We start from the raw sequence: 57,671 nt of genomic DNA, 5'->3' as shown, positions 1-57,671 counted from the left end.
AGAATTAATTCGCAATCTTTTGTCATCCCAAACTCCAATTTAAAATCAACGAGCAACAAATTCGCAGATTCACAGATTGAAAGGAGCGTTTTATTCGTTAAGAGAGCTAAACGCTTCATTTCTTCCAATTGTTCGACAGTTGCAGCTTCAAGGAGGGCGATGTGCTCCTCAGTGACAAGCGGGTCACCAAGAGCATCATCTTTGTAGTAAAACTCAACAATGGATCGTTGTAATTCGATCCCCTCTTCCCAGCCGAGTCGCTTGGCGAGGCTTCCTGCTGCAATATTTCTGACTACTACTTCTAACGGGATAATGGTCGTCGGTGTCACAAGTTGCTCTGTTTCACTTAGACGTTTGATGAAATGAGTTGGAATTCCAGCCTCTTCGAGCAACGGGAAGAAGAGTGCTGATATTTCGTTGTTCAGCCTGCCTTTCCCTTCAACGATGTCATGTTTTACCCCATTGAATGCCGTTGCATCATTTTTATATTGCAAACGGAGTTCATTCTCATTCTCCGTTGTGAATAATTGTTTCGCTTTACCTTCATATAGAAGTGTCATACCGTTTCCCTCCAGAACTTATCTTGTATTAAAGACCGACACGTTCAAACAGTACATCAACATTTTTCATATGATGCTTTTCATCAAAGCATTCATCTAAATCAGCTTGTGTTAACACTTCAGTAATCTTCGGTTCCGCTTCGACGAGAGTTCTGAATGGTACCTTCGTTTCCCAAGCTTCCATCGCTTTTGGTTGTACGAGGTCGTACGCTTCTTCACGAGCCATCCCCTTGTCAATCAAGGTTAAAAGTACACGCTGAGAATAAATGAGACCGAACGTTTTCTCCATGTTCTCTTTCATGTTCTCAGGATATACCGTTAGTTCATCTACGATTTTCGTAAAGCGATTTAACATGTAATTCAAAAGAATTGTGCTGTCTGGCAAGATAATTCTCTCTGCTGAAGAGTGGGAAATGTCGCGCTCATGCCAAAGTGGCATGTTTTCAAATGCTGTCGTCACATGTCCTCTAATTACACGTGCTAAGCCGGTCATATTCTCTGATCCAACCGGATTACGCTTATGAGGCATTGCTGAAGATCCTTTTTGACCTTTTGCGAAAAACTCTTCAACTTCACGAGTTTCAGTTTTTTGGAGGTTACGGATTTCTACTGCCATCTTCTCAATACTCGTCGCAATGAGCGCAAGAGTTGAAACATAGTGCGCATGACGATCACGTTGTAACGTTTGTGTTGAAATCGGCGCAACGTCTAATCCAAGGCGTTCACATACGTGCGCTTCAATTTCAGGAGGAATATTCGCGAATGTCCCTACAGCACCAGACATTTTTCCTACTCGAACACTTTCTGATGCTTGATCAAAACGCTCTAAGTTACGTTTCATTTCTGCATACCAGAGTGCAAGTTTCAAACCGAATGTCGTCGGCTCTGCATGTACACCATGTGTCCGTCCCATCATGAGCGTATAACGGTGTTCATTAGCTTTTCGTCCTAACACGTCAATAAAATGCTCAAGGTCACGACGGAGAATATCATTCGCTTGTTTTAATAAGTACGACAACGCTGTGTCAACAACGTCCGTTGACGTTAGACCGTAGTGTACCCATTTGCGCTCTTCGCCAAGAGTTTCTGACACCGCACGTGTAAAGGCAACAACATCATGTCGTGTACTTGCCTCAATTTCATGGATGCGATTTACATCAAATGATGCATGCTCGCGAATCTTTTCAACATCTTCTTTTGGTATGTCACCAAGTTCTGCCCATGCTTCACATGCTGCGATTTCAACTTCTAACCACGCTTGAAAACGATTTTGCTCTGTCCAAATGCTTCCCATTTCTTCTCTTGTATAACGTTCGATCATCTTGCTGCCTCCATTGCATGCGTTCGTATGTTTAATTGTTTTGATGTATTTATTGCTTCTTCAATCGTCGCTCCAACGATATTAACGTGACCCATTTTCCGTCCAGTTCTCACTTCACTCTTTCCATATAAATGGAGGAATGCATTTGTGAACTTCGGAATGGCTTCAAGTGCCTTCTCAACATGTTCCCCGAGGATATTATCCATGATTACTGGTTGATGAAGCTTCGGTTCAACGAGTGGCCAATCGCAAATCGCCCGTACATGCTGACCAAATTGAGAAACGTTGCAACTGTTCATCGTATAATGCCCCGAGTTATGAGGCCTTGGTGCTAGTTCGTTTACATAGATCTCGCCATCTGATGTGTAGAACATCTCGACTGCAAGCGTTCCTCTTAAGTCAATGCTCTTTGCAAACGTTTCAGCCATTTGAATGGCATGCGCCTCTGCCTCTGCACTAATTTGTGCTGGCACGATTGTACGCTTTAATATGTTGGCTTCATGGACGTTTTCTGCGACTGGGAACGTTTGAAGCTCTCCTTTAGCATTTCTTGTCACAATCACACTAATTTCTTTTTCAAAGGAAACAAAGCCCTCGAGAACAAGCTCAACGCCTTCGCGATCAAGCTCATGAAAAGCCTTTGCACTTTCTTCTTTTGACTGAATGACATATTGTCCTTTTCCGTCATAGCCACCGCGACACGTTTTTAACACAGCTGGTGTCCCGAGAAAATCAATTGCAGCACGTAACTCTTCAATAGAAGAAACAGCTCGGTAAGGAGCGACGGTTAAGCCAGCTTTTTCTAACGCTTCTTTTTCTCGTAAGCGGTGTTGCGTCGTTTTTAGCAACGCTGTACCTTGAGGTAGTTTACCTGCTTCTTGAAGAATCGTAGCTGTTGTTGCATCGACATTCTCAAATTCAAACGTAACGACATCACTCTGATCCGCTAACTTCTGAACAGCTTCAGGATCGTGATAAGCACCGATAACTTCAACGTCTGCGACTTGAGCTGTTGGCGAGTTGGCTGATGGTTCTAACACAGCAACTTTAAAGCCCATCGCTTTTGCTTCAAGTGCCATCATGCGACCGAGTTGTCCGCCACCTAAAATCCCGATTGTTTGGCCAGGAATAATCATACGTCCGCCTCCTGGTGTGAAAGCACCTCGTTTTTCTTAGCTTCTCTTCTTGCATCTAGTTTGTGTGCAAGCTCTTCACTAAATACACTCAGCATTTGCGCAGCCAAAAGTCCTGCGTTCTCTGCTCCTGCTGTTCCAATTGCGACCGTTGCAACTGGTACGCCTTTTGGCATTTGTACGATCGATAATAGTGAGTCCCATCCACTTAACGCTTTAGATTGTACAGGCACTCCAATGACAGGTAATGTTGTTTTTGCAGCGACCATCCCTGGTAAATGAGCCGCTCCTCCTGCTCCAGCAATAATCACTTTAAGGCCACGTTCTCTTGCTGTTGCTGCATAGTCAAACATATAGTCTGGCGTTCGATGAGCCGAAACAATTCGCTTCTCATATGGGATTTGTAATTCTTCCAACACTTGAATAGCATGAATCATTGTCGGTTCATCTGAGGTACTTCCCATTATTACGCCAACTTCAACAGTCATTTCTGTACGCTCCTATCTATAGGCATATCAAAGAGCCCGCTGTCATGTTCATCCGAGCACCGGGAGAAGACGTGTTGAACTTATGTCACATCCATAAGCACAACAAAAAAATCGTCTCCTCATAGTCCAGCTGTTTACGGTAGCTAGGTAGAAACTTTCGAGCCATATTCTCGAATTTATATGAGGTATCTTTTGAAGGATCAATGAAATGCCTTTCTCTTCTTCTATCGTAGTATGTGTAAGATTAAATGTCAATGTAAAGTCGAATATTTATACCTTTTAATAATAAATCGTTCGGATATTGACTATGTATGAATTCGTTCTCGTACGCAATTTTCCATTTATCATAGCGATTACTTAATCATCACCATGAAATCATAACTATTCCTGTATTCAGAAACCTCATTTGAGGGCAACTTCTCATCAATCGTATACCGATTACTCGTAAACATTCGCATATTCAAACAGTCATTTGCGTATATCTCTGTTTTACTACGGTTGCAGCGCGGCAACTAACCATTCATAGACGGTCATAAACAATACAGCGCCGAGGATCGATGCGGGGACGAGAATGATCATTTGTACGATAAACGGTTGTTTTCTTAATTTTGCCATGACATTCTGCATGACTTCCCACCTCTTTATCTAGTTGTATGACAAGTATACCAAAAGTTACACCTCATTTTAACTGAACTTTTCCGAACGATCTGATCCATAATTAACTTTTTTTACGGATTTAGTACATTTGAAAATGAGAATAACCTTCTCCACTTGGAGAAGGTTATTCTTTCAACACTGCTTCAAAAACGATTCTTTGTTCTTTTACCGTGACATTCTTGTTACTGTCCTCGGTAAAGATCGGTTTCTCCATGCGACGAACGGGGCGATACCCTTCACCGTCAATTCGCGCTAAACAGTCACTAATCGTTTCATGTTCTTCGACTTCAAATGTTTTCTTACGTGCCATGTTACCTACGTAGTCCTTTCACCCAGAAACCACCAAAAAACGCTTTCGGTTCATGGGATATAATGAATGCTTTTGGGTCTAATAACTTCACTGTATCATAAAGTGCCTTTTCACTTCGACGAGAAGTTAAGATCTCCATCATGAGTCGCTCTCCTTCACGCCCGTACGCCACCCAGTTCGTTACCCCGTACCCTTTGTCTCGCAGATAATTCGGAATATCTGGCTCGTATTCTTTCGTAATGACATTGACAGTAATGTAACCGAGCGCCAGTTTTTCTTCGATTTTTATTCCGATAATGACACCAATTCCATATCCTAGTGCGTACGCAACAATGTGAAACACAGAGGTCATATTGTCTAACACGATTCCAAGCCCTGTTACATAAACAATGATTTCAAACATACCCGCGAGTGCAGCTAGCATCTTTAAACCTTTAAGCGTTAAAATTAACCGTAACGTCAAAAGACTTACATAAACGATGTTAATGACAAAAATGAGAAGTACAACACTCCACATATGTTCCATGAGCTCGTTAAACAATGGCGGCGATCCCCCTGTACTCGTAACTTAAGACTTCCGCCAAAATATAACATGATTGTTCTTCCTTTAGAAGATGTAAAAAATCGCAGTTTTCGACATTTATTTTTGGTAGTGACGCAGTGCCTCTTCCTCTTTAGGGATTCGTATAAAATAAAGAAATAAGAAATTGGCAACAGAGAAAATAGCCGCTGTGACATAGGCTTGGAAAATCAGCGGTAACAACACAATTTCTAAAATAACAACCACATAGTTCGGATGTTTCATAAAGCGATAAGGTCCTTCAGCGACACGTTGTCCATCAGGTAAAACGAGAATCTTCGTGTTCCAAAAACGTCCGAGTGTCATCAGCGCCCAAAGGCGCAATGCTTGGACACCTAGAAATACGAGTAATAACGGTTGCCAAACTGGGGAAGTTTGAAAACCTGTCCAGATGACTTCACTAATCAATGTCACAAAAAAGAGGACGTGCATGCCGACCATGTACGGGTAGTGCCTCGCCCCATACTCAATCGCTCCGAGATCTTTCACGTGTCGCTCATTCACTTTGGCAACGTACAACTCAACAATTCTCTGAAAGATGACCCACGTAATAATAATTAAAAATAAAATCATGCGTGTTCACTCCATTCCACCCACAATAGTTCTGAACTAAATCCTGGTCCTAAAGCGGTTATAATGCCTTCATCGTGAGGTGCGGTGTTCCCTTCTAAAATGGATTTCAATACGTAAAGAACCGTCGGAGAAGACATATTCCCATGAGCTCGTAAAACGTCTCTTGCAGGATTCGTTTTGCCATCTGGTAATTTCAATGCATCTTCATACGCAGTTAGAACTTTTTTCCCCCCAGGATGGGCAATGAAATGCGTAATGTCATCTTTTGATTTTCCTATTGAATTTAGAAAATGGATCACATTGTCATCGAGCCAAGAAGAAACAATCGTCGGAATATCTCTGGAGAAAACAACATGTAATCCGTCGTCTTCCACGTCCCACCCCATCACACGTTCAGAATCAGGCATAAGCGTAGATTGTGTACCGGTAATGACCGGCATATATTTTTGCTTAGACGATACGTCTGTCCCCTGTAATAACGCACAAGCGATTCCATCAGAGAATAGCGATGTTCCAACAAGGTTGCTTTTTGAAACATCACCTGTTTGAAAGGTTAAACTGCACAACTCAATGCAAAGAACGAGGACACGAGCATTAGGGAATGCACGACAATATTCAAATCCCCTTGATAATCCAGCTGCACCACCTGCACACCCTAAGCCCCAAATCGGAATACGTTTCGTATGCATGTTCATGTTCAGTCGATTCATGATTCGTGCGTCGAGGGTTGGAGTTGCAAACCCTGTACTCGTCACACAAATTAACGCATCTACTTCATCTGAATGAACTTCGGCTTTATGTAGACAATCCGTCACCGCTTCAGCACCTAGTTCCACCGCACGTTCAATGAACTCGTTGTTTTTGTCACCGAATGAGTGGGGTTTTTGATACCACTCAAGGGGCATGACGAATTGTCGCTCTTTAATATCTCCATTATTAAACACACGTAAAAGACGGTCAATATCACTATATTTATCTTTGAATACTCCGCGCACAAGCGATGCAATTTGATCTTGTGAAACTGGATGTTTTGGCAATGCCGTAGCGACAGATTCAATAATAGCCAACCTCTACACCTCACTATTAGTCAATATGGGTAGAGTATCCCTCATTGGCAATTTTATGTATTATACATTCGGACATTCGATGTTAAAAAAAGTTAGTGCCTCATCCGGTCAAAGCATTTGACCGGATGAGGCACTAACCCGTGATCGATGACTATTCATCTTGGAGTTCTTCAAATGAATCAATATCCATATACTTTGGAACCGCAACACCTGTAACTGCGCCGACAGAGTTCGGACCAAGATCTACAAAATCACCATCAAATTCTTCAAATAGTGGCGTTTGGTTTGGCATCCATGAAGCAAGAAGTGCGTCTGCTGAATCTGTAGCTAATCCTGCATACATCATATTAACCGCTACTTCGTTTAAATGCGGAGTATAACCAAGGTCTTCGAGCATAACAGCAGCCATGTTCGTTGCTGCTTGTGCATCAGACCAAGCTTCGAGTACAAATCGAACTTCCTCTCCGTCACCTTCTCCAACACCGTCTGTCCATTCTTCAACTCGTTCTGGGTGGTCATCAAGCCATTCACGAGCAGCATCGTATGCACTCATCTCTTCAATGTCCATCAATGCCATTACTTCTTGTTGTTCATCTAATTCAAATTGAAACTGATCTAAAAACTGAAAAACATCAGGAAGGTCGTCTTCTAACCCATTACGCACTAGGGTATGAACGTCATTTTCTACTGTTACTACACCTTCTGGATCTTCAAGAAACTTTAATTCATACGCATTAAACTTCCAATGAGGTTGCCAAGCCGTAATAATAATAGGATCCTCATTCTGGTAAGCGGTATCAAGTGCTGCAACCATCGCACCTTCAGAACTGCTCGTAAGCGTCCAATCATCCAAGCCATAATGAACAAGTGCTTCTTCTGTCGTATCCATCATGACAGAACCGGGATCGATCCCGATAATTTCATATTCTACTTGCTCACCGAGACTTGCCGTTGATTCTTCGTCCTCACTTCCATTTCCACAAGCAGTAAGTATGACAGCAGTGCTTAGAAATGCACCCATCATTGCGAATTTTTTCATTCGTTAAACCCCTCCTGTTGTTATGCAACTAAAGTCATTCATAAAAGTTATCACGATCATCTCCATTCCACAAACCTCATCTAAGGCGGTATTACCATTAAACCGATCATTCTGTGTAATATGAGGACTTCCTCATCCCTATTGTCAGCAATCCTCAATGATGCTTCGTACTTATGTATAATATGTCTTATAGTTGTTAAATTAATGTAAATAATTTACAAATTACTGTTTGATACATAAAAAAACGCAAGGAAAATCTAGGATGATTTTCCTTACGCTTCTTGTTTTGGACAGTAGAGTCCACTATTTATTATAAGTCGCCATCTTCGTCGTCTTCACCAAGTGGGTCTTCATCTTCTTCACCAAGTGGATCTTCGTCTTCTTCACCTAGTGGATCTTCATCTTCAAGTCCGTCGTCTTCAAGTCCATCATCTTCGAGTTCACCATCTTCAAGACCGTCCTCTTCTTCACCAGGTGCTGGTTCAGCAGGAGCCTCAGTGTCCATGCCCGGATCTTCTTCTGGTGCTTCTTCACCGCACGCTGCTAGTAGTCCTACTGAAAAAATTGCTGATAGAGCTCCGTAAAGAAGTTTCTTATTCATTGTTTAACACTCCTATTTTATGAGGATCGTTATTGCTAACGGCTTGGCTTTCCTTGTTAGCTGAGTACATCATAGCAACTGAAAATTAAATCGCCTACCCTTTCTGACGTTTTTTGAAGATGCTATAGGCTTTACCACATTTGCGAAATCCTTTTGAAATCTCCGTGTCATCATTCTGATAACAACCCCCCTTTATCCAACACGATTCACACATTCCCCCAAACTTTCGCCAAATTTAGCAAAAAAAAAAAGAACAAGGACACGATCTCCTTGTTCTTCGCATGATCTTAATATTGATCTGTTTGAAGACGAACTTGACTTATATCAAATACACCAATCGGCAATGGAATGAATCCTTCCACATTCTCATGAACACCAACACGGAATGGATCATTGGCAATAAACACTAACGGTGACTCATCTAAGACGATTTGTTGGAATTCAGCATAATACTGTTCACGCACTTCAGGATCACTTTCTTCTCGTGCCTCATCTAACAGACGATCTGCTTCTTCATGATCAAAGAACGAACGGTTCCCATTCGCACCTTTATTATCAGAATGGAAAACCGAGTATGTTGCATTGTCAGCGTCTCCTGTCACAGTCGTCCAACCCGCAATCGCCATTTCGTGTTCTCCCTCACCCATTGCACTTAAAAGCGCACTCCACTCACGCTGTTCAATGGAAATATCAATTCCAATTTGTCCAAGTTGATCTTGAATGTATTCCGCAGTTTGAATGTTGATTTGGTCGTTGTCACGTACGTAAAGCGTCGTACTAAACCCATCTTCATATCCTGCAGATGCAAGCAGTTCTTGAGCTTCTTCAAGATCATAATCATTTTTATCTAAATCTTCCGTATGACCGAAGACACCAGGAGGAATCGGGCCATCAGCCGCACGACCATACCCTTCATAAATACCTTCTACAATCGTGTCTGTATCAACAGCTTTTGCAATCGCTTGGCGAACTTCAACTTGATCAAACGGTTCCACATCATTATTTAAGATAATAAAGTTCAGTCTTGTACTTTCTACCGTCTCGACATCAGCATGGTCCATCATTTCAATTTGTGATGTATTGACAGGCTCAATTTCGTCAATGACGTGTGCTTCATCATTGTTTAACATCGCAATTCTAGTGGACTGGTCTGGAACAATCTTGTACGTGGATGCTTCAATCTCAGGAAGCTCTCCCCAATACTCATCGTTGCGAACGAGACGCACCGATTCACCTTGGTTCCATTCATCTAACTGAAAGCTTCCAGTACCAACTGGTTCAAGCTCTAAGTTGCGTTCACCGTTATCGTGTTCTTCAATCGCCTTTGGACTGATCATTCCACCACCGTCATGAGTGAGGTTCATCGCAAACGGTGCAAAGGGATACTCAGTTGTCACATGAACTGTATACTCATCAACGACTTCAATTTCATCAATCATGTCGTACATAAATGCTTTTGGTGAAGCAACTTCAGGGTCAATCACACGCTCAAGATTAATTTTTACCGCTTCAGCATTAAATGGTTCACCATCGGTAAACGTCACATCTTCACGTAATACGAATTCCCATGTCAAATCATCAATCTGTTCAAAACTTTCAGCAAGCTCCGGTTGTAATTCGATGTTCTCATCGTGATTCACGAGCTTATCATAAATATTCGTTCGAATATGTGTTGAAGCAGTATCGTTCGAACCATGAGGATCTAGACTAATCGCATCATTGGCTACGGCAACAATAAGCTCGTCTCCTCCTGCTGATTCACCTTCATTACTAGAGCCAGAATTGCTAAGCTCATCTGTTGGCTCTGAAGAACACGCGGCTAATACGACCGCAACTGACGCAAACAATCCGAATTTCACTTTACTCTTATCCATGTTCATCCACCTTCTAGTTGTTATTAGAATATATGAAATTCACAAGAACAAAAAACTCCCTTTTCTAAGAGAAAAGAGAGTAGTATCCGTTCTTATCTCTCAGAACAATCGTTCTGATGGAATTAGCACCTTCCACTGACGTGGGGTTGCTGAGGTGTCATAGGGCCAGTCCCTCTACCTCTCTTCATAAGATTCTATATGTAGTTGATAATGTTACTTTACTATGGGTTATTTGCTAATGCAAGCATTATTTTCAGAAAAACAGCCAATGTTCTGAAAGACATGTACGACAAAACTTACACTAGCCTTATTTCTCTACTTTTTTTCTCGTATGAAATTTCATTGCACGGTGACACTATGAAAGGTAAAGAAAGGATGATACTCGTGATGAAACGATTTACACTTAGTTTTCTTTGTACATTACTCATTGCTCTTTCGATATTTGTTGATTCAATGGATGCAAGACAAGTCGGTTCGTTGCCAGGACTTGCTGATCAATATCCTGAACTAGTATTTGTTCGAGGAAATGATGCGACAAACCAGATCGCACTTACATTTGATGATGGACCTGATCCTCGGTTCACGGACACGGTGCTGAACGCATTAGAAGAATTTGATGTACCTGCAACGTTCTTCGTACTCGGACAACGGGCAGAAGCAAACCCTGATTATGTAAGACGCATCGTTGATGAAGGGCATGATATTGCCAATCATACTTATTCCCATCCAAATCTCGCTGACCTTACTGTTGATGAGATGGAACAAGAAATTAATCAAGCAGATGCTGTCATTGAGAATATCGTCGGTTTTCGACCACGTCTCTTCCGTCCACCATTTGGTAGTATTTCAGAAGAGGACGTCGTACGGCTCGGAGAAATGAACAACGTGGCGATTGGATGGGATGTGGACCCTAATGATTGGCAAGAGATCCCTGCTGATGAAGTGAGTGAACGAGTCATCGCTGACACAACAGCTGGCAGTATCATTTTATTGCATGATGGCGTTGACAGCCCTGATTTGACGGTGAATTCACCAGAAGCATTACAAACAATCATTCCAGAGTTGCAATCTCAGGGGTATGAATTTGTGACGGTTAGTGAATTAATTGGTATCGAAAATCGCAAATAAAAAAACCGCTGTTTAGCGGTTTTTTTAACGATTTGTAATCGTTTCTGGATACATGTCATGGTAGAGCAGTCGTTGCTCTGCCATTTTTTCGTATTTCGTCCCTGGCTTTCCGTAATTTACGTACGGGTCAATCGAAATTCCACCACGAGGTGTAAACTTACCCCACACTTCAATGTATCGAGGATCCATTAATTCCACGAGATCATTTACGATAATATTCATCGCATCTTCATGAAAATCACCGTGGTTACGGAAACTAAATAGATAAAGTTTAAGTGATTTACTTTCTACCATTTTCACATCCGGAATGTAGCTAATGTAAACAGTAGCAAAATCCGGTTGTCCAGTTATTGGACATAGTGTTGTAAATTCAGGGGTATTGAATTTAACGAAATAGTCTCTCGTTGGGTGATTGTTCTCAAATGTCTCTAAAACCCCTGGGTCGTATTCAAACGAATACTTCGTACCTTGATTACCAAGCTGCGTAATCTCTGGTAAGTCTTCTTTTCCTCTACCAACCATCAATCAAATTCCTTTCTTTAGACGCCTTGCTTGTTGCCCCAAATCAACGTATGAATTTGAGGTAAAACACGGACGTTGTTTAGTTCTTTGTCTTCCATAACTGTATCAACAAGCCATTCATAGCGCTCCAAAAGGTGATCACGCAAACGAGTAGGTGTTCCTTCTTCTAAGTCGTCATTGCCGACTTGCAAATAAAATGTCATATTCGGATAACGTGCATGCACTTTTTTCGCGTAAGCCAAGTCGCCTTCATTGAAAATAACGACTTTTAACGACTGACTACCTGATGGTCTTGATTGAAGCTGTTCACAAAAATAATCGAGTTTCTCCCAATCCGTAACCATCTTACTGCTCGGTGGCTTTGGGGAAATCGTAACATCGTCAATCTCTCGTAACCACTCTTGCCAAAAACTACCTTGTGTTTCAACCGCAGTGCCAATGTCTTGCGCTTTCAGTAGCTGAACGAGTTCACCAATCCCTTTATGAAGAGCAGGATTTCCACCTGAGATGGTTACGTGATTAAAGCGATCGCCACCGATCTCTTGCAACTTTGCCACAATTGTTTCTGGTGTCAGAGCATCCGCCTTTTGGCTTCCGTCCCACGTAAATGCCGAATCACACCATGCACAACTGTAATCACAGCCTCCCGTACGTACGAACATCGTCTTTTGACCTGCAACCATGCCTTCGCCTTGAACCGTTGGTCCAAATACTTCAAGTACTGGTATTTTCATCGATGTTCGCCTCGCTTTGGCCTGTAGATCGCATAGCTCGTAGGCGTTTCACGAACGATTACTTGTAAACAATAAGGACGATGCTTTTCTTGTGATAACAATTCATCAACAAGCTCCCAGATCACTTTCGCAACGACTTCAGTCGTTGGAATTCCTTCTGGAAACTCTGGATGTGTATTTAAGAGTGTATGATCAAAACGACCATGCACTTGTTTTTTTAGTGATTTAAAGTTAATTAAAAAGCCCGTATCATCAAGGTCGTCACCTGCGACGGTAATGTTCACGAAATACGTATGACCGTGCATTTCTTTACATACACCTGCTCGCTCATCATCAATAAAATGCGCAGCAGCAAAATGCATGTCCTTGTTGAGTTCATACCGATAGTCATGGTGTACTTGTGGGTAAAATTGTTGGAGCATTAGTCATCCCTACCCTTATGATCGAGGTACTTTTGTAATCCTTGCATTCGTAACTCACATGCTGGACATTCGCCGCAGCCATCGCCTTGAACGCCGTGGTAGCACGTTAACGTGCGTTCACGTACGTAATCCAACTTTCCAAGATCATCTGCTAACTTCCACGTTGCTTCTTTATCCAGCCACATGAGAGGAGTATGAATAACGAATGTGTTGTCAATCGCAAGATTGAGCGTTACGTTTAGTGATTTCACAAAACCATCACGGCAATCTGGATACCCACTGTAGTCAGTCTCACACACACCTGTGATAATGTCGAACGCACCTCGTTGCTGACCGAAAATCGTTGCGAACGTCAAAAAGAGCAGGTTTCTGCCAGGAACAAACGTACTAGGAAGCTCACCTTCGCCTCCGTCTGTTACTTCAATATCTGAACGCGTAAGTGCGTTAGGCGCAAGTTGATTGAGTAAATCCATATCTAGCACATGGTGCTCAACACCAACATCATTTGCGATTGATTTGGCCACCTCAACTTCTTGACTATGACGTTGCCCATAAGAGAATGTGACGGCATAGACCGTTTCAAATCGTTCTAGTGCCCAAAACAAACACGTCGTGCTATCTTGTCCACCACTAAAAACAACAACTGCTTTATCTCTTTTCATCACATACCCCTCCTTTCTATAAAAATAGCCAATCTATATTATCATACAGAAATTTATTTCAAAAATAAACCGTAAGCTCTCATTGGGAAATGTTGTATCGCTCAACTTCTCGTTCAATCATAGAACGGTCTGCACCAATTGGGGTTACCCGTTCAATCGTATGACCATCTTGTTGCACACTGATCAAGTAGTAACCTGCATAGTTGTTCGCCAGATAGAATGAGTGATTCCCATTTCGATATAATTGTCCTTTACCCAAATATTGATATTGAAACGTCTGCCACTGCGTTTCTTCTTGGATATTCGTCTCTAGCATGGCCTCTTTTTGCGCCGTCGCAAAAAGCTGAACTGGCATATATAGAAGCGCCACTGCTAGTGCCATGCAAAGTAACCATTGAAAGAACGAATTCTCACGCTTCACTCAATCGCCCTCCTCTATACTATTACTAGACTCTATGAGGTGGACGAGTGATTTATTACCCGTAAGCTTGAGCGGCTAATGCATAATGATAGTTTTCTTCGTACGGTGAATCACTACGACCATATCCCATCATCCACGGTGTCGCGTCGATTGTAAAACCAATCGTTACTAGTTCATTGTGGTAACGGTCGGTCGGAACATCGATTCGCATCGGCGTTTTTGCATCCACTGCAAGTTCTTGCACGAGCACACAGAAGTCTTGTTGTGTTTTTGCGACAATGGGGCCGATTACGCGCATATGCTCCCCTTGAATTGCTGCACCGTAAGCAATGATTTGACCGTTAGCGTCATACTTCACCAATACTTTTTCGGCCTGCTTAAAACGTTTCTTTAGAAAATCGCTACGGTTTGAACCCGTTGCTTTTGCATCAAGTTCTATCATCGGTTTTATATCTTCTTCTTTGAAGGGACGAAAAATTCGCTCTTTTGGCGCCATAACATGATTCGTCGTATACTTATATATCATGTGCAAAGGTTCAAAGCCTAACTTTTTGTATAGTGGAAATCCTGCTTCGGTTGCCACGCAAATCATCGATTGATTAGTTTGTAACGATTGTAGGCATGCCTTCGTTACCCGTTTACCTAGACTCTTTTTCTGATGGTCCGGGTGGACGATGACCATACCTAATGATGCAAGTCTACGATCATAATGAATCGCTGTCGCCGTAGCAATTAATTCGTTTTTATCATCGATGACCCCAAATGCATGACCGGCTGCTAGAAGTGTTTTTGCATCAGCCAGATCAAAAGACCAACCGACGGCCTGAGAGAGTTGAATGATGCCTTTCGCATGCTCAACGTCTAAAGGAATGAGTGTTTCTGCCATGAATACCTCCAAGTTGTAACATTTTGTCGGATTTCATTGTACCATTCCTATTGGCTTTTCGACTTTTTTTCCATATACTTAAGAATTAAAGAAAGGAGTTTACTACTCATGACTGCAAAAGAATGGGATCCTTCCCTTTACGATGATACGGCATCTTATGTCTCACAATATGGCAAAAGCTTGCTTGATGATTGGCTCGCACCAAAACAAGGGGATCACATCGTTGATTTAGGATGTGGAACTGGGGAATTGGCTGCTCGAATTGCGAAGTCAGGGGCAACCGTTCATGGCATTGATTCTTCTGAATCAATGATTAAAACCGCACGAGGAAAGTTTCCTGAACTCTCGTTCGAAGTTATTGATGCGAAAGACTTTAAAGTTGATGAGCGAGTAGACGCTGTCTTCTCTAACGCTGCACTTCATTGGATGACTGAACCTGAACCCGTGTTGAAAGCGGTCTCAAAATCACTGAAACCAGGCGGCCGATTTGTTGGTGAAATGGGTGCAAATGATAACATCGCAACGATCATTGCTGCTGTAAATATGGCCTTTGTAGAGATCGGTCAAGAGCCGATGCCTGCGATTTTCCCATGGTATTTCCCAAGTCTTGGTGAATACACGACGTTGCTCGAAAAACACGGCTTTATCGTAGAAAATGCTACATACTTCAAACGTCCAACTCCACTACAAGGTGGCGCGGAAGGGCTAAAGACATGGATGCAGAACTTCGCCGATCCATTGCTACAGCCTCTTGATGCTGAAGTACGTGAAGAAGTGCTCGAGCGAACGATTCAATTTGCAGAACCTGCATTACGTGACGGTGAACAATGGTACGCCGATTACGTACGACTACGTTTTAGTGCATATAAAGAGGAATAGAAAAGAAAGCGTTGGTTTCGTGAACCAGCGCTTTCTTTCATAGTTTGAAGATTGCACATCCCAGCTCGTGTCTGAGGGATTTTCATCATTTTGCTTCTTTATGTTAGGATTATAGTAATTTTGCTTGACTCAGGTAGGAAAATCCCAACATATACGCGATGATGTGTTGATAGTATGGCAATCACTGTTGCGACAACCTCACATAACCTACGTTATCTGCTTTAGTACCTATCTAGTACTTCTATGTTTCTTAACAGCTTAGGTCCCATTTGGCTTTCTTCTTTGTTAATGATCCCAATAACTTGTTTCCATATCTATTAACCAATGACTTCGTAACATAAGCGCCCTTTCAGTTGCAGCCAAAATTCCTGCAGTAATGATTGTTACGTTTGCCCAACCCGGTAAAGAAACTGGTGAAACAAAAGTTCCGATATTCTCTTCAATCCAAGGGATTTGTGATAGGTATTCGATTAACTGCGGGAGGCTAAGAAACACAGAAGCGAGTAGCGTAAGTGCAGCGATAATTCCGATAACAGTGCTTATTTTCTTAAAACGTTTATGAAATCTTAGACGAAGCCCTCTAACGGACTGTCGGTCTGGAAGCAACGGATCGGATTCTCCATGATTCGGTACATAATGAGCGCGACTAAACCCATATGAACCAATTGCCATCTCAATGACACCGTCATAGACAGGAAATGTTGCTGGCAATTTGGATGAAGCCACGTGCTTGCCATTCCGATAGAGATCAACCTCATAATCATCCGCCCAATAACTGTAATTAATGGCATAGATTAATTTTTCATCTTGCTCATCTTTTAACTTTAAATAAAAAACAGATCGTGTAAGGATGTGCCAGAATCGATACGGCTTTAATAGATGACCGTCTCCTTCTTTCACTTTCTTAATCTTTTTCAATTGTTTACGTCGACGAATAAAGCGAAACATTGATCAGCACCCTCCTCTTTAACACGTTTCGTAATCTGCTTTTATTGTATACGAACAAGCATGAAAAGAAGTTTCATTCACAATCGGTTACGCGTGCCACGGCTTGCCTCAATAATCATCCAATTAGCAGGGTATTATTTACTTTCGCAAATCTGCCGGACGTGGACCAATTACCACGGTTACTAAGAAATTATAGAAACGACGAATAACCATCAATTCATTAATTAAACAGTTTAACTATCTCCCCGCTGAGAGAGCATACTTTTTGCTGTTTCATGCATTTCTTGTAATCCGGACACTTGTGCATATTCAGCGACTGTAATGGCACTTGTTGATAACAGTTCTTTAATGTGATCTTCCATTCCAGACCACGTTCTTCCCCCAGCATTGTCATACGCATCAATCAATTTCTTTAATCCGCCATCACCGAAGAGCAACAAATGAGACATAAAATCTACGGAACTATCACCAATCCCAATTTCTGTCCAATCAATGAGTCCAGTTACGTGATGTTCGTCATTCAGGAGAATGTGAGCAGGATGCAAATCGCCATGCTTTACTCCGACAAATGATGGCCAGAAATCTTTTCCTAACCACACCTGCCACCGCTCCCATAAATCGGGGTGAATTTCATAACTTTCTTTCACTCGCTCCATACGCTGCTTCATTGAAGTCTTCAAATCTTGGACAGTTAAGATTTCCATCGGAATGCCTTTAAATTCCTTCGGTTCAACAGTGTGTAAGTTTGCCATCACCGATCCAAGTGACTGGATATATTCTTTCGGCACATTTTTCTCATCAAAGCTCCACTTGTAACCGAGCTGCTCAAGATCAATTGCAGCCGCAGGAGACCCCTTTAATTGCTTGTATGCAATAACTTCTTCAGAAAAAATGGACCACGTTGGTACTTGGAAATTCACCGTGCGCTCCAACACATCAAGTGCTTGCTTTTCCACTTTTGCATTTCTCATAGACTCCTTTCTACGAGGAATGCGAATAATCCACGGCTCTCCACCAGTATCTTTCGCATGCGCAACTTGAAAATCAACACCTGATTCATTCATTTGAACCGATTCTTCAAGAATGAATAGCCCGTGATTTTCTACGAGTTGCTTAAGTTCTTGTTTATTCACTGTGGTCGCCTCCTTTTCGATCTATCAGGAATTACGTTTAGGGTTTCAATTCATCGTGTATCCCATTCAATATTCTAGATGCAAAACAAACCATACCACAAAATACTTTGATGACAAACTAAAAAAAGCAGAATGGAATCTGCTTTTTTTAAATTGCTACGTAGAATTTTATTGTCCAAAATCGCCAGGTATGACTCCAACAATTTGATCAGTATACAGTGTTACATGCGTTAACTTATAAGAATGTTCTACTTGTAGGTTTGGGTAAATGCGCACATCTGACAAATAGATCGCAACGTCTTCTTTTTTACCTGGGTAAGCGATTGACTGAATTGCCTCTATGTATGAAGGCAAAGAATAAGTTTTCTCCTCATTGATCATCATAGATACCTCACCGTTTTCTTCTTGTAACGGAACCGTTTCAACATGCACATTTACAATCCCTACTACATATCCAATTGACGTTAAAAACGTCGTGTACGTTCGTTGTTCTTTCTCATTAGCCTCATCTTCAGATGCATTCACTAAATCTAACGCAAACGGATGAGCGAGGATGTGGTGCTGCTTGGTTGCATTCAATGCTATGACCTCCAAACGATACAAATTAGTTGTTATCGATAGATTACTTCACTAACCTCAACAGAAGGTCAACAAAAGCTTAACCATTGGTCACAAATGTAGAATTCTTCTAATTACAACAACCCGAGATCTGCTGAATCTAGAAGGTCTCGGGTTGTTTAGACACTAACACGTATTGTTTAAGTACTAACAACGAATAAATGGCTTCTGCTCTTCAGGCTAACGAACTCCTATAGACGTCTCAGACACGACAGACGCATTTGGACTACATGGTGTAATTTCTACACGCAACACTGAATGGGTATGAGATAACCTTCGTCTATTTACTTTTACATAGACAGTGTTTGATTATTATTCTTCTTATTCCGATAACTTTGCCAAAGAGGGAACAAGAATGAGACTGCAGCCAAAGCAAGTAACGTGGCTGACAATGGGTTTGAGATAAAGATCGAGACATCGTTACCTGAAATCGTCATCGCTTGTCGGAATGATTGCTCGAGCATTCCACCTAGGATAAACGCAAGAATAAACGGTGCTGCGGGGAATTGGAACATTCTCATTAAATAGCCAATCACCCCAAAAGCCAGCAATACGTATAAATCAAAGATGCTAAAACTAATTGAATATACCCCAATGATACAGAACACAACAACCAATGAGATCAGCATCGGTCTTGGGATCGCTAAGATTTTTGAAATGTACGGGATAAGCGGTAAGTTCAGAATTAATAAGAATATATTCCCGATGTACATACTCATTATGACACCCCAGAAGAGCGTGGGATTCTCTGTCATGAGTAATGGACCTGGCTGTACATTCAATACGAGTAAAGCCCCTAACATGACCGCAGTCGTGCCCGAACCTGGAATACCGAGACTAAGTAACGGCACGAACGCACCACTCGTTGCTGCATTATTCGCCGTTTCTGGAGCTGTTAATCCTTTAATGGAACCTTTACCAAATTCATCAGGATTTTTTGCGAATCGCTTTTCAGTCGTATAACCGATAAACGAAGCAATTGTTGCACCAGCACCAGGTAAAACACCGATGATAAAACCTAAAACAGATTGACGACTCATCGGTCCAACCATTTCCTTAAAATCCTCTTTCGTAATTTTCAGACTCCCGATCGTCTTTGCATTAAACGTCGTCTTCTGACGGTTGATAATTAACGCGCAAACTTCCGCAAGCGCAAAGATACCTAATGCAATCACCAAGAAATCAATGCCCTCCAATAGATTAGCACTTCCAAACGTAAATCGAACCGTACCCGTTTGCGCATCAATTCCGATGGTTACGACCATAATTCCGAGTAACGCAGACATGAGAGCTTTAATTGTTGATCCTGAAGATAAACTTGCAATCGCAGTCAGTCCAAGTAACATGAGTGCAAAGTATTCCGGAGGACCAAACTGAATCGCAACACTTGATAAAACAGGTGCGAATAACATGAGGAATACAACACTTACTGTTCCCCCAATAAATGCTGCAATAGCTGCAATAGCAAGTGCTTTCCCTGCTTTCCCTTGTTGCGCCATAGGATACCCATCAAAAGATGTGGCTACTGTCCCAGCTACCCCTGGAGCATTTAGGAGAATTGAGGACGTCGACCCACCGAAGATCGCTCCGTAATAAACGCCGGCCATCATGACAAGGGCAATGGTAGGATCCATGTTATACGTCATCGGAATCATGATGGCAATGGCACTAATTGGACCTAACCCTGGCATAAGTCCAATAAATGTTCCTACAAAGACGCCAATAAACACAAAAAGTATTCCTTCTAAACTAATTGCCATCTGAAGGCCACTTAATATTCCGCTAAAATCAATCATCTCTAAGTACCCTCCCTAAAATGGCATGAATCCGGTTGGCAATCGAACATTTAGTAAAAACGTAAAGCTTAAATACAAGAAAAGTGGCACAAGAACTGAAACAATACTATTCGTCTTCCATTTTTTATATCCGAGCATACGTGTGCAAACGAAAATAAATACGATAGAAGTTACTAAAAATCCACTAACCTCTAAAAGCGTAATGTATAAAAACGTCATGATGAACATACCGAGAATGTAATGCCAATCATTTTTTGCTTCGGTGCGTTTTTCCTTTTCTACTTCTGTTTCTTTCACAGGCATAAAGAAATAGAGAACAGAAAGAATGATGAGTAGAAACCCAGTAATCTTCGGTATTGTATCTGCGTCAATGACCGTATTCATAAAGCTAGGCAATTGAAAAGCTAGATACAAATAAAAAATGGCGATAATAATAAGAACAATAGAAACGCCACGATGAACGGTTAATGCCATGTGTTACTCACTCTCTCCGTATAGATCGAGCTCTTCTAAAAGCAGTCTCATCTCTTCATTTTGTTCTTCTAGAAATTGCTTATATTCCTCGCCGACCATAAAGTATTCATCCCATGAATACCGTTCTCTTACGGCATCCCATTCTTCCGACTCATTTAATTCAGTAAATGCATTTACGTAATACTCAACTTCAGCTTCAGTCATATCCGGTGGACCGAAAAATCCACGCCAGTTAACAAATACCTCATCTATTCCTTGCTCAATAGCTGTTGGATAATCTTCCACTGTGTCTCCTTCAAGACGCTCTTCTGCTGTTACTGCAAGCACTCGAACTTCACCTGCACGTACTTGTTCGATCGTTTCTGTCACACCTGTAGAATAAACGTCTACACTTCCATTTAATAAATTCGTCATCGCACTACCATCTTGAGCCGAAACATACGTAATGCTACCCGGGTCCACTCCAGCAGCTTTTGCGATATTGACGAATTGAACATGGTCCATACTTCCAGGTGCGGATTCTCCAACAACTGTAATTGAACTCGATTCATCTTGCATGTCTTCAAACAACTCATTTAAATCTTGCCACGGTGCATCGTCTCGTACTGCAAATGCTCCAAAATCAGCAATGACATTAGCGATCGGCGTAAAATCTTCATAACTGTATTCAGATTGGCCATTTAGTGGAATTAAAAGTAATGGTGGTGATGCTGCAAATAAATAGTGGGGATCACCAGCCTGATTCGCGATATAAGACCACCCTACAGCTCCTCCGCCACCTTCTCGATTAATAACGCCAATTCCGACATCAACAATACCTGCTTCTTCAAATGCTTGTGCTGCCATTCTTGCGGTTGTATCCCAACCCCCACCAGCACCAGCAGGTGCGACAAATTCAAGGTTGTTCGTCGGTGACCATTCCCCTTGATCTGATGACGCTTCTTCCGACCCAGTATCTGAACAAGCAGACAGCATCATCAACGTTAAAAACGAGCTTGCACTTACTGAAACTAATTTCTTCATGCTACCCCTCCTTTAGTTACTAACAGATACTAAAAGAAAAACCCCAGAATGTAACCGTTTACATTCTAAGATTCATAAGTAGCATTAACGGTATTAAATTCATATTGTTCATAGCGGTCCGTTTATAAAGAAAAATAACGCCGCTCAGGTCGACCAACAATGCCGTAAATCGGCATGACTTTCGCGTGTTTTAAGCGAATTAAGTATTCAAGGTAACGCCTCGCTGTCGTTCTAGATGCACCTAGATGTTCACTTAATTCTTCTGCTGTGAGGCCATCCTGATGAGTCATTAAATGATGCCGTACTAAATCTAGTGTAATTCCATCAATTCCTTTAGGAAGCACTTTTATCGGTTCATATTGCTGTTGCTTATAAATGAGGTGATCAATCGTATCTTGATTGAACGTTTGCTGCGCTTCAATTGTATGAAAGTATTTTATATAACTCGTTAATGAAGACTTTAAGCGCTTTAAAGAATCGGTTTTTAAGATGTAGTCATAAACACCATACCGCAATGACTTTTTTATGTGCTCATCATGATTTGAAGCAGAGACAACAATCACATCCAAATTAGGTCGCAATACTCTGAATTCTCCGAGCCTCTTCACTGCAATATCATCAGGCAAATAAATATCTAATAACAATAAATCAACCTTATTCTCTTCTAACATCCTTTTTGTATCTATGATTGAATTCGTTTTCCCTATACAATTCAGTTCGGCATATTGTTCAACTAGCGATTTATGGATATCGGCAATACGAAAATCATCTTCACAAATCAGAACGTCAATCATCGCTCTCCCTCCTTAACGTTTTAGGTAAATAAATTGAAAACAAACTTCCACCTTCTGGCAACGAGTGATGCTCAAACCATCCTTCAAAATTCGAAACTAATTCCTTAACGATTGATAGTCCGAACCCTCTTGAACGACCTTTCGTAGAAAACCCACGTTTAGTAGTATCATATAAGCTAGACGGTAATCCATTACCGTTATCACTTATTTCAAATACAACATCATCACCAATATCTGTAATAAAAACAGAGACTTGCGGCACTTCTTTCACTAGAGCTGCTTCCAAAGCATTGTCGATAACGTTCCCAATGATTGAAATGATTTGTGATGAGCCCATGTGATTTGGTAATGGCTCTAGCTGACTTGTCGGATCAACACGGAGCGTCACCTTTAATTCTGATGCTCTTCCTGCTTTCCCCATTAAGATCGCTTGGACCGTTGCATCCTTAATTGATGTTGTAAGAACTTGTCCTTGTTCATCATGACGCGTTGTCTCTTCTTCAATGTATCGTTCAGCCTTCTCATAAAATCCTAAGTGCAAGTACCCAGAAATAGCATACAATTTATTCGTGAACTCATGGTTTTGCGCCCTAAGATCATCAGAGTATTTCTTAATATCTGAAAGTGTGTTCGCCATTTCAATCATCTCTGTTTTATCTCGAAATGTGCAGACTGCACCACGAACATGTGCATTTCTCATAATCGGTTCACGATTAACAATATATACACGTCCTCTCATCGTTAACTCTCGGTTATATTCTGCTTTTTTTTCGCTTAATACTTTCTGGATTTGTGCCCCTTCAATAATCTTGTCGATCGGTTTTCCGATAACATCCCCGCTAATCCCTAATAGCTTTTTGGCTGAATCATTTAGCGTCGTAATGAGAGCATCCGCATCGACAGCAATCACACCTTCTCGGATCGCCGCAAGCGTTGCTTGTCTTTCATCGTACATTCCTGCAATTTGGAACGGTTCTAAGCCGTACATATCTTTTCGTATACTACGAGATAATTGCAAACTTCCAATTGCTGCAATGCTAACGATGACAAGCGTTATAACCCCTAACAATCCAATTCTCTGCCAAATCGCTGCGTGAACGTCTTGAATCAAAAAACCAACTGAAACAACGCCGATGACTTCTCCATCTTCAGAACGAACCGCGGTTTTTCCTCGTAACGATTCTCCCCTCGTTCCTTCTGCTCGCGAAATGTAAGACTCGCCTTCTTTTAACGCCGGATCATTATCTCCTCCAACCATTGCTTGTCCGATTTTCCAGTAATCAGGGTGAGCTAAGCGGATTCCTTTTTCATTTCCTATAACGACAAATTCAGCTCCTGTTTCTTCTCTAAATCGTTCGGCATATGCTTGCAAGACGAGTGAAGGATTGTCATCGGTATACGCAGCAATAACGGTTTCCGAATTTGCGATATGTACAGCTGTACTTAACGCCTTATCCCCAAGAGTCTCGTAAATATCTCTCGTTTCTAAGTAGGCAAAAATACTTGCCATAATGATTGCCACACTTGAAACGAGACTTACGATTAACAGCATAATTTTCGTGTGAATGCGCATCCTCATACGATCCCCCCTTAACATGTACTTCGATTTCACACGTCATAAAAACCATAACAAATTTTCAGAATATGGCAATAATAAAAATCTCTACGTTCGTCGGTGTACGTAAATGAATCCAAGCAATAAAAAAATGCACAACCAAGTAACTTAGTTGTGCACAAAACGTTAATTCACTCGCTCAACGGTGTAACCTTTTTCTTCTAGAAAGTGTTGTACTCCAGGTTCGATGACATAATGAAACGTACCAATGAGCGCCAAGTAGGTTTGACCGTCGTCTTCTTGAAGAATTTCGTCAATGATCGTTGCATTTCGTTCGTTACGATCAAACAAATTTGTTCGGTCATATTCGTCGCCATATGAGGCATCTTCCCATACGCCGATCAATGCTTCTTCGTCACCATGCATATACATGTTGAAAAATTCGACTTCATCTAATTCATTTTCTACATGACGATCTTGATTGAGCAAATACTCTAATTGCTCAACTTGTAGTTCATATGACTGCCCTTCCATTGCTTGTAGGCTAATAATTTGCCCCTCTAGCTCACGAATCTCTTTGCCTTCCTCATAGCCTCGCTCTAGATAATGATAGTCAACCCCTTGATCCAATGAGATTTCACCAGTCTCAACATCTTCAAGCCCCATCACAAAGTACCAAGGTTCAATTTGTTCAATCATATCTTCTTGCATTCCCTCAGAAGCCATTACGTCTAAAAGAGTTTCGTAAGTCTCTTCATCCAGAACATCTGACAATACCCTACCATCATCAAATGTAATTAAATCCATCATCTCTTCTTCACTTAAACCACCTGTCGGGTCCATTCGAGGCCAGTCAATTTCTGGTAATAATACGTCAGCCTCATCAAATGCTGCTTCTAACTCCTCGTTTAATGGATAAATCTCTTCTATTCCTGCATGGATCGTACCTTGCAAATAGACCGTTGTCTCTCCTTCTTCAACCTTCCAGAGGAAACCACCTTCCTCTTCAGTATCTATTTCAGTTTCTTTTGCTTGTTCAGTCTCTTCTTGTATATCAGCTTCTGCTTCAACTTGTTCGTCATCATTGATCATTTCTTCATCTGATGTTGCTTCATCATTTGTTGTCGTACAAGCCGTGAGTAAAAGTGAGATTCCAAGCATCGCTACGTATTTTTTCATGTGTTACGTCCTCCTGTCTGTGTACACGTCTTCGTGTTGCCTATCTATACACGCTTACCGTGACTCTAAAACGCCGTCGTTGCAAAGAGTACAGAACAGGTCGCCAAACGTCCGGGGACAGTCCCCCCGCGTTACTGTGATGAAGATTTGTTATCGTTCGGTGATGGTTCAGCACCGTACATTCGTAACAGTATTATGTCTATCTCTTTAACCACTTAAAGCAGTGGGGACTTAACCCACTGCTTTAGTGGACTAAAAAAAGCACGGATTGCCCGCACTTCTCCTTCTTCCTACCACTCTGCAAAGTCAAAGTGAACTTCATCTTCAGGTTCTAATTCGTAATCTGCAGCACCTTCAAAAATCTCTTCTTCGTTTACTGTGTACGTCCAAAAGTAGCCGTCAGCCTCATTTGAATCATACCCGTTAATCCCTTCAATGAACGTTTGATCCGCATCTGTCGACAGCTCAAAATATTCATCCATGACTTCCATGAGGTTATCTCCCTCAGAAAACTCTACCGTACTTTCTTCAATCACTTCTTCACCATCTTCGGTTAAAATGATCGTCGCTTCGTACGTTTCTTCTGTTGCATCCGTTGCTGTTTCATCATCAGTCGTTGCTTCATCTTCCGCTTCTTCAACCGGTTCTAGTTCTTGCTCTTCCGGTGCTTCCTCATCTGTTGCACAACCGACGAGTAACGTTACCACAACGCCTACTGCTAACCATTTTTTAAACATATGTAATTCCCCCTTTTCTTTGTCCAAATGTTATTGTACCAGTACGTGCTGAAACAATCATGTAAAAAAAGCACGAATGACCTCCGCGCTTTTTGAATTAATGTTTTAGCAACCGCTCGAGAATGTGCTTTACGGACGTTGCCGTTTTAATGTTGTGGTTTTTAATATCTGTAAGATTGACCGCTTGAATAGCCATATCAGTAGACACACCACTTAATTGCATTTCTGTACCGAGCAAAGATAGAACCGATTTCAACTTCAAAATCCCTTCCATCTCATAGTTGCGTAACTTCGTTAAGCCTGATACATCAAGAATGAATGTTTCCACTTTCGTTTCTCCAACATAGGCAGAAGCATCCCGGAAGATTGATTGGAAGCGCTCTTCACTCATCTCCCCAATAAGTGGCAATACCGCAATGCCATCTAGTAAAGGCACAATTGGAAACGCTAATGATTTCACTTCTTCAAGTGATTTTTGATAGTTTAGTTCAATTTCTTTACGCTCTGTCACATCTCGTTGTACACCAACGAAATAATGCTTGCCCTCATCTTCCATATAAAGCGAATCGACCGACAGACTATTCCAAAACTTCGTGCCATCTTTTTTGTAATTGATAAATTCAACAAAAACCGATGTTTTATTTTTTATACCTTCTCGTAACCGCGCTACTTCTGAGCGGTCCGTTTCTTCACCTTGCAGAAATCGGCAGTTCTTTCCAATAATATCTTCTTTTGTATACCCCGTCATATCTACAAACCCTTGGTTCGTATAAACAATCGGGTTATCTTCCAAACTTGGATCCGTAATTAATACCCCTGCACGAGTATAATTAAGTGCTTCAATGATTACATTCGTATTATTTAGCATCCAACAGCCTCCAGTACATTATCATTTTAGCACCATTTGTAGCGCGAATCCATAACGAGCATTTACCGCTAAAGAAAGCGATCATCATGGCTTATGATTAACCTTATTTATTACTAGCAAATGAAAGATTATCGGTAGATTGTATACCACACCTTTGCATCAGATTTAGATCACCTTCCCCCGAACTCCTTCCTATTCCATTTAAACTAACTTCAATACAGAAGACAGGTTGATCTTGATTTACAACACTATCTCCACTGCACGTTCGACACGGGCATTGGGCATATCCTCAGCGCTCGCAGTCGAGGTTAGATAATCTAACAAACTAGTCGTCTTCTCTTAGACTCATTTGATACAAAGAATAGGAGAGTTAAAAAATGAGGAGAGTGACGACGTTATGCGAGCACATACTTACTTAAATGTTAAAAGAGCGGCATTTCTATCGGTTTCAGCTCTTGCATTATCCATCGCTTCGGTAACACCTGCAGCGGCAGAAGAGGAATTTGAATTGCTAGAAGTTACCGTCTCAGATTTACAAGAAGCATATGAAGACGGGACATACACCGCTGAACAAGTAACAGAGAGCTACTTAGAACGAATAGAACGCTATGAAGACCACTATAATGCGTTTACATTTCTAAACGACCAAGCAATCGAAGATGCTAAAGCTTCAGATGAACGAATTCAAAACGGTGAAGCAGGTACACTTGAAGGCATACCTGTTGTCATTAAAGAAGCGGTTGATGTAGAAGGATTTCAATCGACTTTCGGATGGGAAGGATTTGGACCTGATTCATCAATTTCAATTGTCCCTGAGCTAGATGCACCGATCGTACAAGATTTACGAGCAGAAGGTGCAATTATTGTCGGAAAAACAAATATCCCTGCCTTCAGTACGTCTGGTACTCGAGCAGATACGAGTTGGGCCGGTGATACGTACAATGCCGTGGATCGTGCGCTTGCACCAGGCGGTAGTAGTAGCGGAACCGCAACAGCCATATCTGGAAACTTCGCTGTCTTAGGGGTTGCTGAAGAAACCGGTGGTTCTATCCAAAACCCAGCAGCGGCTCAATCTCTAGTAAGTGTGAAACCTTCATTTGGACTTGTGCCAAACACAGGTACAACACCTCTTGCGGCAAATACGCGTGACGTACTTGGCCCGCATTCAAGATCGGTTGAAGATGCAGCGATTATGCTTGATGTGACAGCTGGTTACACTGTACAAGACCCTAAAACAATCGCAGCAATCGGTAACATCCCAGCGAACGGCTATGCCGATAGCCTTTCTGAAGATTCGTTAGAAGGAAAACGAATTGGATTGTATGGCGAAGGATGGCGTGATGAGGAACTTTCTGAGGAAACTGAAGAACTCTATGAACGTTCAATTGAAGAGCTAGAAGCACTTGGAGCTAAAGTTGTTGAAGATCCATTTGCAGGTTCGGAATTTATTGACGTGATGGAACAATACGGCAACATTGGCTACGAAGCGTTAGTTAGCGATTTCCAAGCGTATTTAGATCGATTAAACCCAAGTGGCGATCTTCCATCGATTGCCGAGCTTTTTGAACAAGCTGAAGAAGTACCGTGGGCTGAAGGTGGACCGCTCGCGCACTTTGGCAATCGCGGGGTAGACTTTGAAGAAGATTTACAGAATCCATACGACATTCCAAAACAAGTCGAATTTACGAAGGCACGTACCGCCTACCTTCACATCGTGGACCAAGTGATTGAAGACCATGACCTTGATGGGTTTGTTTATCCACAAATGTCGGAGGAGATCCCAAACCTTCATGGAGGTGATCACTCCGCAACAACGGTTCTTGAGATTAATATGAGTGGTCTACCACTTGTAACCGTTCCAGCTGGCAATTATGAAAGTGGCTCTCCATTCTCACTTGCGTTCTTTGGGGAAATGTGGAGCGAGCAAGAACTGCTGGCGATGGCTTATAGCTATGAACAAGAAACGAATTACCGTGAAGCTCCGGTTCTAGAACAACCCGAGCAAGACGAATCTGTAATTCGAAACATTCAACCAACGGAAGATCAAACACTTCAAGCTGGTGAATCGGTGCGCGTATCGTTTGAAGGAGAATCTGGACTTGAAGCTTCATTCGCTATACGCATCCCGCTTTTTACAAGAGCTGCTGCACCGACAGAAATCATGATGCGTGAAGTTGAGGATGGGTACTATGAAGGCTATTGGACGGCAACAAATAATCTGCAAGTTGAAGGCGCAGAAATAGAAATTAAAGCCATTGATCAAGAGGGACAAGAATTTCGTGAAGTTGCTGAAGGAAGACTAAGCATCGAACAATAACTAAAATACACTTGACGGCACAATCAACATGATTGTGCTTTTTCTCTTTTAACAGGTTTTCTCCATATTCCATTTGCTGAGCAACTGAACTTGTCAAAAAAACTCGAAAATTCCTTGACGATCACAAAAGTTAACTGGTATATTTTTAATTGTTGTTATTATTTTTGGGGCTGTAGTTCAGGGGGAGAATGCTTGTCTGGCAGACAAGAGGTCGAGGGTTCGAATCCCTCCAGCTCCACCATAAACCTGTTACTAACGTATCTTTACAACCCAATGTGAAGGTACGTTTTTTATTGTTGTTCTGAGTAGCTCGTCCCTTTTCCCTGTTATCATTTCTTATCATTAGCTTGACCTTTTCGTAGGCAATAGAGATGATGTTAATAGTTTCACTATTCTAACATTAAGGGGTGTGCTATGAAATCCATATTGCAACTAACATTAGCCATTGCTCTCATCTTTTCACCCGTCATGTTCTCCTCTGATCTTGTTCATGCCGAAACAGAAGTGACTGATGAAGCGCTGACAGAACATCCGTCCGTGACGCTTGGCGACATCCAGTTAGCCATCTCACGTCTTGAACAACAAGGTCTCCTTACCGATCGTCGGCTAGCGAGCGACCTGCAACGAGAGCTCACCGTCATGCGTTTTTTTCTTAAAGATCCGACCGATGAGAAGCTTCATTCGTACATGCTTGAATTTCAACAGTCACTTGCCGAGTACCGTAATCAAAGCCGTCTTAATGAGACGACTTACGAGCAATTACGTACGTTAACCAATTACTTTCTTCATCGGCACGACACGTTGTACTTTTCATACGATTCCGATTGGGCAGACCGGCTAGAGACGACACAACTTCGCTATGTCCTTCCTGAAGAATCGAACCTTAACGATGACGAACTAAAGAAAGCTGAAGATGTGATGACCTCCGGACTTGAAGATCAACTGTACCCCGGTGCTGTCACACTCATTGCTAAGGACGGAGACATTGTATTCCACGAATCGGTTGGGGATTCGTACAAGTACGATGCAAACGGTGAGCCACTTTCTAACGAAGACATGATTGCCATGACGAACGAAACGTTGTTTGATCTCGCTTCGTTAACGAAAACATTTACAGCAACTGCCATTATGCAACTCCATGAGACGAATCGCCTCTCCATTGATGATCTTGTCATTGATTACCTTCCAGAGTTCTACACGTATCCAGATAAAGACACGATTACAATCGAGCAACTGCTTACTCATACTTCTGGTCTTCCAGCCTCAATTTCATTAGCCAACTATGATGAGCAAGAAGAAATGTGGGAAGCCATACTGTCTTTGGAGACGGTTTATACACCCGGAGCACAAATGATTTATAGCGATGTTGGTATGATGATTCTCGGTAAAATCGTGGAAGTTGTGAGTGAGCAATCGCTCGATTCGTATGTTGAAGAATGGATTACAGTTCCTCTTGGAATGACTGATACGATGTTTAATCCGAATAGAGAGCTACATACCATTGCTCCGACTGAATACAGCCCTGATCGCGGACTCGTTTGGGGAGATGTTCATGATGAAAAAGCAGCTGCCTTACAAGGCGTTGCAGGTCACGCTGGTCTCTTTAGTACTGCCTATGATCTTGCAATCTTTTTACAAACGATGATTAATGGTGGTAGTTATGGTGATGCACAAGTGCTACAACCTGAATCCGTGCAGTTAATGATGGAAGATCAGATCACAACAGAATCACATCTCGGTCAAAGTTTAGGTTGGAATGTAAACCGTGGCTGGTTTATGGCTGGTCTTTCTTCACCATCGACCGTCGGTCATACCGGATTCACGGGTACTTCATTTGTCCTTGATCCTCTGACTGACTCGTTTGTTATTTTCTTAACGAATCGTGTACATCCTACTAGAGACGAAGGTTCCATTAATGGCGTGCGCCACGACCTTGTTCAGCAATTCATACGTTCCATTCCATACAGCCATCCACTTGAAGGTCACACTTGGTACTCAGGTATGACGAGCAATACGAGTAGTGAACTCGTTTTCGAATTTGACACTCGCGAAACAGACCGTCTAGTCTTTGATACTTCCTTTGATATTCTTAATGATATCGCACGTGATCAAGGCTTCGTAGAACTTTCAACCGATGATGGCGACACATGGAAACCACTGCCTGTAACGATCGCCATGGATGACTATACAAAAACAATGCACCATTCTTGGATTGGCTCAACGAAAAATCATTGGGTTGAAGCACAAGCCTCAATTGAAGATCTAACAGAAGAAGAAGTACTCATCCGTTTTCGTTATGTTACGAGTAGCTCTAACGGAAAAGGCTGGTGGATTCGTCCGGCTGATCCAGAGAATTGGAACTTAGTGAACGATCAGAATTGGTCACTCATTGAAACTGAGTTAGAAGTTTCGGTACACTAAGGAAAAAACAATAGAGGAGACATTGAACACCTATGGCTACCATTGAAGATTTTTTGAAATTGGATATTCGCGTCGGTACAGTTCTTACTGCTGAACCGCTTGCAAAAGCGAAAGTCCCAGCAATTGCAATGACCATTGATTTCGGAGAAGAAATTGGCGTTAAGCAATCAAGCGCACAAATTACTGCTCGGTATGAATCTGAACAAATGATCGGTCAGCAAGTAACGGCCGTTGTTAATTTTCCACCTCGGAAAGTTGCAGGCTTTAAATCAGAAGTTCTCGTCATTGGCGCAGTTCCTGAAAAAGGAGACGTCGTCTTGCTCACCCCTGACCAACCCGTCTTAAACGGAACACCTGTTGCTTAAATTAAAAAAAACTGCCGATTGGAACACCTCCAATTCGGCAGTTTTTTCGTGTTAACTTCAATATTGCACTACGCCACATGCAATCCGTTCGCCACCCGCTTGTAAAACGAGAGAAGATCCTTCCTCAAGTGCCGGATTTGTGAGATCCGTCGTATCTAAACTGGCATGTTCAGCGACCAAAGAATCACTGTAGCGTCCGTTGTTGTCTGTTCGAATACTCGGCAACTCTCCTGCAACGTTTTGTTTTTCACCTTTAGGATTGAATACATCACCTGCACTCGTAAACAGCGGTGTTTCACATGTTGCATGCTCATGGAAATTAAATTCATACGTTCTGTTCGGCTCTAGACCCGAAACACTAAAATGAACTCGAACGCCTTCATCGTCAGGCTCAAAGTAGGCAAGACCAATTCGTTCTCCTTCACTATTCGTTAACGTTGATGTAAATGGACCTACATTCTCTGCTTTTACGTGATCCGTAACTGTTGTTACGAACACGATGGCTATCACCATCAAAGCGAACTGTCGTGCAACTCGTTTCATTCGTTCTTCGTTCCTTCCTCTATGTAACTGGCACTATTTTGTCCGAGTTGGCATCGATTTACTCATAAAAAAAGACAAGCGATTGATGATCGCTTGTCGACGTCTAGAGTTATAAGAAGAACAAATATCCAGCAAAGACGAAGAAGAGGAAGTACATAATCGGATGAACTTCTTTCCCTTTCCCTGCAAGGATCATTGTGATTGGGTAGAACATGAACCCAAGTGCAATTCCACTCGCGATACTGTAGGCAAGTGGCATACCGACCACAACAAGAAATGCTGGAATGGCAATTTCAATTCGATCCCATTCAATAAGGCGTAAGCTTGATGCCATTAACACACCTACGATAATCAAAGCAGCTGCCGTAACGTGTGACGTTACAACTTCAAGCAACGGTGAGAAGAACAATGATACCAGGAAAAACCCTGCCGTTACAATCGCCGTAAATCCAGTTCGTCCGCCCGCTGCAACACCAGCAGATGATTCGACATAGGCCGTCGTTGTTGACGTACCGAGAATCGCACCGACCGACGTAGCTGATGCATCAGAGAGTAATGCACGCCCGGCGTTCGGTAATTTATTATCTTTAATAAAGCCCGCTTGATTTGCAACCGCATAAAGCGTTCCTGCTGTATCAAAGAAATCAATGAATAAAAACGTAAGTACTACAATTGAAAGTTGCAAGATCATTTCTGTTGTCCACTGAACTTCGCCTAAATGAGTAAAAGCGGCTCCAAACGTTGGTGCTAAGCTTGGAATTGAACTAATAATGCCAGAAGGAGGTGAAATAAGGCCGAAAAGCATCCCCGCGACCGCTGTGATCACCATACCGAAGAATACTCCGCCCTTAACGTTAAGTACCATTAAACAGGCAGTCACAATCACACCAAACACGGCTAAGAATGTATAAGGATTTCTAAAGTCTCCAAGACTAACGAGTGTCGCTGGATCTGGAACGATAATTTCAGCATTTTGCATCCCGATAAAAGCGATAAACAAACCGATACCAGCACCCGCTGCATACTTCATCTCTGCTGGGATTGCATTAATAATGACTTCACGGATTTTGAACAACGTAATAATTAGAAAAATAATACCAGAAAGAAAAACTCCGAACAAAGCAATTTGCCAATCAATCCCCATACCTAAAACGACAGTATAAGCGAAGAATGCATTCAGACCCATACCTGGTGCTAGTGCAATTGGGTATTTCCCCCAAACCCCCATAACGAGTGAACCGATCGCTGCAGCAATGGCCGTTGCAACAAAGACTGCGTTCGCATCCATACCCGCGTCACCAAGAATCAGTGGGTTAACCGCTAAGATGTAAGCCATAGCAAGAAACGTCGTAAAACCAGCTAACGTTTCCTTTTTATACGATGTGTTGTGCTTCTCAAATTCAAAGTAATTCTTCAACCTCTTTGCCCCCTGATTGTAAGTTCTGATTTCCTCAAAATAAAAAAAGTCGCTGCCTAAAAGCAAGACGACCGATCACTTTTGTAAGAGTAAAGAAGTCAAAAGTATACCGATCATAGTCAAGACATTTACGGTGTCTTGGTAGAGACTTACAAGCCATATCCTTGTTGTTATATGAGGTATCATTGATGATTTTGTCTATAATTATACTATCAGCCTATATCATTGAAGTCAAGTAAAATACGAACATTAAAATGACTAAATTACCATTCGTTCGTATTTAAGTCCTGATCACAAATAAATAAAGAACCCCATCGCTGAGGTTCAATTAATTAGCAAGATTCATCCGTGCACGCATCGCCTTGATTCATCACCTTAAGGCCTTGATCTTTTTCTTCATCGCGTACTTTGTTTAGTACCTCAAGAAATGCTTCAGGTGGTTGAGCGCCCGATACGGCATACTTACGGTTGAAGACAAAGAACGGAACTCCTTGTACACCTAGTTGAGCGCCTTCTTGGATGTCTTGTTGTACGGCTTCTTTATACGCGCCGCTTTCAAGAATCGTCAATGCGGTTTGTTTATTTAGTCCCACTCGTTCTGCAAGAGCGGCTAATTGTTCGTGTTCACCGACGTGCTTCCCTTCGATAAAGTACGCTTTTAGCAACTCTTCTTTCATCTCAGCCATTTTGCCGTGTTCTTTAGCGTAATGAATGAGGCGATGAGCGGATTCTGTGTTCGTCGGTTTTACATCGTCCATGTGATAATCAAGGTTAACATCATTCGCTTGTTGGACGACTTGTTGTTGCATTGCAGCAACTTGTTCTGGTCCTTGCCCGAATTTCTTCTCAAGTTGCTCATTTAACGTCTCTGTCGTGTGTACGTCTGCATCCGGTTGGAGTTGGAAGCTTTTGTACGTCACCTTGACGTTCTCTTTATCCGAAAATTGATCTAAGCCCATCTCGAATTTTCTTTTTCCAATATAACAAAATGGACAAGCAATGTCCGACCATACTTCAATATTCATGTTAAATCCCCCTTAATCATTTACGATAATTGATTTGTTGCCTTCTTACAAAGAATTTGCTCGAACGCTTCGTTTCATGTATTGTTTGCGTTGATTTTCACTTAAATTAATAAACCATAGCTTCTCTTTGCCCATACTGTACGTCTCAAACCCTAATGATTCGTATACAGAAATTGCACCTTTGTTTATTTGATATACTTCTAAAATAAACTCAGAGTAAGGTTCATGTTGCATGAGGTGAGTAATAACCGCATGAGCAACGCCCTTTTTACGATGACTCGGGGAGGTTGCGACGTCTTCAATGTAACATTGATCGCTTTCGATCGGCACTGGCTTTGTTTTAATCGCTTTCGCAAACAAATATCCTTTCAAGAAACCGAAAGCTCGAACCGATCGTATTAGTGTACTCACTTGCGAATAACGATGCTTCGTTGAGAAGGCCGCGAGCCCTATTACTTCTTCGTCACTCATCGCAACGTAAACGTGCTCGCTTCTAAAACTATCGGCAATATCTATTGAAAGAGAACGCTCATCTTTATTAAAGATTGCAAAATCTTCTTTAAACGATTGAATCAACACGCTCGCTGCTTGTTGTTTATAAGACTCATCGAGTTGATCGAGCCGCTTAACCGTATACATGTACCTTCCCCCCTCATCAAAAAAGAGATGCCTAAAATTTTTAGGCATCTCCATTATACGTTATTCCCACTCAATCGTCGCAGGTGGCTTACTCGTAATATCATAAACAACGCGATTAACATTTGGTACTTCGTTCACAATTCTAACTGAAATTTCTTCAAGAACATGGTGCGGGATTCTTGCCCAGTCTGAAGTCATTCCATCAATGGACGTTACTGCACGAACGCCTACTGTGTAATCGTACGTTCTAGAGTCACCCATAACGCCTACACTTCTCATGTCCGGAAGTGCTGTGAAGAATTGCCAAATCTCTTTATCTAAACCGTGTGCTTTTAAAACTTCATGAAGAACTGCATCTGATTCACGTACAATCTCGAGCTTTTCTTCTGTAATTTCTCCAAGTACACGAATTCCAAGACCTGGTCCTGGGAATGGCTGACGCCAAACGAAGTTCTCAGGTAAGCCGAGTTCTTTACCAAGCGCGCGAACTTCATCTTTGAAAAGAGTGTTTAATGGTTCAATCAAGTCGAGGCGCATCTCTTCTGGAAGGCCACCAACATTGTGGTGTGATTTAATCGTTTCTGCAGTTGCCGTACCACTTTCAATCACGTCTGTGTAAAGCGTACCTTGTGCTAAGAAGTCCATGTTCTCTAGCTTGTCCGCTTCTTCTTCAAACAGGTAAATAAACTCATTCCCGATAATTTTACGCTTTTGTTCAGGATCACTGACACCACTTAATTTCCCGAGGAAGCGATCTGCTGCGTCAATGCGTACAACTTTAATATCGAATTTCCCTTCGAACATTTCCATAACCATATCGCCTTCGTTCTTACGAAGAAGACCGTGATCAATAAACATACACGTTAGTTGATCACCAATGGCACGGTGAACGAGCATCGCAGTAACGGAAGAATCAACCCCGCCACTTAGTGCACAAAGAACTTTCTTGTCGCCTACTGCTTTTTTGATTTTCTCAACTTCCATATCGATGAAGTTCTCCATCGACCACTCGCCACTTGCGTTACATACTTCATAGACGAAGTTTTTGAGTAATGCATTGCCGTGTTCTGTGTGACGAACTTCTGGGTGATATTGTACACCGTAAAGGTTCTTTTCAACGTTACTCATTGCAGCTACCGGGCAAGATGGGCTCGTTGCATCAACGGTAAAGCCTTCTGGCGGTGCAACGATTTTGTCACCGTGACTCATCCAAACGAGTTGCTCTTCTGGTAATCCTTTATGAATCTTTACGTCACGATTTTGTACAGTCATTGTCGCTTTTCCGTATTCACGGTGGTTAGCAGCTTCAACCTTCCCGCCAAAATCATGCGTCATTAACTGCATTCCGTAACAAATTCCAAGAATTGGAACTCCTAATTCATAAATCTCAGGGTCACAACTTGGAGCGCCTTCCACGTACGCGCTGTTTGGTCCACCTGAGAAGATGATCCCTTTTAAGTCGAGTTGCTTTAACTCTTCCGCTGTAACTGTATTAGGATACAGTTCACTGTATACACCTAAATCGCGAATACGTCGCGTAATCAATTGATTGTATTGCCCACCGAAATCGAGCACTGCAATCGTTTCGTTTATTTCCTTATTCATCATTGCACCTCGTGAGTTTATGATCAAGACATTGTCTCGTGTCTAAAAGATAGACGTTTCGCTTATAAAATACGAACATAATTTTATCAATAACCTTGGTAGTGGTCAATGTTATCTCGCGATCCGACTGTGAACATCCCGCAACAGTTGGTGATATTGCTCGTTCGTTCCATCTGTAATGGACGAACGCTCTTTTCCATAATACAAATCTTCATACTGACGGGTTAGTCGCGTGAAATTCTCATTATCCAACCGTTGATCGATCCGATTCGCATATTCTGATAATGTCTCGTACTTATTACGCTTAAATCCAGTAAATCTGAGTAACCACAGGAGTGATAAATACGCTCGTTGGAACTGCTCAGTGCTTTGTATGTCTTGGTGTTTACGCTTCATCCAGTTAATGATAATACGCTCTCGCAAGAAGAAAACGATGATCCCACCTAAAAGCATCACACTGATCAATCCGATTAATACAGGCGATAGCCCTCCATCAGCATTTGAACTACCCACTGCTGCACTTTCTTCTTCTTCATTAGTATCACCTTCATCGAGCTGTTCATCCTCTAAAGGGTCTGGAACATCACGATCATCTAAATCAGGTGAGTCTGAAAGATCTAAGTCTGTATAAGCATGGTTCGCTTCATTGTTAAATCCTGGGGTAGGCTCAAATGGCACCCAGCCGACTTCAGGAAAATACACCTCAACCCATGAATGAGCGTTTGCGTTTGTGATTTGATACGTACCGTCTTCTACTTCTTCACCAGGTGTAAATCCTTTCACCCAACGAGCCGGAATATCTTGGCTTCGGAGCATCACGACCATTGCCGTAGAGAAGTTATCGCAATACCCATATTGACTCTCAAATAAAAACTGATCCACATAATCTTGTCCCTCTTCAGGAATCGGGACATCTTCAGTTTCATACTCGTATTCGTTACGTAAATGATCTTCTACTGCTCGAACTGCACGATAACGATCCGTTTCTTCACTAGTAATCTCTGCAGCCAATTCAGTGACACGTTCTGGCAACTCTTCTGGTGTTTGTAGATACCTTAATTCAATTCCTTCAGGATCACCTGCATCACCTTCTTGGAAAGGCACCTCTTGCATTCGTTCAATTGAGAACTCAGCTTCTCGATAAGACAGGTTCATCCCGACTTCTTCATCGTAGCCTGATCCCATTTCAATACGTCCACTAATTGCATCCACATAATAATTTAGCGGTTGCTCTGCAGACGTAGCCTCAAAAAATTCACCTTGTGCAAAAATAAGCTCCCGTGTTTGGAAATACGGCGTATATCGAAGTGTCGCTTCGTTCTCTTCTACGTCTGTTTGTTCTTCGTACAGGTTAAGCTCGCCTTGTTCTTCAACAGCTTCTCCGTGCTGTTCTGACTCCCAGCCATGACCTGTATAAATGTGCTTGGCCTCGCCTCTCCAATAACCAGGGTCTTCCACTTCAGCATACATGACCGGTGATTCGTCTAATTCAAAACCTCCACCGAGTCTGTCATCATGCTCACCGTATCCAATTCTGCGATTTTCAGTTGAGTATCCTTCTCCAAATCCACCTGCTGCCTGTATATAAGGAACAGGGTTTGGCCATTGTGGTGAGAATTTCGGTCCGAAGAAGGCAACACTACCTGCTACAAAGATGACAAGTGTCGTTCCAATCGACCAACGCGTCCAATCACGCCATGATATGTTCGCGTAAACCGTGCTTAACCGTGACAACTTCAGATAAGCCAGCAGTACAAAACCGATTACAACGAGTCGAATCATCGCCCATGAACCTTCATACATCGTGAATGTGTCTAAGATTGCTACGTAAATGACCGAACAAGCGAAAAAGAATAAGATTCTCTTTACATAAATCACCCAATAGTAAATCAAGAAACTCATAAGCATGAGCATAATCATAAACAGTAGCGTCCGAAACATTGGCGATAGCGTTTGCCATTCACCTGTTAGAAGCAAATTACCTTGAGAGACCGCTTCACTCATAAACGTCTGCCACCAAGCCACTGACATAAAGGTCTCAGTAAAGAAAATGACGTCTAAGCTCACTAAAATTGCGAGTACAACAAGTGGCAAACGCAACCACGTAGACATCGGGATTGCACTTAGAATAAAGAAGAAACCTGCCAACATGAGAAATACAAGCACGTAACCTGTATCTGTAAACTGCGGAAGTGGAAATAACCACTCAGCCAGTAATAAAAACCCTAATACATATAAAACAGCTAAATGGGGGTGGCGGAACAATGAAGTATCTCTACTCATTATGAAGCTCGCCTCCTACGTTTGTCCTTCTTAGTAATTGGCATCGCAAGTAGATGCACGTCCACTTGTCTGAGTACACGATCTACCTTATTCCCGTCATCTCCGTAAAGAACGATGAGCTTGTACCCTCTTGCAGCCAACTGTTTTAGTTTTGCAGTCGTTTTCTCAGTCACTGTTGGCATAACGTAAACGATCGTACGTAACAAAGAAAACGAACGATGCAGCTGTACTTTCTCATCTAAGTCGTCTCTCTCGACACTCGTTAACACGTTCATCACTTGTCGCAGTTGTTTTTGTTCATACGTCTTGTTAAGTGCAAGTGGTGTCGATGAGATTGCAGCAAAGTTCATAATATCTTTCTCAGTAAATGAATGGTGTACAAGCCCTGCAGCCCATTCAACAGCTGTCTCAAACTGCTCATCAGTCTCCGCGCGGCAATCGAGCAATACAGTAAACCCTTTCGGGTCTTCAGTATCAAATTCTTTAGTCGCGAGTTCTCCCCGTCTTGCGGTTACCTTCCAATCAATGGTTGATAAGCGATCGCCTGGTGCATATTCTCGTAGGTGCGAGAAATCTAGCGTTTCATTAAACGTCATACGACGACTCGAATTGCCTTCGTTTTGCAATTTAATGGCTTTACGAAGACTTGAGAATGCGATTGGCAAGTTTGCTCGCTTTGGATAAACGCGAATATCGTTGTCTACCCGAACGATCCGCCTTCGTTTAATAAGACCAATCATGTCACCAGTCTCGAGCTCCATTTCTGTAAAGGTGTGTATACCCCGCCTGTCACCACGAATCACATAACTATACGTTTGTTCCTTTTTAAAAAGCATAAAGAAAAACGAACCTGGATGACTTTCAACGCGAATGGAGTTGGGAGGTGCATCGTACACTCCAAGGTAACAAAGCGGAATCGGTACGTTTTTTGTGATCGTAACTTTTACCGTTGCATGATCGCCATTCTCAAGATACGGCTTTTGAATAGACCGATCTACAGATATGAAGCGTAGTGGAAAAAGCGCAGTCACAAAACCTAACACAACAACCGTTGTTACACTATAAAAGAGGAACCAACTAATAAATCCTCCTTGAAACATCGCATAACTGTACAAGATGACGATCATTGATAACAGAAGTAGCGTTCTCACCAACTGCTTTATCAGTGAGCCGACTTTTCGTTTCATCGTACAAAATCCTTCGATGCAGTAGGCACACTCACTTTACGCAATACTCGGTCGATCTTCTCTGCATCTTCTGATTGCGTAGAAAGTAAATCGGTATCTATAACAAGACGATGACCAAGTACATGAGGTGCAAGATACTTCACATCATCTGGCAACACGTAGCTTCGTCCTTCAACATAAGCAAGTGCCTGACTCGCACGCATGAGAGCGATAGCACCTCGTGGACTAACGCCAAGCTCTACGCCTTCAAGCTGACGAGTTTCTCGAACGAGCGAGACGATGTACTGTTTAACGGCTCCGTCTACATATACCGCTGGCACTTCTTTTTGCATGAGGACGAGATCGTCCACGTGAATAACAGGTTGGACTTGATCAATTGGATGACCGTGTTCAATCATTGAAAGCAACTCCAACTCATCTGCTTCTGTTGGATAGCCCATCTTAATCCTAAAAAGAAACCGGTCCAGCTGCGCCTCAGGCAAAGGATACGTTCCCCCATGTTCAATTGGGTTTTGCGTTGCCATCACAAAAAACGGATCTTGAAGTTGGTGCGTCTCTCCGTCAATCGTCACTTTTCCTTCTTCTAATGCTTCTAAAAGAGCAGATTGTGTTTTCGGTGACGATCGATTAATCTCGTCTGCTAACACAATGTTGCCCATGATTGGACCAGCACGAAATTCAAAGGTTTGTTGGTCTTGATTGTATATTGAAACACCCGTAACATCTGATGGTAATAAATCCGGTGTGAACTGAATTCGACGAAACTCAGCATTTGTTACTTTAGAAATCGCACGCACGAGCATCGTTTTTCCTACCCCTGGTACGTCCTCAATCAATACATGCCCTTTCGCCAAGAGCGCAATCACAGCAAGCTTTATCGTTTCCCGCTTCCCGATGACGACTTGTTCTACTGCTTCAATCACTTGTTGTATTTGCAAGTTTGGTTGAGTCAAACGAAATTCCTCCTCGTGTCTAGTACATATCTATTATCATATCATTAAACTGTCCGTAAGCATTTTGTTATTTCTCACCAACTCTTTAGGACGTGCGCAATCCACATGTATTATTCATAAGATGTAGATGAATTAATTGATGATTCCGGCAATAATCATTAGTCAAATATGCTAGAATACTCTTTAAGATGATTAAAGTTGAGTCAATATAGGGAGGCCATGCATGCAACTTTGTCGCTTGGACCATACGAATACGTCAACTGCAAAAGACATCCTTTCCGTCCAATGCCCTGCGTATAAAGAAGAATCCAAAATTATCGGTTTTGATGGAATTCCTTATCTGAACGATAACATAGATACGATTAGGCTGAGCCAAGAAACGTTTATTGGTTGTTATGATCACCACTTACTCGGGTTTATCGCTTATGAAAAACGGGAACAGCATTATCAAATCACTCGGCTCTGTGTTGTACCGACACACTTTCGAAAAGGTGTCGCAAGCCGGCTCGTTGATCACATCTTAACGACAAGTAAATCAGGACCGATTCACGTTCAAACCGGTAGCCTCAACACACCTGCCATTGATCTGTATCGCCGATTTGGCTTTGTTCACGACTACATTTCTGAAGCAGAACCAGGAGTGTGGTTGCAATGTTTGGTTCGCCATTAGATGCCAAAAAGATGAATGGTGTTCACCATTCATCTTTTTTTGAACGTTTAAAAGACCGTTGCAACAATGCAATACAAGATAATTGTCGCAAATAAAATACTCATATGATTTAACGAATAGATGAACATCACACGTGCCCATTTCTGCTCATCCATCTTATGATAGCCCACAATGCTCAGTACGAGCCATGCTCCACTTAGAAGTAGGGCTACGAGAACAATTCCTAGACTTAGTGGCAAGAACAAGAAACTCGCTGCAATCAGCAACACTAAGTAAAAGTTCGTTTGCAAATATGTTCTTCTTAATCCTTTAACGACAGGTAACATCGGTACAGATGCTGCCTTGTACTCATCATGCTTTCGAATTGCAATCGCATAGAAGTGCGGCATCTGCCATAACAACATCACGATAAAGAGTCCTAAGACACCTGGGCTCATCATATCGCTTGAAATTGCTGCCCACCCAATTAACGGTGGAACTGCACCAGATAAGCTTCCAATTTCAGTGTTATAAATGGTACGACGCTTTGTCCACATCGTGTATGGAATTACATACAAAAACAAGCCTAAGAAACCGAATAATCCCGCAAGCGGTGATGCAATAAATAATGATATAAGTCCTAAGATCGCAAGTGCGCTACCGAAAATTAATCCGTTTCGCAGTGACATTACCCCTGTAACGGTAGGGCGATTCTTCGTCCGCTCCATAACCCGATCAATGTCGCGATCATATAAATTATTAAATGTTCCTGCTGCACCAATGACAAAAGCTGAACCAATTGTCGCAAGCACAATTTCAGGAATCATAATTAGTGGATTTAATTGATTTGCATAAAGCGCTAGCGCCATACCGGCAAACATCGCAATTAAGTTCGACTTAACGATGCCTGTCTTTACGGTTTCAGCGATTACTTTTGAAGTACGTTGTCGTGGTATGGATAGAGAGGCAGTCGCTGACGCAGGTGCAGTCTTATCCATCGTTTTGTTGACTTTTACATTACTCCGCATGTTCCCCCTCTTTCCTATCGACTAAGTATCTTTCGTTAGTTTACCATGATTTCTATAAAAAAACCGTCATTCTACAAATAAGCTTGTGAACGTTCTGTGTAAGCATATGTTGGCACACGTCTTCAACTATTTTATCTTCGTTAGTATTAAATTTCAATCCTGAAAAATATTCAGATTATGTAGTAGTGAAGAGAAGAATTGAACAAAATTGTTCAATTCTTCATCTCGATAACAAGCTTGCCAATCATCGATTGTGATTGTAGCTTTTCATGTGCTTTAGCGACTGTTTTTGCATTTAGCGGAGAGTGAATTTCAGTCATCGTATGTTGAATTTCACCTTGATCAATGAGCTCACTTACCTCATTTAATAGATGGTGTTGCTTAATCATCGTTTCCGTTTCATACATTGCACGTGTGAACATGAATTCATAACAAAACGTTACACTCTTCGTCTTTAACAGATTAAGGTCGACTTTCTCCTCTGATACAATGCTCACAATCCTGCCCTCTGGAGCAACGACCTCACAAATGGCTTCCCAATGCGTCGTTAAATGTGTACAACAAAAAACGTAATCTACATCATGTTTCTTTAATTGTTCGTCCAAGGGTTGCTGATGATTAATAACAACATCTGCACCAAGATGCTTCACCCATTCTGACGTTTTTGCACGAGAGGCTGTGGCAACGACATGTAAGCCCGCTGTTTTGGCGAGTTGGATGGCTATAGAACCGACTCCTCCTGCACCGCCCACAATTAGTATTTGCTTTCCTTTATTGTCCTCAATAGTTTTTGATATATCCAGACGATCAAACAGCCCTTCATATGCTGTAATTGTCGTAAGCGGCATCGCTGCAGCTTCACCGAAAGACAATGATTCCGGCTTTTTGCCAACGATTCGCTCATCAACAAGATGATATTCACTGTTTGTCCCAGCTTTCGTCACATCTCCTGCATAATAGACATGATCGCCAGGCGCAAACAATGTAACCTCTTCGCCGACTTCTTCAACAATTCCAGATGCATCGTATCCAAGAACTCTCGGATGCTCTTCACTTTCAGTTCCTACTTCAAACTGCTTCGTATCGACCGGATTCACTGATACTGCCTGAACACTGACTATGAGATTACGCCCCGTCGCCTTTGGATTCTCGACCGAAACGTCCTGTAATTGAGAGCCTTTATAAAACCCTACTGCTTTCAACACATCACAACCTTTCCAGTTATTCTCACTTCATTTTAAGGAAAAGTACGAAATTTGTCACAATGGAAGTGTTAAGATAATCTCGCCTACAACAATTCCAATAGAGAGAGAAAGGAAGTGTTTTGCATGAGAATCGCTAAAGATTTAGCCCTCATGACATCTGGAACGTTTTTATTTGCTTTATCCATCACTTTACTTTCAATGCCTAATCAACTGGCTGAAGGTGGGGTTGCTGGTTTATCTTTACTGCTTTATTATGCGATTGAGTTTTCTCCAGCATTAGTGACATTGATTGTGAACGGGATTTTACTCATGATCGGTTATCGCTTGTTACCAAGACGAATGGTCATGCTTTCAATTCTGAACATTCCGTTATTATCATTATTCATTTACTTTACAGAAAACCTTGGCCAACCGATTGATGATCCGTTGATTGCAGCGATTTTCGCTGGATTACTTACTGGCTTTGGCTTCGGTTTGATCTTTCGTGGTAGCTCGACGATGGGTGGGACTTCAATCATTGCAAGAATGTTGAACTACCGATTCGGATGGGATTTAACTGCCACGAACTTCGTGTTGGACCTTCTCATTGTTTTGAGTGGAATGTTTATTATCGGACCACTGCTCACCATGTATACGATTGTTGCCTTGTTCATCGGAAAAAAAGCGACAGATTTTATTCTTGAAGGAATCAATACGAGAAAAGCTGTGAACATTGTTTCTCCTCGTGCCGAGGAAATCGCAGATGCTGTCATCGAAAAAATGTCAGCTAGCGCAACGGTCTTCTCTGGACACGGAATGTACACAAAACAATCACGTGATGTGATTTATATCGTGATTCAAACCCCACGTCTTTTTTATTTAAAAAAGATCATCGAGGAAGTCGATGAGCACGCTTTTATCGTCGTTCATAACGTAAAAGATGTGTCTGGTGGAACATTCTTAATGAAAAAGCATAAACGCCGACGCTTAAATCTCACGACTCGAAATGAAAACAGTGATTATTCCGTTTAGTGGTTGCAGCCGAGTTCCTCGGCTGCTTTTTTTGTATTGACAAAAACGAAAGAGCAATGATAGCATACATTTTATCGTATTAGTGATTTATCGAACTAAAGTATTTTAGAGGATGATTTCAATGAATGCTGTCGTTATTGCCGTTTTACTAATGATTGTATTGAGCTTAATGCGTGTCCATGTCGTTATATCCCTCATCATCGCAGCCCTCGTCGGTGGACTACTTGGTGGATTAGGGTTTGAAGGGACTATTGAGACATTTTCCGATGGTCTCGGCGATAGTGCCAGCATTGCTCTTAGTTATGCTGTACTCGGAGCTTTTGCTGTTGCGCTCTCCAAAACTGGATTGCCCCGCTTACTTGTGGACATCTCAATTAAAATTGTCGGTAAGAAGGGTGAATCGCGCTCCAAAGCGTTGCCGAAAGCGCTGATCTTTTTAATTATCTTTACAATCTCATGTATGTCTCAAAACGCAATTCCTATTCATATTGCCTTTATACCTATATTAATTCCGCCAATCTTACAAGTTCTTAATGAATTGGCAATTGACCGTCGTGCTGTTGCAACGATTATGACCTTTGGATTAAAGGCACCTTATATGCTATTGCCGTTTGGGTTTGGTGCAATTTTCCACAGTATTGTCGTTGAAAATACCGAAGCGAATGGTATGAGTGCCAATATATCTGATATGCCTATTGCAATGCTCATCCCAACAATTGGAATGTTTCTCGGTTTACTCGTCGCAGTGTTCTTCTCTTATAGAAAGTCTAGAGACTACGAAAACCGCCCAATTGAAGGGAATCAAAAAGATGAAGAGCCAACAACGTATTCGGTTTATTCACTCATTAGTGCGGTCGTCGCTGTGATCGCAACGGTCATCATTCAAGTTCTCTATGACAGCATGATCTTCGCTGGTGTTGCTGGACTTATTGTGCTCGTCTTTAGCCGCTCGGTACGCTTTAAAGAGTCAGATGAGCTCCTTACTGAAGGAATGAAAATGATGGCTTTCATCGGTTTTGTTATGATTGCGGCATCAGGCTTCGCAGAAGTCATCCGTGAAACCGGCCATGTCGAACAAATCGTTGCTATCTCGACCAATTGGATGGGTGATAGTCAAGGTCTAGCCGCAATCGTCATGATTTTAATCGGCTTGCTCATTACGATGGGCATCGGGTCGTCGTTTGCAACTGTACCGATTATCGCTGCCTTGTTCGTTCCAATTTGTGCAGCAATGGGCTTTAGTCCTCTAGCAACCCTTGCTTTAATTGGTACTGCAGGTGCAATTGGTGATGCAGGTGCTCCTGCATCTGATAGTACACTCGGTCCAAGTGCCGGTCTAAACGCAGATGGTCAGCACAATCACATTTGGGATACGTGTGTACCGACCTTTTTACACTTTAATATTCCACTTGTGATCTTCGGCTGGCTTGCTGCAGTCATTCTCTAATGTTTTTAACGAGCGACTTTAATTAGTCGCTTGTTTTTTTATGTTTCGTGTGTCGAACTTGTTGTTTTGATTTAACTAAAGTAGAATGGAGCAGTTAGATTTCTTTACAAAGAAGAAGGTGGAACATCATGAACTTCAAAGTCTATGTTTTAGCAGTTTCAGCATTTGTCGTAGGAATGGTCGAGCTGATCATCGGAGGTATTCTTCCAATAATCTCCGAAGACCTCGGTGTCTCTGTCGGAGCCGCTGGCCAATTAATTACAATCTTTGCACTTGTTTTTGCCGTAAGTGGACCCGTTCTACTCTCATTAACGAGCAAATATGAACGGAAATACTTATACCTTATTGCCCTAACGATCTTTTTCTTTGCTAATATTGGGGCATTTCTAAGTCCAAATTATGCGATACTCGTTTTCTTTCGAGTCATTACTGCAATGAGCGCATCATTAATTATTGTGCTCTCCCTAACCATTGCACCAAAAATTGTAAAACCTGAATATAAATCGCGCGCCATCGGCATTATTACAATGGGTGTTAGTTCAGCACTCGTACTCGGAGTACCCCTCGGTGTATTGATCGGCGAAGCATTCGGCTGGCGAATCCTTTTCTTAATCATTGCATTTATGACACTCATCGCTGCACTCGTTATTATGAAATTCTTAGATCCTATCAAACCTGAACAAGTGAGCACCGTACGAGAACAAATCCGCTCGTTAAGACACGTAAAGCTCTCAACAGCACACATCGTTACCTTACTCGTCTTAGCCGGACACTACACGTTTTACGCGTACTTTGCAGAATTCCTAAACGTTACGATGCAAGTCGAGCCCTTCTGGGTCAGCGTTGCATTTTTCGTCTTCGGTATTTCTGCAGTAAGTGGTGGTGGAATTGGCGGTTGGGTTACCGATCGTATTGGACCCGAACGCACCGTTATTATTTTCATCATCATGTTCTTCTTCGTTCTTGCGTTCATCCCATTTACAACCTTCTCAATCGTGCTTTTCACAATTGCCGTTGTTATCTGGGGAATGCTAAGCTGGTCAATTGCACCAGCTCAACAAGGATATCTTATTAAAACCGCACCAAGCACATCCGATATCCAACAAAGCGTGAACACATCAGCCCTACAGTTCGGGATCGCAATCGGTTCAGGCGTCGGCGGACTCGTCGTTAACGGCATTTCCGTACAAGCTGCTCCAATCGCCGGTAGTATCCTCGTCATCATCGCACTCGGCTTTGCGATCTTCTCCTTTAAACGCCCATCAATTGAAGAAGAACAAGCATCCTAAGTAAACCGCGGACCATTTAAAGGTCCGCGGTTTTTCGTATGGCGGTAAAGCATAAGAAGGGTATTTTGATCCATATTCATGGTGGACACTCTGTTTAGGCTGTTTGGGTGTCTTCGCTTACTACACCATGGGCTCGGCTTGCTACACCATGGCCCCCGCTTGCTACAACTGCGCCCCTGCTTGCTACACCTTGGCCTCCGCTTGCTACACCTGCGTCCCCGCTTGCTACACCGTGGCCCCCGCTTGCTACACCTTGGCCTCCGCTTGCTACACCATCGCCTTCGCTTGCTACACCTACGCCCCCGCTTGCTACACCGTGGTCCCCGCTTGCTACACCTGCGTCCCCGCTTGCTACACCTGCGTCCCCGCTTGCTACACCTGCGTCCCCGCTTGCTACACCTGCGCCTCCGCTTGCTACACCCTTCCCCCCGCTTGCTACACCCTTCCCCCCGCTTGCTACAACTACACCCCGGCTTGCTACAATTCAGCCTCCGCTTGCTAACTCACTGCGCCGTCTTCTAACGTGATGACGCGGTCGCAATACGCGAGCATTCGTTCATCGTGAGTGACCATGATTGCGGCTCGTTTCTGCTGTTTCACTTGCTGAGCTAGCTGCTCAATGACGTGTTGGCCCCGTTCTGTATCTAGGCTTGCGGTTGGTTCGTCGGCAAGTATTAAGTCTGGTTCATTCATCCATGCACGGGCAATCGCGACTCGTTGTCGTTCGCCTCCTGATAAGCGTTCTGGATATTGGTGAAGTCGATGGCGAAGTCCGAGTTCCGTTAACAAGCGTTCGGCTCGTTGTTCTGCGTCTTTTTTTGACTCCTTACTCAGTCGAGTCATGAGCATGAGCTGGTCTTTGACTGTTAAATACGGAAGCAAATGTGATGATTGAAAAATAAAGCCGATTTGGTGGAGTCGAATGAGTTGTCGTTCTTTCTCGCTCGCATCGGCGATGTTTTTTCCATCAAGTAAAAGTTTTCCGGATGATGGTGACAACAATGCACCTGCAATGGATAACATCGTGCTTTTACCTGAACCGGATGGTCCGACAATCGCAACAAATTCCCCGGGAAATATGTCGAAAGAAACGTCTTTTAGAACCGTCAACGTTCGGTCGCCGTCTGTAAATGTCTTTTGCACATGTTGTAATGATAATTTTGCGTTCATTATTTCGCACCTCCAATGGCTTCTAACGCATCAACTTTTGCGACTTTATACAGTGACAATAACGAGCCCACAATCGCTGTTAAAAGGAATAACCCTGCACTAATGGCAACCATCGTACCTGTTAACTGAAACGGCAGTCCTTCAGGCATAATCTGTGAAGCACCTAACGTTACAACGATTGCAAGTGTTAGACTGACAGCTGAAAGAATCATCACTTGTACGAGCAAGGATTTTGCCAACACGCTGACTGGTGATCCGATCGCTTTCATAATGCCGAATTGATTCAATTTTTGAATCGTAATTACATAGAAAAATGCAGCTAGTACAAACGCAGCGATGATGTACAAAAAGACGATCATCATCGTAAGGGATCCTTGCTCCGCACTATAGCCTGGTATCCCTGCTAGAGCCTCGTCCAATGTAATGACTTCACTATCGGTAAGTTGCTCTCCAACTTGTGCCGCTTCTTCTTCACCTCCGTGAATGGCAATTGTGCTTACGATAAACTCTCCATCACGCATTTCGCGCCAATCCTCTTCATGTACGTGCATAATTGGCGCATGGCTAAATGTCTGATCTTCTGTAAAACCCGACACTTCGAATTCCATGTCGCTGGCGTTATCCGTAACAACATCTCCAATCTCAATGCCTTCCTCTTGAATGGATTCATGAATCAGCGTTTGTCCTTCACTCGGTGTCTGACCTTCAATAATGGTTGGAGCAATCGGGGAGTTAAAATCAACACTCATCATCGCAACATCAACGTTGCTTGCCTCTTCTCGAATGAGCATCGTCATATGAAGACCAAAAGGTGTGGCGTCAACCTCTCCATCTTCAATTACTTGCTGGTCTTCATCAGAAACGAGAGACCTCGTTAGCTGATGTTCAGCCTCTTCATCAAGCACAAAATGATCAACATTCATCGTCTCAAGCGAAGACGCATTGTTAAACGCCAACCCTTGTGCTAAACCAGACACAAATAAAACTAGAAAAGAAATGAGAAACATAATCCCAGCAACGAGTGCATACCGAGTCTTTTCATATCGCAGTTCTTTTAATGCTAAAAACAAAACATCCACCTTCTCACATTTAGGATTGCTTTCGCTACACTAAACGTTAAAGGTGGATTATGAACAGAAAATGAACTTTAAAACGTAATTGTAAATGTTGTACCGATTCCAACTGTGCTCGTCACGTTAATCTCAGCGTCATGCAAATCAACAATCTTCTTAACGATTGATAAACCTAATCCCGTACTGTTTTGATCGTGTGTTCTCGCCTCATCGACTTTATAAAAACGCTCGTAAATGCGTTTGATTTGATGCTCGGTCATGCCCACTCCATTGTCTTGAATCAACACTTGACGATCTTTGAACGTAATGTGAATGGTGCCACCGGTAGGTGTGAATTTTATTGCGTTAAATATAAGGTTCTCCCAAACTTGATGAAGCAACAAAGGATCTCCCGTAACCGCACACGGCATCGTATCTAACTGAATATAAATATCCTTTTGTTGAGCTTGATAAATGAGTGAACGCACAACTCCTTTAATCTGCTCTTCTAAATTGATCGTTTCTTTGTTTACGACGTCTGTTTCTTGGTCGAGAGATGCTAATGTGAGCAATTGCTTACTGAGCGAAGACAGTCGCAAGCTTTCTTTTTCAATAAGTTCACTATAAGTGACTCGCTCTTTGTCTGAGATATCGTTTGCTTGTAACGCATGAGATGTAGCCGAAATTGTTGCTAACGGCGATTGAATTTCATGAGATACATTTGAGACAAATTCTTGTCGCATCGCATCAAGTTGACCTAATTCTTTACTCATTGATTTGAAATGCTTCGCTAATTGACCAATCTCATCTTGCCTTCTTACGTTTAAGTCTACGTGAAATTCACCTTCTGAAATTTGCTTTGTAGCCTCAGTTAACGACACGACCGGCTTAACGATCCGCTTCGCTGCAATCGCAATAAACAGGAAGCTAAACAAAAGGGTTAATACGAGAAGTATCGCTAAAAATGAACGGAATTCTCCGAGGTTTTGTTCAACATCCGGACGCATAAATAAGGCATAGTTTTCTCCTTCAATCTGAACTGGAACCCCGATCGTGTTCGTCGCAACATTGTTAAAAAAACCTGTCACAAACCACTCAAACTCTTGAGCTGTGATGCCTCGATATACCGTTCCTTCTAACACTTCGGCTATGACATCACTCGGAATTGAAGCATCACGGTAAGGTGTACCATAGTGACTGGAAAAACCACTTTCTTGCAAAAGTGTGACTTGATAACCTAACTCCCCCACATGAATCAAGTAATCTTCGTGATACGTACTAGGCAAATCCGTTAGAAACTGAGCTACATCTCGTGCAGTTTGTTCAATTTTTTCTTCATTTTGCTCTTGTAATACGAACTGGTAATACCCATTTGCTAGAGTAAAAGCGAGTAGGCTACTTAAAATCATGACGGCAAACGTAATCAAGAGCATCCGAACATAAAAACTTCTCATGAATGCACGTCCAACTTATAACCGACACCTCGAACGGTTTTGATGTGGACCAATTTACTGATTTCGCTAAAACGTTCTCGTAATCGCTTTATATGTACATCAACCGTACGGTCGTCTCCTTCATAATCAAACCCCCAAACAAGCTCTATCAATATTTCCCTCGTGAATGTACGGCCTGGAAAACTAGCTAGTTGAGAAAGTAGCTCAAACTCTTTTAATGGCAAAAACATGGTTCGGTCTTCACAACGAACTTCAAAACTTTTGCGGTCAATCGCCAAATCTCCAACAATTATTTCTTGTTCATTCGGTTTATGATAACGACGTAATAATGCTTTCATACGAAACGCTAACTCTTTCACTTCGAAGGGCTTCGTCATATAATCATCAGTCCCTACAGCAAACCCACGCTCTTTATCTCGTAATTGGTCTTTTGCTGTGAGCATAAGTATCGGAATTTCATAATGCTCTCGTAGTTGCTCAGCAAGCTCGTACCCCGACATTTTTGGCATCATAAGATCGACAATTGCAAGTTGAATTCGTGTTGTTTCCATTTGTTCGAGGGCTTCAACACCATCTTTTGCTTCAATAACATGATACCCTTCACGCTGCAAATGCTCTCGAACAAACCCTCGTAAATTTGCATCATCATCAGCAAGTAAAACCGTGGTCATCTGATCCCTACTTTCCGTCCTTCTTTTCCCCATTATGAAAACAAATCGTTTTTAAAAGCAAGTTTGAAGATGATATTGTCGAGGTAATTCTAGCTATGGGATAATGTTCGTAATCTACGTAAGAGGAGGAAGCTATGAATGATTTAGCAGATCATTAATGCTTTTTACAGTAGCCCGTATTAGCTTTTTGTCGCTCTGTGTACAGCGTTCTTGCCTGACTCAGCATTTCCATGGGTATATCTCTATTCAATAGCGTTTTACTAGCAAAGTTTTTGCTCGTTAATTTTCACCCTAAGAACAATCCTTTTACGATCCTCAAAGGAGTTTAAGCGGCATTCAATTGTTGTTCATTCCTGTGATCATCTACTTCGCGATAATACAACCAATTCAGTTGTTGTTTGCAATCGGTATGATGTTTGGCACTCACTTTTTCCCATAAATGTGGGTCTATCAAACGCACCTTTATACGGTTTTTAGTGTTACCATTATATTAATTAGTACACTCTTTTTATTAGCACCCCTATCCTTACACTTCTATTTACCATTGTTTTTATTTATTACTTATACATTATTCGGGATTTTTGTTCATACACAATCAAAACGGTGGCGACGTTCAGGAGCAAAGTAATTGCCCGGGAAATAACGAAACGGAGGGTCAAAAATGTTTGAAACTCAACGTAAAGCCTTAATAGAGGCGGAAAACAACAAACATCTATATAAAAAATGGAGCTTAGATTTAAAGCGTGCGGAACAGTATTTACAAACTGAAACGGCTAAGAAGAATACTTTACTAGAAGAACTCCATTCCTTAGAGAAACGAGTAGAGCAACTGGAACGGTTATCATTCTCTACGTTATTCTACACAGTCGTAGGAAAAAAGATTGATGAAATTGATGAACGACAACAATCCGTCTTAACGACACAACTGAAATATAAAGAAGCAGTAAGAACCGTCGAAGATTTAGAAAAAGAAATAGACGAATACAAACGCAAATTGCAACAAATTGAACATGCAAAAGAAGATTATGAACACGTTTTTGATGAAAAGCGTTTGTCGATCATTCAACACAATCCTGAACTACACCAACAATTGAGTGACTTCGAATTGAGAGAAGCACAGCTGTATGCTGAACTTCATGAGTTAGACGATGTGTTCGAGGCAGGCAAAAGGGCAGCGTCGGCAATTAAAGATGCATTAAATACGATCCAGAGTGCACGAAATTACTCGACGTACGATATTTTCTTTGGAGGAATGATTGCGACCGGTTTAAAACACCAACGTATGGACGATGCGAGTCATGATATTCACAAGGCTCAAACTGCACTTCGTCATTTTCAAGAAGAGCTTATGGACCTTGAAGAATTAACCGATCATTCGTTAGAGATTGGTAACTTCCTTACTTTTGCAGATTACTTCTTCGATGGCTTTATCGTTGATCTTACGGTACACAATCGAATTAACGAATCAAAACTACAAGTTGAAAATATGGAAAATACTGTTAATCAACTACTTGAACAAGTACTCACCCAACAAGAAAAACAAAAAAGCGAGTTGCACCATGTACAGACTCGCTATCAACAACTCGTTAAGGAAGCTTAAGGAAGCTTAAGGCATTGCCTTTGTAACGGAATATGTGACCACAAGCGCTAACAGACCTGCAGTCAATTTACCTACAACCATTGCACTCACATAGTTGGCATCAATTCCAGCAACAAACCCTAAGTGGCCTCCAAATACAAACGCTCCTGCAACTGCAAATGAAGCCACAAGCACTTTTCCTCTCGGGTTCATTTCGTGAAAAAGGTGAAATGCAGGAATCGCATGAGCAAGTGACGCGAGCAGCCCTGTGCTGCTCTCTTTATTGATCCCCATTCGTTCTCCAAACGATTGTAATGGTTTGCGCAATGCTTTTGACAGTAGATACGTGAGCGGGATTGCACCTGCCAAAACGAGTACAATACGTCCGACAATCGCCATACTTTCTTCAATCGGCGTAATTCCAGACACTTCGACTCCTGGAAAAATGGCGTCCATCATTAGCACACTTAATCCAATCACAGCGATCACTGTCACCATGCGCCCTAACCATGTAAAGACCTGTACTGTTCCTTCCGGCTTCCATAAAAGTCCAATGATAATGATAATTGAAGCCCCTATAGCAGGAATTAAATTGATTAACATCATAGACAATGGAAAGCCTGCCACAAACCCTCCTAACAAACAACCGATCGGTGCACAAACGATACCTAACAAGATCCCTCTAATAAAATAACTCACATCACCTTTACGAATGATACCGAGTGCTACAGGGACGGTAAAAGAAAGGGTAGGTCCGTACATCGTCCCAAGTAAAACCCAGGAAAATAGTGCGGCTTGATCACTATACGACAACGTTTCTGCCATAGCATAACCACCCATGTCGAGTGCCAAAACCGTATTAATGACTGCCGCTGGATCAATCCCTGTATGTATGTATAACGGTTCACTAACATATGCAAGACCGTTTGCTATGATCGGCGCTATTGTAACCATACCAACAATGACAATCGTTAACGAACCGAGCATAGCAAAGGCTTGCTGAAATTGATTACCGAGCCCAAACTTATTCCCTAACACATAATCAATTGCTGCGATAATAAATCCTATACTAAGAATAAGCAGTATATAATCGTTAATTGTCGTCATGACCTTAATCCGTAAACGTCATCGGCTTCTTTTCATCTTTATAATATTGGATTCGCCCTTCTAAACTGCCTGTATGAAATTCAAATAAATGTCCATCAGGATCTCTAAAATAAATTGAGTTACCTTCATGCTCTTTATCTCTTGGGCGACCAAGTGTATAAGATAGACCTAGCCTTTGAAAACGTTCCTTCTGTTCTTCTAATTCCTCTTCAGTTACGGTAAACGCAAGATGAGTATATGATTCTTCAATGTCATTTCTGCTAATGTCTTGTTGTACGTTTAACGCAAACCAAACACCACCAATATCGTAATACGCCATCTTTTCACCTTCTACCAACCGTTTCGCACCTAGCGCGCTCTCAAAAAATGCCATAGAACGAGCCAAATCTGACACAGAGTAGGTGATATGATTCAAATTCAACGCATACTCCCCCTTTTCCTTATCTAGTGTATCATGATTTTTCTTATGTTCTGACAATGCATTGTATGAGCGCATTGCTTTGTTTCAACCTTTACAATCAGATAAAATAGAGAAAAGGAGGATTTCTACATGTCAGTCTTTGATTTTACCGTTAAAAAGCCCGATGGAGAAGACTTCCCGCTATCTGAGTACAAGGGAGACGTTTTACTCATCGTAAACACAGCTTCAAAGTGTGGATTTACTAATCAATTTGATGGGCTTGAGGAGTTGCATCAAAATTATAAAGGTCAAGGATTACGAGTCCTCGGTTTCCCTAGCAATCAATTTATGAATCAAGAACCATTAAAAGACGAAGAAATGGAAGAAGCTTGCAAGCTTAATTTCGGAGTCACATTCCCCCTTTTCCAAAAAACAAACGTAAAAGGAAAAGACGCAAACCCACTATTCAAACACCTAAGAGAACAACAAAAAGGATTGTTCGGTGAAGATATCAAATGGAATTTCACTAAATTCCTCGTCGACAGAGAAGGCAACGTCGTCAAACGTTTCGCACCTAAGGACAAGCCCGCACAGCTTGAAGAGGACATTAAGAAGACGTTGTAATTCATATAAAAACCAGAGGCAGCTTTTCGCTACCTCTGGTTTTTACTTTGATAGGTAATCATATGCCCATTGACTTAGTATTGCACTACCTAAAGGTAAGGCATCTTCATCGAACATTCTCCATTTATCATTTTTTTGTACTAGATATTCACCCATCAATTTTCATAGCATCGATCTCACTATGATCATAATTGGATCGATCTTCTAATGGTCCTTCTTCAATTCTTGATTGGTCTTGTTTCGTAAAGTCTCCGATGAGTATGCCTTTTAGAGGCATAACGTGGTATCCTTTTGCGGTTACGTGTATTTGAACGAAATAAGCACCACTTTCATTGAATGTATACTTAATTTCATAGACTCCATCCTCAGCGTGTGATGCGGAGATGATGTCACCATTCGCTCGCTCATCCGCCTTCCAAATTTCAAAGTCTACGTGTTGTGCATGTTCTATTGCCTCGTCGCCTTGACTGATGCGAATTGCAAGTGCATGATCGCCAGTTTCTTCGAACTCATGATCAAATAATACATCTACTTCAACGATTTCCATCATTTCATTCGTGGCACTATTATCGACTTCTTCATTTGAACAACCAAACAGAATTGCACAACTTGCAACGGCTACTAAGGATCTCTTCAACACGTCGATCAACTCCTTTCCTCTTACTCTATTCTATACTTGTGAAATTTCCGTGAGGTTCGTCCCTTTAAAGTTCCAAGTTTCGTTTCGTAAAGCTCACAATTACTTCACAACTTCACGATATGCTAACGTAAAATACAGACCGGTGTACGAGACAATCACTGATTGGCTATACTAAGAAGATACAGAGGAAAATGAAGCTCTGGGGGGTCCATTTTGAGTAAAGACATGTTGATTTTAGTCGTAGATGACGAAAAACAATTAATTGAGCTAATTAAACCTGTACTTGAAGCTGAACGTTACGACGTCGTTACCGCTTCCAACGGGGTTGAAGCTCTCGAAATTCTTCGCACACAAAAAGTTCAGCTTGTGTTATTAGATGTGATGATGCCTGGCATGGATGGATTTCAGCTTTGTCATGAGATCCGTCAACAATCAGACATTCCAATTATTATGCTAACAGCTAGAGGCGAAGAAGAAGAACGGGTACACGGACTTCGGCTCGGTGCAGATGATTATATCGTAAAGCCTTTTGGACTTGAGGAACTGCTCGCAAGAATCCAAGCTGTCTTAAGACGTTTTGGACATTCAAACCAAAAGAACGTCTTATC

At 42.0% G+C, this 57,671-nt stretch carries 59 protein-coding genes, 1 tRNA gene and 3 riboswitches (2 of these 63 cut by a window edge); of the genes, 14 read left to right on the top strand and 46 right to left on the bottom strand.

Annotated elements, in window-relative coordinates; genetic code table 11:
• From purC to JOD17_RS06010, 12 genes are all read right to left on the bottom strand, one after another.
• Positions 1–560 carry the 5' portion of a phosphoribosylaminoimidazolesuccinocarboxamide synthase gene (gene purC / locus JOD17_RS06060; protein ID WP_042358969.1) on the bottom strand. 151 nt of this gene lie to the left of the window's left edge, so the window shows 560 of its 711 coding nt (coding positions 1–560); the start codon lies at positions 558–560; the stop codon falls past the left edge of the window.
• A gap of 28 nt (positions 561–588) precedes the next feature.
• On the bottom strand, positions 589–1,881 hold the full coding sequence (gene purB, locus JOD17_RS06055) for an adenylosuccinate lyase (protein ID WP_204696257.1): 1,293 nt from the start codon (positions 1,879–1,881) through the stop codon (positions 589–591).
• On the bottom strand, positions 1,878–3,017 hold the full coding sequence (gene purK / locus JOD17_RS06050; protein WP_204696255.1) for a 5-(carboxyamino)imidazole ribonucleotide synthase: 1,140 nt from the start codon (positions 3,015–3,017) through the stop codon (positions 1,878–1,880). Before purK ends, purB begins: the two co-directional genes overlap by 4 nt.
• Complete coding sequence (gene purE / locus JOD17_RS06045) at positions 3,014–3,502, bottom strand: 5-(carboxyamino)imidazole ribonucleotide mutase (protein WP_042358972.1); 489 nt, start codon at positions 3,500–3,502, stop codon at positions 3,014–3,016. The genes purK and purE overlap by 4 nt, the downstream gene beginning before the upstream one ends.
• A 102-nt stretch (positions 3,503–3,604) precedes the next feature.
• Positions 3,605–3,706, bottom strand: a riboswitch (purine riboswitch).
• Between the two features lie 288 nt (positions 3,707–3,994).
• Entirely contained in the window at positions 3,995–4,129 is a 135-nt protein-coding gene (locus JOD17_RS21510; protein ID WP_275581688.1) for a hypothetical protein, read from the bottom strand.
• Between the two features lie 154 nt (positions 4,130–4,283).
• A complete protein-coding gene (locus JOD17_RS06040) occupies positions 4,284–4,469 on the bottom strand; it encodes an NETI motif-containing protein (protein ID WP_204696254.1) in 186 nt (61 codons plus the stop codon).
• A 1-nt stretch (position 4,470) separates the two neighbouring features.
• Positions 4,471–4,995: a DUF2179 domain-containing protein gene (locus JOD17_RS06035; RefSeq protein ID WP_204696722.1), complete on the bottom strand. Its 525-nt coding sequence runs from the start codon at positions 4,993–4,995 to the stop codon at positions 4,471–4,473.
• Between the two features lie 114 nt (positions 4,996–5,109).
• Positions 5,110–5,622 (bottom strand): isoprenylcysteine carboxyl methyltransferase family protein, encoded by a 513-nt coding sequence (locus JOD17_RS06030; protein WP_204696253.1) that lies wholly within the window; start codon positions 5,620–5,622, stop codon positions 5,110–5,112.
• The gene (locus tag JOD17_RS06025; RefSeq protein ID WP_204696252.1) at positions 5,619–6,689 is read right to left on the bottom strand and encodes a type III polyketide synthase; all 1,071 of its coding nucleotides are present in this window, start codon (positions 6,687–6,689) and stop codon (positions 5,619–5,621) included. The genes JOD17_RS06030 and JOD17_RS06025 overlap by 4 nt, the downstream gene beginning before the upstream one ends.
• Positions 6,690–6,840: 151 nt before the next feature.
• Positions 6,841–7,728, bottom strand: coding sequence for a glycine betaine ABC transporter substrate-binding protein (locus JOD17_RS06020; protein WP_204696251.1), 888 nt, complete (start codon positions 7,726–7,728; stop codon positions 6,841–6,843).
• 310 nt (positions 7,729–8,038) lie between these two features.
• Entirely contained in the window at positions 8,039–8,329 is a 291-nt protein-coding gene (locus tag JOD17_RS06015; protein ID WP_204696250.1) for a DNA primase, read from the bottom strand.
• Positions 8,330–8,616: 287 nt separating this feature from the next.
• Positions 8,617–10,203, bottom strand: a complete 1,587-nt coding sequence (locus tag JOD17_RS06010; protein WP_204696248.1) for a glutathione ABC transporter substrate-binding protein — start codon at positions 10,201–10,203, stop codon at positions 8,617–8,619.
• An 89-nt stretch (positions 10,204–10,292) separates the two neighbouring features.
• A riboswitch (SAM riboswitch) is annotated at positions 10,293–10,396 on the bottom strand.
• 194 nt (positions 10,397–10,590) lie between these two features.
• Between JOD17_RS06010 and JOD17_RS06005 the strand changes: the two genes are divergently transcribed.
• On the top strand, positions 10,591–11,331 hold the full coding sequence (locus tag JOD17_RS06005) for a polysaccharide deacetylase family protein (RefSeq protein WP_204696246.1): 741 nt from the start codon (positions 10,591–10,593) through the stop codon (positions 11,329–11,331).
• A 24-nt stretch (positions 11,332–11,355) separates the two neighbouring features.
• On the opposite strand, the gene queF is transcribed toward JOD17_RS06005, so the two are convergent.
• The 6 genes from queF to JOD17_RS05975 all read right to left on the bottom strand — a co-directional run bounded on the left by queF (position 11,356) and on the right by JOD17_RS05975 (position 14,978).
• Positions 11,356–11,853 (bottom strand): preQ(1) synthase, encoded by a 498-nt coding sequence (gene queF, locus JOD17_RS06000; protein ID WP_042418432.1) that lies wholly within the window; start codon positions 11,851–11,853, stop codon positions 11,356–11,358.
• 17 nt (positions 11,854–11,870) lie between these two features.
• Positions 11,871–12,587 (bottom strand): 7-carboxy-7-deazaguanine synthase QueE, encoded by a 717-nt coding sequence (queE, locus tag JOD17_RS05995; RefSeq protein WP_204696238.1) that lies wholly within the window; start codon positions 12,585–12,587, stop codon positions 11,871–11,873.
• A complete protein-coding gene (gene queD / locus JOD17_RS05990) occupies positions 12,584–13,009 on the bottom strand; it encodes a 6-carboxytetrahydropterin synthase QueD (protein WP_042358980.1) in 426 nt (141 codons plus the stop codon). Before queD ends, queE begins: the two co-directional genes overlap by 4 nt.
• The gene (gene queC, locus JOD17_RS05985) at positions 13,009–13,671 is read right to left on the bottom strand and encodes a 7-cyano-7-deazaguanine synthase QueC (RefSeq protein WP_042358982.1); all 663 of its coding nucleotides are present in this window, start codon (positions 13,669–13,671) and stop codon (positions 13,009–13,011) included. The genes queD and queC overlap by 1 nt, the downstream gene beginning before the upstream one ends.
• Before the next feature lie 79 nt (positions 13,672–13,750).
• Positions 13,751–14,092 carry a hypothetical protein gene (locus tag JOD17_RS05980; protein WP_204696237.1) on the bottom strand — a complete coding sequence of 114 codons (342 nt, stop codon included), beginning with the start codon at positions 14,090–14,092 and terminating at the stop codon, positions 13,751–13,753.
• Positions 14,093–14,147: 55 nt separating this feature from the next.
• On the bottom strand, positions 14,148–14,978 hold the full coding sequence (locus JOD17_RS05975; RefSeq protein ID WP_204696236.1) for a GNAT family N-acetyltransferase: 831 nt from the start codon (positions 14,976–14,978) through the stop codon (positions 14,148–14,150).
• A 108-nt stretch (positions 14,979–15,086) separates the two neighbouring features.
• Here JOD17_RS05975 and JOD17_RS05970 point away from each other — a divergent pair, with 108 nt between their 5' ends.
• Positions 15,087–15,857, top strand: a complete 771-nt coding sequence (locus tag JOD17_RS05970; RefSeq protein WP_042358987.1) for a class I SAM-dependent methyltransferase — start codon at positions 15,087–15,089, stop codon at positions 15,855–15,857.
• 285 nt (positions 15,858–16,142) lie between these two features.
• Here the strand turns inward: JOD17_RS05970 and JOD17_RS05965 are convergent, their stop codons facing one another.
• The 11 genes from JOD17_RS05965 to ytvA form a co-directional block, all read right to left on the bottom strand.
• The gene (locus JOD17_RS05965; protein ID WP_204696231.1) at positions 16,143–16,805 is read right to left on the bottom strand and encodes a hypothetical protein; all 663 of its coding nucleotides are present in this window, start codon (positions 16,803–16,805) and stop codon (positions 16,143–16,145) included.
• Between the two features lie 233 nt (positions 16,806–17,038).
• Positions 17,039–17,938, bottom strand: coding sequence for a macrolide 2'-phosphotransferase (locus JOD17_RS05960; protein WP_338028760.1), 900 nt, complete (start codon positions 17,936–17,938; stop codon positions 17,039–17,041).
• Positions 17,939–18,106: 168 nt separating this feature from the next.
• The gene (locus JOD17_RS05955) at positions 18,107–18,517 is read right to left on the bottom strand and encodes a hypothetical protein (RefSeq protein WP_204696229.1); all 411 of its coding nucleotides are present in this window, start codon (positions 18,515–18,517) and stop codon (positions 18,107–18,109) included.
• Positions 18,518–18,846: 329 nt separating this feature from the next.
• On the bottom strand, positions 18,847–20,352 hold the full coding sequence (locus JOD17_RS05950) for a tripartite tricarboxylate transporter permease (protein WP_204696227.1): 1,506 nt from the start codon (positions 20,350–20,352) through the stop codon (positions 18,847–18,849).
• Between the two features lie 15 nt (positions 20,353–20,367).
• Positions 20,368–20,826 carry a tripartite tricarboxylate transporter TctB family protein gene (locus JOD17_RS05945; protein WP_204696223.1) on the bottom strand — a complete coding sequence of 153 codons (459 nt, stop codon included), beginning with the start codon at positions 20,824–20,826 and terminating at the stop codon, positions 20,368–20,370.
• 3 nt (positions 20,827–20,829) lie between these two features.
• On the bottom strand, positions 20,830–21,849 hold the full coding sequence (locus tag JOD17_RS05940) for a tripartite tricarboxylate transporter substrate binding protein (RefSeq protein ID WP_204696221.1): 1,020 nt from the start codon (positions 21,847–21,849) through the stop codon (positions 20,830–20,832).
• A gap of 122 nt (positions 21,850–21,971) precedes the next feature.
• Positions 21,972–22,643 carry a response regulator gene (locus tag JOD17_RS05935; protein ID WP_204696220.1) on the bottom strand — a complete coding sequence of 224 codons (672 nt, stop codon included), beginning with the start codon at positions 22,641–22,643 and terminating at the stop codon, positions 21,972–21,974.
• Positions 22,636–24,222: an ATP-binding protein gene (locus tag JOD17_RS05930; RefSeq protein ID WP_204696219.1), complete on the bottom strand. Its 1,587-nt coding sequence runs from the start codon at positions 24,220–24,222 to the stop codon at positions 22,636–22,638. The genes JOD17_RS05935 and JOD17_RS05930 overlap by 8 nt, the downstream gene beginning before the upstream one ends.
• A gap of 162 nt (positions 24,223–24,384) precedes the next feature.
• Positions 24,385–25,377: a TraB/GumN family protein gene (locus tag JOD17_RS05925; RefSeq protein ID WP_204696218.1), complete on the bottom strand. Its 993-nt coding sequence runs from the start codon at positions 25,375–25,377 to the stop codon at positions 24,385–24,387.
• Positions 25,378–25,667: 290 nt separating this feature from the next.
• The gene (locus tag JOD17_RS05920; RefSeq protein ID WP_204696217.1) at positions 25,668–26,114 is read right to left on the bottom strand and encodes a DUF4430 domain-containing protein; all 447 of its coding nucleotides are present in this window, start codon (positions 26,112–26,114) and stop codon (positions 25,668–25,670) included.
• A 97-nt stretch (positions 26,115–26,211) separates the two neighbouring features.
• Positions 26,212–26,982, bottom strand: coding sequence for a YtvA family blue-light photoreceptor (gene ytvA / locus JOD17_RS05915; RefSeq protein WP_204696215.1), 771 nt, complete (start codon positions 26,980–26,982; stop codon positions 26,212–26,214).
• Positions 26,983–27,379: 397 nt separating this feature from the next.
• Here ytvA and JOD17_RS05910 point away from each other — a divergent pair, with 397 nt between their 5' ends.
• The 4 genes from JOD17_RS05910 (at position 27,380) to csaA (ending at position 32,085) form a co-directional block, all read left to right on the top strand.
• Positions 27,380–29,299 carry an amidase gene (locus JOD17_RS05910; protein WP_204696214.1) on the top strand — a complete coding sequence of 640 codons (1,920 nt, stop codon included), beginning with the start codon at positions 27,380–27,382 and terminating at the stop codon, positions 29,297–29,299.
• 166 nt (positions 29,300–29,465) lie between these two features.
• Positions 29,466–29,540 (top strand) — tRNA-Ala (locus tag JOD17_RS05905).
• A gap of 173 nt (positions 29,541–29,713) precedes the next feature.
• Positions 29,714–31,720 (top strand): serine hydrolase domain-containing protein, encoded by a 2,007-nt coding sequence (locus JOD17_RS05900; RefSeq protein WP_204696213.1) that lies wholly within the window; start codon positions 29,714–29,716, stop codon positions 31,718–31,720.
• Positions 31,721–31,752: 32 nt separating this feature from the next.
• Positions 31,753–32,085, top strand: a complete 333-nt coding sequence (gene csaA / locus JOD17_RS05895; RefSeq protein ID WP_042359001.1) for a chaperone CsaA — start codon at positions 31,753–31,755, stop codon at positions 32,083–32,085.
• Positions 32,086–32,142: 57 nt separating this feature from the next.
• Here csaA and JOD17_RS05890 read toward each other — a convergent pair whose 3' ends face one another.
• The 8 genes from JOD17_RS05890 to JOD17_RS05855 all read right to left on the bottom strand — a co-directional run bounded on the left by JOD17_RS05890 (position 32,143) and on the right by JOD17_RS05855 (position 41,737).
• The gene (locus JOD17_RS05890; RefSeq protein WP_204696212.1) at positions 32,143–32,628 is read right to left on the bottom strand and encodes a superoxide dismutase family protein; all 486 of its coding nucleotides are present in this window, start codon (positions 32,626–32,628) and stop codon (positions 32,143–32,145) included.
• Positions 32,629–32,737: 109 nt separating this feature from the next.
• Positions 32,738–34,045 (bottom strand): NCS2 family permease, encoded by a 1,308-nt coding sequence (locus JOD17_RS05885; RefSeq protein ID WP_204696211.1) that lies wholly within the window; start codon positions 34,043–34,045, stop codon positions 32,738–32,740.
• 96 nt (positions 34,046–34,141) lie between these two features.
• Positions 34,142–34,243, bottom strand: a riboswitch (purine riboswitch).
• Positions 34,244–34,377: 134 nt separating this feature from the next.
• The gene (locus JOD17_RS05880; protein ID WP_204696210.1) at positions 34,378–35,070 is read right to left on the bottom strand and encodes a DsbA family oxidoreductase; all 693 of its coding nucleotides are present in this window, start codon (positions 35,068–35,070) and stop codon (positions 34,378–34,380) included.
• A 45-nt stretch (positions 35,071–35,115) separates the two neighbouring features.
• On the bottom strand, positions 35,116–35,709 hold the full coding sequence (locus JOD17_RS05875) for a GNAT family N-acetyltransferase (RefSeq protein WP_204696209.1): 594 nt from the start codon (positions 35,707–35,709) through the stop codon (positions 35,116–35,118).
• 60 nt (positions 35,710–35,769) lie between these two features.
• On the bottom strand, positions 35,770–37,314 hold the full coding sequence (gene guaA / locus JOD17_RS05870) for a glutamine-hydrolyzing GMP synthase (RefSeq protein WP_204696207.1): 1,545 nt from the start codon (positions 37,312–37,314) through the stop codon (positions 35,770–35,772).
• Between the two features lie 111 nt (positions 37,315–37,425).
• Positions 37,426–39,597 carry a DUF4129 domain-containing transglutaminase family protein gene (locus JOD17_RS05865; protein WP_204696204.1) on the bottom strand — a complete coding sequence of 724 codons (2,172 nt, stop codon included), beginning with the start codon at positions 39,595–39,597 and terminating at the stop codon, positions 37,426–37,428.
• Positions 39,597–40,784: a DUF58 domain-containing protein gene (locus JOD17_RS05860; protein ID WP_204696203.1), complete on the bottom strand. Its 1,188-nt coding sequence runs from the start codon at positions 40,782–40,784 to the stop codon at positions 39,597–39,599. Before JOD17_RS05860 ends, JOD17_RS05865 begins: the two co-directional genes overlap by 1 nt.
• Entirely contained in the window at positions 40,781–41,737 is a 957-nt protein-coding gene (locus JOD17_RS05855) for an AAA family ATPase (protein ID WP_204696201.1), read from the bottom strand. Before JOD17_RS05855 ends, JOD17_RS05860 begins: the two co-directional genes overlap by 4 nt.
• A 223-nt stretch (positions 41,738–41,960) precedes the next feature.
• Here JOD17_RS05855 and JOD17_RS05850 point away from each other — a divergent pair, with 223 nt between their 5' ends.
• Positions 41,961–42,407, top strand: coding sequence for a GNAT family N-acetyltransferase (locus tag JOD17_RS05850; protein ID WP_204696200.1), 447 nt, complete (start codon positions 41,961–41,963; stop codon positions 42,405–42,407).
• Between the two features lie 47 nt (positions 42,408–42,454).
• Here the strand turns inward: JOD17_RS05850 and cyoE are convergent, their stop codons facing one another.
• Together cyoE and JOD17_RS05840 are read right to left on the bottom strand one after the other, a co-directional pair.
• Positions 42,455–43,384, bottom strand: a complete 930-nt coding sequence (cyoE, locus tag JOD17_RS05845; protein WP_239575307.1) for a heme o synthase — start codon at positions 43,382–43,384, stop codon at positions 42,455–42,457.
• Between the two features lie 242 nt (positions 43,385–43,626).
• Complete coding sequence (locus JOD17_RS05840) at positions 43,627–44,616, bottom strand: zinc-binding alcohol dehydrogenase family protein (protein ID WP_239575282.1); 990 nt, start codon at positions 44,614–44,616, stop codon at positions 43,627–43,629.
• A 126-nt stretch (positions 44,617–44,742) separates the two neighbouring features.
• Here JOD17_RS05840 and JOD17_RS05835 point away from each other — a divergent pair, with 126 nt between their 5' ends.
• From JOD17_RS05835 to JOD17_RS05820, 4 genes are all read left to right on the top strand, one after another.
• Positions 44,743–45,630: a YitT family protein gene (locus JOD17_RS05835; protein ID WP_204696197.1), complete on the top strand. Its 888-nt coding sequence runs from the start codon at positions 44,743–44,745 to the stop codon at positions 45,628–45,630.
• Between the two features lie 121 nt (positions 45,631–45,751).
• A complete protein-coding gene (locus JOD17_RS05830) occupies positions 45,752–47,077 on the top strand; it encodes a Na+/H+ antiporter family protein (RefSeq protein WP_204696196.1) in 1,326 nt (441 codons plus the stop codon).
• 128 nt (positions 47,078–47,205) lie between these two features.
• Positions 47,206–48,366, top strand: coding sequence for an MFS transporter (locus JOD17_RS05825; protein ID WP_204696195.1), 1,161 nt, complete (start codon positions 47,206–47,208; stop codon positions 48,364–48,366).
• A gap of 107 nt (positions 48,367–48,473) precedes the next feature.
• Positions 48,474–48,893 carry a hypothetical protein gene (locus tag JOD17_RS05820; RefSeq protein WP_204696194.1) on the top strand — a complete coding sequence of 140 codons (420 nt, stop codon included), beginning with the start codon at positions 48,474–48,476 and terminating at the stop codon, positions 48,891–48,893.
• Here the strand turns inward: JOD17_RS05820 and JOD17_RS05815 are convergent.
• From JOD17_RS05815 to JOD17_RS05800, 4 genes are all read right to left on the bottom strand, one after another.
• The gene (locus JOD17_RS05815) at positions 48,865–49,536 is read right to left on the bottom strand and encodes an ABC transporter ATP-binding protein (protein WP_204696192.1); all 672 of its coding nucleotides are present in this window, start codon (positions 49,534–49,536) and stop codon (positions 48,865–48,867) included. The two genes, JOD17_RS05820 and JOD17_RS05815, sit on opposite strands and share 29 nt — an antisense overlap.
• On the bottom strand, positions 49,536–50,606 hold the full coding sequence (locus JOD17_RS05810; RefSeq protein WP_204696190.1) for an ABC transporter permease: 1,071 nt from the start codon (positions 50,604–50,606) through the stop codon (positions 49,536–49,538). Before JOD17_RS05810 ends, JOD17_RS05815 begins: the two co-directional genes overlap by 1 nt.
• A gap of 77 nt (positions 50,607–50,683) precedes the next feature.
• Entirely contained in the window at positions 50,684–52,042 is a 1,359-nt protein-coding gene (locus tag JOD17_RS05805; RefSeq protein WP_204696188.1) for a sensor histidine kinase, read from the bottom strand.
• A complete protein-coding gene (locus JOD17_RS05800; protein WP_204696186.1) occupies positions 52,039–52,713 on the bottom strand; it encodes a response regulator transcription factor in 675 nt (224 codons plus the stop codon). Before JOD17_RS05800 ends, JOD17_RS05805 begins: the two co-directional genes overlap by 4 nt.
• Positions 52,714–53,374: 661 nt before the next feature.
• On the opposite strand from JOD17_RS05800, the gene JOD17_RS05795 reads away from it, so the two are divergent.
• Complete coding sequence (locus JOD17_RS05795; protein ID WP_204696185.1) at positions 53,375–54,313, top strand: hypothetical protein; 939 nt, start codon at positions 53,375–53,377, stop codon at positions 54,311–54,313.
• Between the two features lie 6 nt (positions 54,314–54,319).
• On the opposite strand, the gene JOD17_RS05790 is transcribed toward JOD17_RS05795, so the two are convergent.
• Both JOD17_RS05790 and fosB read right to left on the bottom strand, forming a co-directional pair.
• Complete coding sequence (locus JOD17_RS05790) at positions 54,320–55,399, bottom strand: ethanolamine utilization protein EutH (protein ID WP_204696184.1); 1,080 nt, start codon at positions 55,397–55,399, stop codon at positions 54,320–54,322.
• A gap of 4 nt (positions 55,400–55,403) precedes the next feature.
• Entirely contained in the window at positions 55,404–55,820 is a 417-nt protein-coding gene (gene fosB, locus JOD17_RS05785; protein WP_275581682.1) for a metallothiol transferase FosB, read from the bottom strand.
• Between the two features lie 129 nt (positions 55,821–55,949).
• On the opposite strand from fosB, the gene JOD17_RS05780 reads away from it, so the two are divergent.
• Entirely contained in the window at positions 55,950–56,423 is a 474-nt protein-coding gene (locus JOD17_RS05780) for a glutathione peroxidase (RefSeq protein ID WP_204696182.1), read from the top strand.
• 148 nt (positions 56,424–56,571) lie between these two features.
• Here JOD17_RS05780 and JOD17_RS05775 read toward each other — a convergent pair whose 3' ends face one another.
• Positions 56,572–57,063 carry a FixH family protein gene (locus JOD17_RS05775; RefSeq protein ID WP_204696181.1) on the bottom strand — a complete coding sequence of 164 codons (492 nt, stop codon included), beginning with the start codon at positions 57,061–57,063 and terminating at the stop codon, positions 56,572–56,574.
• Between the two features lie 213 nt (positions 57,064–57,276).
• Here JOD17_RS05775 and JOD17_RS05770 point away from each other — a divergent pair, with 213 nt between their 5' ends.
• Positions 57,277–57,671 carry the 5' portion of a response regulator transcription factor gene (locus tag JOD17_RS05770; RefSeq protein WP_476702224.1) on the top strand. The gene runs 283 nt beyond the window's last position, so the window shows 395 of its 678 coding nt (coding positions 1–395); the start codon lies at positions 57,277–57,279; its stop codon lies beyond the right edge, outside the window.

Origin of the sequence: Geomicrobium sediminis (genome assembly GCF_016908595.1) — a bacterium.
Lineage (GTDB): Bacteria > Bacillota > Bacilli > Bacillales > Marinococcaceae > Geomicrobium_A > Geomicrobium_A sediminis.
Note: the sequence above shows the minus strand (reverse complement) of the source record. Positions and strands in the feature narration are given on the sequence as shown.

What these genes read in the sequence shown, in the direction of transcription:
- purB (WP_204696257.1), bottom strand. Translation starts at nt 1,881, where the DNA reads ATGATCGAACGTTATACAAGAGAAGAAATGGGAAGCATTTGGACAGAG.
- purK (WP_204696255.1), bottom strand. Translation starts at nt 3,017, where the DNA reads ATGATTATTCCTGGCCAAACAATCGGGATTTTAGGTGGCGGACAACTC.
- purE (WP_042358972.1), bottom strand. Translation starts at nt 3,502, where the DNA reads ATGACTGTTGAAGTTGGCGTAATAATGGGAAGTACCTCAGATGAACCG.
- JOD17_RS21510 (WP_275581688.1), bottom strand. Translation starts at nt 4,129, where the DNA reads ATGCAGAATGTCATGGCAAAATTAAGAAAACAACCGTTTATCGTACAA.
- JOD17_RS06040 (WP_204696254.1), bottom strand. Translation starts at nt 4,469, where the DNA reads ATGGCACGTAAGAAAACATTTGAAGTCGAAGAACATGAAACGATTAGT.
- JOD17_RS06035 (WP_204696722.1), bottom strand. Translation starts at nt 4,995, where the DNA reads ATGGAACATATGTGGAGTGTTGTACTTCTCATTTTTGTCATTAACATC.
- JOD17_RS06030 (WP_204696253.1), bottom strand. Translation starts at nt 5,622, where the DNA reads ATGATTTTATTTTTAATTATTATTACGTGGGTCATCTTTCAGAGAATT.
- JOD17_RS06020 (WP_204696251.1), bottom strand. Translation starts at nt 7,728, where the DNA reads ATGAAAAAATTCGCAATGATGGGTGCATTTCTAAGCACTGCTGTCATA.
- JOD17_RS06015 (WP_204696250.1), bottom strand. Translation starts at nt 8,329, where the DNA reads ATGAATAAGAAACTTCTTTACGGAGCTCTATCAGCAATTTTTTCAGTA.
- JOD17_RS06010 (WP_204696248.1), bottom strand. Translation starts at nt 10,203, where the DNA reads ATGGATAAGAGTAAAGTGAAATTCGGATTGTTTGCGTCAGTTGCGGTC.
- JOD17_RS06005 (WP_204696246.1), top strand. Translation starts at nt 10,591, where the DNA reads ATGAAACGATTTACACTTAGTTTTCTTTGTACATTACTCATTGCTCTT.
- queF (WP_042418432.1), bottom strand. Translation starts at nt 11,853, where the DNA reads ATGGTTGGTAGAGGAAAAGAAGACTTACCAGAGATTACGCAGCTTGGT.
- queE (WP_204696238.1), bottom strand. Translation starts at nt 12,587, where the DNA reads ATGAAAATACCAGTACTTGAAGTATTTGGACCAACGGTTCAAGGCGAA.
- queD (WP_042358980.1), bottom strand. Translation starts at nt 13,009, where the DNA reads ATGCTCCAACAATTTTACCCACAAGTACACCATGACTATCGGTATGAA.
- queC (WP_042358982.1), bottom strand. Translation starts at nt 13,671, where the DNA reads ATGAAAAGAGATAAAGCAGTTGTTGTTTTTAGTGGTGGACAAGATAGC.
- JOD17_RS05975 (WP_204696236.1), bottom strand. Translation starts at nt 14,978, where the DNA reads ATGGCAGAAACACTCATTCCTTTAGACGTTGAGCATGCGAAAGGCATC.
- JOD17_RS05970 (WP_042358987.1), top strand. Translation starts at nt 15,087, where the DNA reads ATGACTGCAAAAGAATGGGATCCTTCCCTTTACGATGATACGGCATCT.
- JOD17_RS05965 (WP_204696231.1), bottom strand. Translation starts at nt 16,805, where the DNA reads ATGTTTCGCTTTATTCGTCGACGTAAACAATTGAAAAAGATTAAGAAA.
- JOD17_RS05950 (WP_204696227.1), bottom strand. Translation starts at nt 20,352, where the DNA reads ATGATTGATTTTAGCGGAATATTAAGTGGCCTTCAGATGGCAATTAGT.
- JOD17_RS05945 (WP_204696223.1), bottom strand. Translation starts at nt 20,826, where the DNA reads ATGGCATTAACCGTTCATCGTGGCGTTTCTATTGTTCTTATTATTATC.
- JOD17_RS05940 (WP_204696221.1), bottom strand. Translation starts at nt 21,849, where the DNA reads ATGAAGAAATTAGTTTCAGTAAGTGCAAGCTCGTTTTTAACGTTGATG.
- JOD17_RS05935 (WP_204696220.1), bottom strand. Translation starts at nt 22,643, where the DNA reads ATGATTGACGTTCTGATTTGTGAAGATGATTTTCGTATTGCCGATATC.
- JOD17_RS05930 (WP_204696219.1), bottom strand. Translation starts at nt 24,222, where the DNA reads ATGAGGATGCGCATTCACACGAAAATTATGCTGTTAATCGTAAGTCTC.
- JOD17_RS05925 (WP_204696218.1), bottom strand. Translation starts at nt 25,377, where the DNA reads ATGAAAAAATACGTAGCGATGCTTGGAATCTCACTTTTACTCACGGCT.
- JOD17_RS05920 (WP_204696217.1), bottom strand. Translation starts at nt 26,114, where the DNA reads ATGTTTAAAAAATGGTTAGCAGTAGGCGTTGTGGTAACGTTACTCGTC.
- ytvA (WP_204696215.1), bottom strand. Translation starts at nt 26,982, where the DNA reads ATGCTAAATAATACGAATGTAATCATTGAAGCACTTAATTATACTCGT.
- JOD17_RS05910 (WP_204696214.1), top strand. Translation starts at nt 27,380, where the DNA reads ATGCGAGCACATACTTACTTAAATGTTAAAAGAGCGGCATTTCTATCG.
- JOD17_RS05900 (WP_204696213.1), top strand. Translation starts at nt 29,714, where the DNA reads ATGAAATCCATATTGCAACTAACATTAGCCATTGCTCTCATCTTTTCA.
- csaA (WP_042359001.1), top strand. Translation starts at nt 31,753, where the DNA reads ATGGCTACCATTGAAGATTTTTTGAAATTGGATATTCGCGTCGGTACA.
- JOD17_RS05890 (WP_204696212.1), bottom strand. Translation starts at nt 32,628, where the DNA reads ATGAAACGAGTTGCACGACAGTTCGCTTTGATGGTGATAGCCATCGTG.
- JOD17_RS05880 (WP_204696210.1), bottom strand. Translation starts at nt 35,070, where the DNA reads ATGAATATTGAAGTATGGTCGGACATTGCTTGTCCATTTTGTTATATT.
- JOD17_RS05875 (WP_204696209.1), bottom strand. Translation starts at nt 35,709, where the DNA reads ATGTATACGGTTAAGCGGCTCGATCAACTCGATGAGTCTTATAAACAA.
- guaA (WP_204696207.1), bottom strand. Translation starts at nt 37,314, where the DNA reads ATGAATAAGGAAATAAACGAAACGATTGCAGTGCTCGATTTCGGTGGG.
- JOD17_RS05865 (WP_204696204.1), bottom strand. Translation starts at nt 39,597, where the DNA reads ATGAGTAGAGATACTTCATTGTTCCGCCACCCCCATTTAGCTGTTTTA.
- JOD17_RS05860 (WP_204696203.1), bottom strand. Translation starts at nt 40,784, where the DNA reads ATGAAACGAAAAGTCGGCTCACTGATAAAGCAGTTGGTGAGAACGCTA.
- JOD17_RS05850 (WP_204696200.1), top strand. Translation starts at nt 41,961, where the DNA reads ATGCAACTTTGTCGCTTGGACCATACGAATACGTCAACTGCAAAAGAC.
- cyoE (WP_239575307.1), bottom strand. Translation starts at nt 43,384, where the DNA reads ATGGATAAGACTGCACCTGCGTCAGCGACTGCCTCTCTATCCATACCA.
- JOD17_RS05835 (WP_204696197.1), top strand. Translation starts at nt 44,743, where the DNA reads ATGAGAATCGCTAAAGATTTAGCCCTCATGACATCTGGAACGTTTTTA.
- JOD17_RS05830 (WP_204696196.1), top strand. Translation starts at nt 45,752, where the DNA reads ATGAATGCTGTCGTTATTGCCGTTTTACTAATGATTGTATTGAGCTTA.
- JOD17_RS05825 (WP_204696195.1), top strand. Translation starts at nt 47,206, where the DNA reads ATGAACTTCAAAGTCTATGTTTTAGCAGTTTCAGCATTTGTCGTAGGA.
- JOD17_RS05815 (WP_204696192.1), bottom strand. Translation starts at nt 49,536, where the DNA reads ATGAACGCAAAATTATCATTACAACATGTGCAAAAGACATTTACAGAC.
- JOD17_RS05805 (WP_204696188.1), bottom strand. Translation starts at nt 52,042, where the DNA reads ATGAGAAGTTTTTATGTTCGGATGCTCTTGATTACGTTTGCCGTCATG.
- JOD17_RS05800 (WP_204696186.1), bottom strand. Translation starts at nt 52,713, where the DNA reads ATGACCACGGTTTTACTTGCTGATGATGATGCAAATTTACGAGGGTTT.
- JOD17_RS05795 (WP_204696185.1), top strand. Translation starts at nt 53,375, where the DNA reads ATGTTTGAAACTCAACGTAAAGCCTTAATAGAGGCGGAAAACAACAAA.
- JOD17_RS05790 (WP_204696184.1), bottom strand. Translation starts at nt 55,399, where the DNA reads ATGACGACAATTAACGATTATATACTGCTTATTCTTAGTATAGGATTT.
- JOD17_RS05780 (WP_204696182.1), top strand. Translation starts at nt 55,950, where the DNA reads ATGTCAGTCTTTGATTTTACCGTTAAAAAGCCCGATGGAGAAGACTTC.